This window comes from Thioalkalivibrio sp. ALE11 (genome assembly GCF_000381205.1).
Classification (GTDB): domain Bacteria; phylum Pseudomonadota; class Gammaproteobacteria; order Ectothiorhodospirales; family Ectothiorhodospiraceae; genus Thioalkalivibrio.
In genome coordinates this window covers 1-57671 of record NZ_KB906175.1, presented here as the reverse complement: position 1 = coordinate 57671, position 57671 = coordinate 1, and the positions used below count along the sequence as shown (strand labels likewise).

The 57671-nt window shown below is 69.1% G+C and carries 52 protein-coding genes, 1 tRNA gene and 1 pseudogene (1 of these 54 running past the window's edge); 19 read left to right on the top strand and 35 right to left on the bottom strand.

Annotation, left to right across the window (positions count from 1 at the left end; translation table 11 throughout):
- From F620_RS0111605 to F620_RS0111585, 5 genes are all read left to right on the top strand, one after another.
- Positions 1–244: the final stretch of a cobalamin-binding protein gene (locus F620_RS0111605; protein WP_019570676.1), read on the top strand. Its footprint begins 674 nt before the window's first position; 244 of the gene's 918 nt are visible here — the last part of the coding sequence; the start codon falls outside the window, past its left edge; its stop codon occupies positions 242–244.
- A gap of 6 nt (positions 245–250) precedes the next feature.
- The gene (locus F620_RS0111600) at positions 251–1222 is read left to right on the top strand and encodes an iron ABC transporter permease (protein WP_018947826.1); all 972 of its coding nucleotides are present in this window, start codon (positions 251–253) and stop codon (positions 1220–1222) included.
- Position 1223: 1 nt separating this feature from the next.
- Positions 1224–2078, top strand: coding sequence for an ABC transporter ATP-binding protein (locus F620_RS0111595; protein ID WP_019570675.1), 855 nt, complete (start codon positions 1224–1226; stop codon positions 2076–2078).
- Positions 2079–2081: 3 nt separating this feature from the next.
- Entirely contained in the window at positions 2082–2441 is a 360-nt protein-coding gene (locus tag F620_RS0111590) for a hypothetical protein (RefSeq protein ID WP_019570674.1), read from the top strand.
- A gap of 87 nt (positions 2442–2528) precedes the next feature.
- A complete protein-coding gene (locus F620_RS0111585) occupies positions 2529–3377 on the top strand; it encodes a pirin family protein (RefSeq protein WP_019570673.1) in 849 nt (282 codons plus the stop codon).
- A gap of 28 nt (positions 3378–3405) precedes the next feature.
- Here F620_RS0111585 and F620_RS0111580 read toward each other — a convergent pair whose 3' ends face one another.
- The 17 genes and pseudogenes from F620_RS0111580 to rnhB all read right to left on the bottom strand — a co-directional run bounded on the left by F620_RS0111580 (position 3406) and on the right by rnhB (position 20451).
- Positions 3406–3828, bottom strand: a complete 423-nt coding sequence (locus F620_RS0111580) for a putative toxin-antitoxin system toxin component, PIN family (protein WP_018870701.1) — start codon at positions 3826–3828, stop codon at positions 3406–3408.
- Positions 3825–4061, bottom strand: a complete 237-nt coding sequence (locus F620_RS0111575; protein WP_018870702.1) for a hypothetical protein — start codon at positions 4059–4061, stop codon at positions 3825–3827. Before F620_RS0111575 ends, F620_RS0111580 begins: the two co-directional genes overlap by 4 nt.
- 60 nt (positions 4062–4121) lie before the next feature.
- The gene (locus F620_RS15150) at positions 4122–4268 is read right to left on the bottom strand and encodes a hypothetical protein (protein WP_019570672.1); all 147 of its coding nucleotides are present in this window, start codon (positions 4266–4268) and stop codon (positions 4122–4124) included.
- Positions 4265–4488, bottom strand: a pseudogene (locus F620_RS15665) (addiction module protein). Before F620_RS15665 ends, F620_RS15150 begins: the two are co-directional and overlap by 4 nt.
- A gap of 32 nt (positions 4489–4520) precedes the next feature.
- On the bottom strand, positions 4521–6023 hold the full coding sequence (gene glpK, locus F620_RS0111565; RefSeq protein ID WP_019570671.1) for a glycerol kinase GlpK: 1503 nt from the start codon (positions 6021–6023) through the stop codon (positions 4521–4523).
- Between the two features lie 35 nt (positions 6024–6058).
- Positions 6059–7849 (bottom strand): ABC transporter transmembrane domain-containing protein, encoded by a 1791-nt coding sequence (locus tag F620_RS0111560; protein ID WP_018870706.1) that lies wholly within the window; start codon positions 7847–7849, stop codon positions 6059–6061.
- Between the two features lie 40 nt (positions 7850–7889).
- Positions 7890–8270, bottom strand: coding sequence for a VOC family protein (locus F620_RS0111555; protein ID WP_018870707.1), 381 nt, complete (start codon positions 8268–8270; stop codon positions 7890–7892).
- Positions 8267–8767, bottom strand: a complete 501-nt coding sequence (ispF, locus tag F620_RS0111550) for a 2-C-methyl-D-erythritol 2,4-cyclodiphosphate synthase (protein WP_026331440.1) — start codon at positions 8765–8767, stop codon at positions 8267–8269. Before ispF ends, F620_RS0111555 begins: the two co-directional genes overlap by 4 nt.
- Entirely contained in the window at positions 8764–9507 is a 744-nt protein-coding gene (ispD, locus tag F620_RS0111545; protein ID WP_019570669.1) for a 2-C-methyl-D-erythritol 4-phosphate cytidylyltransferase, read from the bottom strand. Before ispD ends, ispF begins: the two co-directional genes overlap by 4 nt.
- Complete coding sequence (gene ftsB / locus F620_RS0111540) at positions 9500–9889, bottom strand: cell division protein FtsB (RefSeq protein ID WP_019570668.1); 390 nt, start codon at positions 9887–9889, stop codon at positions 9500–9502. Before ftsB ends, ispD begins: the two co-directional genes overlap by 8 nt.
- A gap of 39 nt (positions 9890–9928) precedes the next feature.
- The gene (eno, locus tag F620_RS0111535) at positions 9929–11206 is read right to left on the bottom strand and encodes a phosphopyruvate hydratase (protein WP_018870711.1); all 1278 of its coding nucleotides are present in this window, start codon (positions 11204–11206) and stop codon (positions 9929–9931) included.
- Between the two features lie 63 nt (positions 11207–11269).
- Positions 11270–12112, bottom strand: a complete 843-nt coding sequence (kdsA, locus tag F620_RS0111530; RefSeq protein ID WP_019570667.1) for a 3-deoxy-8-phosphooctulonate synthase — start codon at positions 12110–12112, stop codon at positions 11270–11272.
- 14 nt (positions 12113–12126) lie between these two features.
- Positions 12127–13797, bottom strand: a complete 1671-nt coding sequence (locus tag F620_RS0111525; RefSeq protein ID WP_019022781.1) for a CTP synthase — start codon at positions 13795–13797, stop codon at positions 12127–12129.
- 152 nt (positions 13798–13949) lie between these two features.
- Positions 13950–15233: a tRNA lysidine(34) synthetase TilS gene (gene tilS / locus F620_RS0111520; protein ID WP_019570666.1), complete on the bottom strand. Its 1284-nt coding sequence runs from the start codon at positions 15231–15233 to the stop codon at positions 13950–13952.
- Positions 15208–16173, bottom strand: a complete 966-nt coding sequence (locus F620_RS0111515; RefSeq protein ID WP_019570665.1) for an acetyl-CoA carboxylase carboxyltransferase subunit alpha — start codon at positions 16171–16173, stop codon at positions 15208–15210. The genes tilS and F620_RS0111515 overlap by 26 nt, the downstream gene beginning before the upstream one ends.
- 88 nt (positions 16174–16261) lie before the next feature.
- On the bottom strand, positions 16262–19831 hold the full coding sequence (dnaE, locus tag F620_RS0111510; protein ID WP_019570664.1) for a DNA polymerase III subunit alpha: 3570 nt from the start codon (positions 19829–19831) through the stop codon (positions 16262–16264).
- The gene (gene rnhB / locus F620_RS0111505; RefSeq protein WP_019570663.1) at positions 19828–20451 is read right to left on the bottom strand and encodes a ribonuclease HII; all 624 of its coding nucleotides are present in this window, start codon (positions 20449–20451) and stop codon (positions 19828–19830) included. The genes dnaE and rnhB overlap by 4 nt, the downstream gene beginning before the upstream one ends.
- A gap of 121 nt (positions 20452–20572) precedes the next feature.
- On the opposite strand from rnhB, the gene F620_RS0111500 reads away from it, so the two are divergent.
- The 3 genes from F620_RS0111500 to lpxB are packed head-to-tail and all read left to right on the top strand — an operon-like array spanning position 20573 to position 23855.
- Entirely contained in the window at positions 20573–21583 is a 1011-nt protein-coding gene (locus tag F620_RS0111500) for a Gfo/Idh/MocA family protein (protein ID WP_019570662.1), read from the top strand.
- Positions 21580–22677 carry a DegT/DnrJ/EryC1/StrS aminotransferase family protein gene (locus F620_RS0111495; RefSeq protein WP_019570661.1) on the top strand — a complete coding sequence of 366 codons (1098 nt, stop codon included), beginning with the start codon at positions 21580–21582 and terminating at the stop codon, positions 22675–22677. The genes F620_RS0111500 and F620_RS0111495 overlap by 4 nt, the downstream gene beginning before the upstream one ends.
- The gene (lpxB, locus tag F620_RS0111490) at positions 22674–23855 is read left to right on the top strand and encodes a lipid-A-disaccharide synthase (protein WP_019022787.1); all 1182 of its coding nucleotides are present in this window, start codon (positions 22674–22676) and stop codon (positions 23853–23855) included. The genes F620_RS0111495 and lpxB overlap by 4 nt, the downstream gene beginning before the upstream one ends.
- Positions 23856–23973: 118 nt before the next feature.
- On the opposite strand, the gene lpxA is transcribed toward lpxB, so the two are convergent.
- The 13 genes from lpxA to rpsB all read right to left on the bottom strand — a co-directional run bounded on the left by lpxA (position 23974) and on the right by rpsB (position 36504).
- Positions 23974–24756, bottom strand: coding sequence for an acyl-ACP--UDP-N-acetylglucosamine O-acyltransferase (gene lpxA, locus F620_RS0111485; protein WP_018870721.1), 783 nt, complete (start codon positions 24754–24756; stop codon positions 23974–23976).
- On the bottom strand, positions 24753–25211 hold the full coding sequence (fabZ, locus tag F620_RS0111480) for a 3-hydroxyacyl-ACP dehydratase FabZ (protein ID WP_019022789.1): 459 nt from the start codon (positions 25209–25211) through the stop codon (positions 24753–24755). The genes lpxA and fabZ overlap by 4 nt, the downstream gene beginning before the upstream one ends.
- 61 nt (positions 25212–25272) lie before the next feature.
- Positions 25273–26289, bottom strand: a complete 1017-nt coding sequence (lpxD, locus tag F620_RS0111475) for a UDP-3-O-(3-hydroxymyristoyl)glucosamine N-acyltransferase (protein ID WP_018870723.1) — start codon at positions 26287–26289, stop codon at positions 25273–25275.
- Complete coding sequence (locus tag F620_RS0111470; RefSeq protein ID WP_019022791.1) at positions 26282–26797, bottom strand: OmpH family outer membrane protein; 516 nt, start codon at positions 26795–26797, stop codon at positions 26282–26284. Before F620_RS0111470 ends, lpxD begins: the two co-directional genes overlap by 8 nt.
- 53 nt (positions 26798–26850) lie before the next feature.
- A complete protein-coding gene (gene bamA, locus F620_RS0111465) occupies positions 26851–29184 on the bottom strand; it encodes an outer membrane protein assembly factor BamA (protein ID WP_018870725.1) in 2334 nt (777 codons plus the stop codon).
- A gap of 39 nt (positions 29185–29223) precedes the next feature.
- Positions 29224–30588 carry an RIP metalloprotease RseP gene (rseP, locus tag F620_RS0111460; protein ID WP_019570660.1) on the bottom strand — a complete coding sequence of 455 codons (1365 nt, stop codon included), beginning with the start codon at positions 30586–30588 and terminating at the stop codon, positions 29224–29226.
- The gene (gene ispC, locus F620_RS0111455) at positions 30585–31787 is read right to left on the bottom strand and encodes a 1-deoxy-D-xylulose-5-phosphate reductoisomerase (protein ID WP_019570659.1); all 1203 of its coding nucleotides are present in this window, start codon (positions 31785–31787) and stop codon (positions 30585–30587) included. The genes rseP and ispC overlap by 4 nt, the downstream gene beginning before the upstream one ends.
- Before the next feature lie 41 nt (positions 31788–31828).
- Positions 31829–32656 (bottom strand): phosphatidate cytidylyltransferase, encoded by an 828-nt coding sequence (locus F620_RS0111450; RefSeq protein WP_019570658.1) that lies wholly within the window; start codon positions 32654–32656, stop codon positions 31829–31831.
- Positions 32649–33401 carry a polyprenyl diphosphate synthase gene (uppS, locus tag F620_RS0111445; RefSeq protein ID WP_019570657.1) on the bottom strand — a complete coding sequence of 251 codons (753 nt, stop codon included), beginning with the start codon at positions 33399–33401 and terminating at the stop codon, positions 32649–32651. The genes F620_RS0111450 and uppS overlap by 8 nt, the downstream gene beginning before the upstream one ends.
- A 12-nt stretch (positions 33402–33413) precedes the next feature.
- Complete coding sequence (frr, locus tag F620_RS0111440; RefSeq protein ID WP_019570656.1) at positions 33414–33971, bottom strand: ribosome recycling factor; 558 nt, start codon at positions 33969–33971, stop codon at positions 33414–33416.
- Positions 33968–34702, bottom strand: a complete 735-nt coding sequence (pyrH, locus tag F620_RS0111435; protein WP_018870731.1) for a UMP kinase — start codon at positions 34700–34702, stop codon at positions 33968–33970. Before pyrH ends, frr begins: the two co-directional genes overlap by 4 nt.
- 104 nt (positions 34703–34806) lie before the next feature.
- Positions 34807–35676 carry a translation elongation factor Ts gene (tsf, locus tag F620_RS0111430; RefSeq protein ID WP_019570655.1) on the bottom strand — a complete coding sequence of 290 codons (870 nt, stop codon included), beginning with the start codon at positions 35674–35676 and terminating at the stop codon, positions 34807–34809.
- 63 nt (positions 35677–35739) lie between these two features.
- A complete protein-coding gene (rpsB, locus tag F620_RS0111425; protein WP_018870733.1) occupies positions 35740–36504 on the bottom strand; it encodes a 30S ribosomal protein S2 in 765 nt (254 codons plus the stop codon).
- 213 nt (positions 36505–36717) lie between these two features.
- On the opposite strand from rpsB, the gene map reads away from it, so the two are divergent.
- Positions 36718–37503: a type I methionyl aminopeptidase gene (map, locus tag F620_RS0111420; RefSeq protein WP_019570654.1), complete on the top strand. Its 786-nt coding sequence runs from the start codon at positions 36718–36720 to the stop codon at positions 37501–37503.
- Between the two features lie 31 nt (positions 37504–37534).
- Complete coding sequence (gene glnD, locus F620_RS0111415) at positions 37535–40240, top strand: [protein-PII] uridylyltransferase (RefSeq protein WP_019570653.1); 2706 nt, start codon at positions 37535–37537, stop codon at positions 40238–40240.
- Here the strand turns inward: glnD and F620_RS14380 are convergent.
- Both F620_RS14380 and F620_RS0111405 read right to left on the bottom strand, forming a co-directional pair.
- The gene (locus tag F620_RS14380; protein ID WP_019570652.1) at positions 40128–40982 is read right to left on the bottom strand and encodes an OmpA family protein; all 855 of its coding nucleotides are present in this window, start codon (positions 40980–40982) and stop codon (positions 40128–40130) included. The genes glnD and F620_RS14380 overlap by 113 nt on opposite strands.
- Positions 40979–42061: a hypothetical protein gene (locus F620_RS0111405; RefSeq protein WP_019570651.1), complete on the bottom strand. Its 1083-nt coding sequence runs from the start codon at positions 42059–42061 to the stop codon at positions 40979–40981. Before F620_RS0111405 ends, F620_RS14380 begins: the two co-directional genes overlap by 4 nt.
- 287 nt (positions 42062–42348) lie before the next feature.
- Here F620_RS0111405 and F620_RS0111400 point away from each other — a divergent pair, with 287 nt between their 5' ends.
- From F620_RS0111400 to wrbA, 4 genes are all read left to right on the top strand, one after another.
- Positions 42349–43281 carry a phosphate/phosphite/phosphonate ABC transporter substrate-binding protein gene (locus F620_RS0111400; protein ID WP_019570650.1) on the top strand — a complete coding sequence of 311 codons (933 nt, stop codon included), beginning with the start codon at positions 42349–42351 and terminating at the stop codon, positions 43279–43281.
- Between the two features lie 34 nt (positions 43282–43315).
- Complete coding sequence (locus F620_RS0111395; RefSeq protein ID WP_019570649.1) at positions 43316–43708, top strand: DoxX family protein; 393 nt, start codon at positions 43316–43318, stop codon at positions 43706–43708.
- 49 nt (positions 43709–43757) lie between these two features.
- Positions 43758–46556, top strand: a complete 2799-nt coding sequence (locus F620_RS0111390) for an EAL domain-containing protein (RefSeq protein WP_026331439.1) — start codon at positions 43758–43760, stop codon at positions 46554–46556.
- Between the two features lie 90 nt (positions 46557–46646).
- The gene (gene wrbA, locus F620_RS0111385; protein WP_019570647.1) at positions 46647–47267 is read left to right on the top strand and encodes an NAD(P)H:quinone oxidoreductase; all 621 of its coding nucleotides are present in this window, start codon (positions 46647–46649) and stop codon (positions 47265–47267) included.
- 464 nt (positions 47268–47731) lie between these two features.
- On the opposite strand, the gene hemN is transcribed toward wrbA, so the two are convergent.
- On the bottom strand, positions 47732–49126 hold the full coding sequence (hemN, locus tag F620_RS0111380; protein ID WP_019570646.1) for an oxygen-independent coproporphyrinogen III oxidase: 1395 nt from the start codon (positions 49124–49126) through the stop codon (positions 47732–47734).
- A gap of 124 nt (positions 49127–49250) precedes the next feature.
- Here hemN and hpnD point away from each other — a divergent pair, with 124 nt between their 5' ends.
- From hpnD to F620_RS0111365, 3 genes are read left to right on the top strand one after another with little or no spacing between them, the layout of a single operon-like run.
- Positions 49251–50105, top strand: a complete 855-nt coding sequence (gene hpnD, locus F620_RS0111375) for a presqualene diphosphate synthase HpnD (RefSeq protein ID WP_018870743.1) — start codon at positions 49251–49253, stop codon at positions 50103–50105.
- A gap of 6 nt (positions 50106–50111) precedes the next feature.
- Entirely contained in the window at positions 50112–51476 is a 1365-nt protein-coding gene (gene hpnE, locus F620_RS0111370; protein ID WP_019570645.1) for a hydroxysqualene dehydroxylase HpnE, read from the top strand.
- A complete protein-coding gene (locus tag F620_RS0111365) occupies positions 51473–52279 on the top strand; it encodes an SDR family NAD(P)-dependent oxidoreductase (RefSeq protein WP_019570644.1) in 807 nt (268 codons plus the stop codon). The genes hpnE and F620_RS0111365 overlap by 4 nt, the downstream gene beginning before the upstream one ends.
- Before the next feature lie 119 nt (positions 52280–52398).
- Here the strand turns inward: F620_RS0111365 and F620_RS0111360 are convergent, their stop codons facing one another.
- Positions 52399–54690 carry a YgiQ family radical SAM protein gene (locus tag F620_RS0111360; RefSeq protein WP_019570643.1) on the bottom strand — a complete coding sequence of 764 codons (2292 nt, stop codon included), beginning with the start codon at positions 54688–54690 and terminating at the stop codon, positions 52399–52401.
- 101 nt (positions 54691–54791) lie between these two features.
- On the bottom strand, positions 54792–56363 hold the full coding sequence (locus tag F620_RS0111355; RefSeq protein WP_019570642.1) for a glutamate synthase-related protein: 1572 nt from the start codon (positions 56361–56363) through the stop codon (positions 54792–54794).
- A 152-nt stretch (positions 56364–56515) separates the two neighbouring features.
- Between F620_RS0111355 and pdxH the strand changes: the two genes are divergently transcribed.
- Together pdxH and F620_RS0111345 are read left to right on the top strand one after the other, a co-directional pair.
- Positions 56516–57160: a pyridoxamine 5'-phosphate oxidase gene (gene pdxH / locus F620_RS0111350; protein WP_019570641.1), complete on the top strand. Its 645-nt coding sequence runs from the start codon at positions 56516–56518 to the stop codon at positions 57158–57160.
- A 157-nt stretch (positions 57161–57317) separates the two neighbouring features.
- Positions 57318–57407 (top strand) — tRNA-Ser (locus tag F620_RS0111345).
- The last annotated feature ends 264 nt before the right edge of the window (positions 57408–57671 follow it).

Genomic DNA, 57671 nt, shown 5'->3' with positions numbered 1-57671 from the left:
GGACCGCGAAGCGGTGATCCACGCCGACCCCGAGGTCATCATCGGTGGCGGCATGGGCGAGGACAACCCCGCCTGGGTCGAGGCCTGGCGCGAGTGGGACAACATGCTCGCGGTGCGCCGCGACAACCTGTTCTTCCTGCCGCCGTCGCTGCTGCAGCGCCACACCCCGCGCATCGCCGAGGGCACCGCCCTCATGTGCGAGGACCTGCAGACCGCCCGCGACCGGCGTCCCGAATCGCCGTAAGCTCCCGTGACCCGATCCTTCCTGCTGGCGGCGGGCGTGCTGCTGCCCGCCTCGCTGCTGTCGCTGGTGGTGGCCCTGGCCTGGGGCAGCGTGGCCATCCCGCTCGGCGAGCTCCCGCGGGTGCTCACCGGCGAGGCCTCGGCGCTGCACGCCACGCTGATCACCGAGCTGCGCCTGCCACGCGCGCTGGCCGCGTTCGCCGCGGGCGGGCTGCTGGGCGTGGCCGGCGCGCTGATGCAGGTGCTGCTGCGCAATCCGCTGGCCGACCCCTACGTGCTGGGTCTCTCCGGCGGCGCCTCGGTGGGCGCACTGCTGGCCATGCTCGCCGGGCTGTCGATGTTCTCGGTGTCGGCGGCCGCGTTTGCCGGGGCCATGCTGTCCACGCTCATCGTGTTCGGCCTGGCACATGGCACCGGATCCTGGACCGCCACCCGCCTGCTCCTGACCGGGGTGGTGGTGGCCGCCGGCTGGGGCGCGCTGATCAGCTTCCTGCTGGCCGTCAGCCCCACCGCGGAGCTGCCGGGCATGCTCTACTGGCTGATGGGCGACGTCTCGCATGCCCGCCATCCGGGCCCGGCCTGGGGCGTGCTGGTGTTCGTGGTGCTGGCGGCCATGCCGCTGGGCCGCACCCTGAACGTCCTCGCGCGCGGCCCGATGCAGGCCGCCGCCCTGGGCGTGTCGGTGCGGCCAGTGGAATGGTCGATCTACATCGCCGCGTCGCTGATCACCGCGACCGCGGTCACCCAGGTGGGCGCAGTGGGCTTCGTCGGCCTGATCGTGCCGCACATGCTGCGGTTGGTCTTCGGCAACGACCAGCGCGTCATCCTGCCCGCCTCGGCGCTGGCCGGCGGCATCCTGCTGACCCTGGCGGATACCCTGGCGCGCACCATCATCGCCCCGGAGCAGTTGCCAGTGGGCGTGATCACCGCAATGCTGGGCGTGCCGGTGTTCCTGTTCCTGCTGTACCGGAGCCGCTGAGATGAGCCGCGCCGACACCCGCAGCGACGCCCACGCCCATGTCTCCGCCGCGGCCCTCAGCGTGCACGAGGCCCCCACGGCGGACACCCTGCTGGCCACCCGCGATCTGGTGATCGACATCCCCGAACGGGCCGACTCCTCGCCGCTGCACCTGACCGTGAATCCCGGCCAGTGCTGGGGCATCCTCGGGCCCAATGGCGCCGGCAAGAGCACGCTGCTGCACACCCTTGCCCGCCTGCGCCCCCCGCGCGCCGGCGGGATCGAACTGACCGGGCAGCCCCTGGGCAGCCTGTCGCGGCCGGATCTGGCGCGACGCCTGGGCCTGGTGTTCCAGAACCACCACGACGGCTTCCCTGCCACCGTCCTCGAAACCGCGCTGATCGGCCGCCACCCGTACCTGCGCCCCTGGGACATCGAGACCCGCGAGGACGTCGACGCCGCCCGCGCCGCGCTGGCCACCGTGGATCTCGACGGCATGGAGGGCCGGCAGGTGGATACCCTCTCCGGCGGCGAACGCCAGCGTCTGGCCCTCGCCACCGTACTGACCCAGGACCCGCAGGTCCTGCTGCTGGACGAACCCACCAGCCAGCTCGACCTGCACCACCAGGTCAGCGTCCTGCAGCGCGTGCGCGAAATCGCCGGCGGTGAACGCCGCGCTGCGGTGATGGCCCTGCACGACGTCAATCTGGCCGCCCGCTTCTGCGACCACCTCCTGCTGATGTTCCCCGACGGCGGCGCCTGCTGGGGCCCCACCCGCACCATGCTGGTGCCCGCCGCCCTGGAACGGCTGTACAACCAGGCCCTCAGCGTCGGCGAGGTGGACGGCCACCCGGTATTCCTGCCCCGCGTGGAGTAGCCCATGGAGTTTCACCGCATCCTGACCGGTACCACCGACCCCGCCACCCTCCAGCAACGCCTGACGGTGCCCGCCCTGCCAACAGCCTGCGACCTGATCGACAACCTGGTCGAGGATCGGGGGGCCGATCAGGGTGTCATCTATTGCCTGTGGGGCGAGTTCCGCGTGAACCGCGAGCTCATCCACGGCGGCGTGCGCTTCAGCCTGCCGGACTGCCCCAACGGCGTGGCCTGGACCCTGACCACCGGCCACCCGCCCGACGAATCGGCCATCGTGCTGCACCTGACCATGCATCGGCGCGAACATGAGCCCGACTTCATCGAGAGCCTGGAGGCCTTCGCCGACGCGTGGCAGCTCCCCTGACCGGCAATATCGCGCCGGATCGGACCATGCAATTTTCTTTTCGTTTTGCGGTCGGTATGGTGCAGACTCGACGCGAAGGAGAACGCCATGAACCCCACGCCACCGGACAGCATCCGCCACTCGCACCCGACGCAGGACGGCGCGGGCGTGAAGATCCGCCGCATCCATGACTTCGGCGGCGGCCTCGACCCGTTCCTGATGCTGGACGAGCTGAAGACCGCCCCCGGCGACGAAGACGTGGGCGGCTTTCCCGACCATCCGCATCGCGGCTTCGAGACCCTCACCTATCTGGTGCGCGGCGGCGTCAGCCATCGCGATTCCATGGGCAACGAAGGACAGGTGCAGGCCGGCGGCGCGCAATGGATGAGCGCCGGCCGCGGCGTGATCCATTCCGAGACCCTGCATCCCGAGCCGGAAGGGCTGCACGGCTTCCAGCTGTGGGTGAACCTGCCGGCCGCGCGCAAGATGGAACCCCCGCGCTATCGCGACGTCGGCACCGACGCCATGCGCCACCTGCCGGAGGAAGACGCCCCGCTGGACTTCAAGGCCGTGGCCGGCTCCTGGCAGACCAGCGCCGGCGACACCGAGGGCCCGCTGGGCCAGATCGGCGAAGGCGCGGGCATGGCGGATCTCACCCTGCCGGCCGGTTACCGCCTGTCACTGGCCGTACAGCTGGACGAGCGCGTGCTGGGCTACGTCTTCGAGGGCGCGCTCACCGGCCTGAACGCCGGCGAACTGGGCGTCTGGCACGGCCACACCATGATCCATCTGATCGCCCGCCAGGACAGCCGCGTCCTGCTGTTCAAGGGCCGCCCGCTGGAAGAACCCATCGCCCACTACGGCCCGTTCGTGATGAACACCGACGCCGAGATCCAGCAGGCCATCTCCGACTACCAGTCCGGCCGCCTCGCCGCCCGCCCCGCCAGCATCGACTGACAGCGGGGCCGAAGGGTGGGGCTGGAATTCAGCCGATGGAGACATAGTCACCGGCGGTGATGACCTTGCCCTCTGCTGGCGGATCGTCCAGCAGCAACCGGTCACCAGTGATCAGAACAGTGTGCGGCTGGAGATGCAGAAGCGCCCAGAGGTGGGCATCTCCCGGATCCGGTGCCGCGCACGGAGAAGGTGGCGGTTCACGCCAGATGGCATTCGCGGTCAGGTGGACGAGCAGATCGTCAATCGTCCCGGCTTCCAGCCCGTGGAGCCTGGTCAGGCGGGGGCGCAGCAGGACGCGACGATACTCCCCCAGAAGGTCGGGAGAGAGCAGGAACGGCAGTCTCGCGTCGAGCATGTCGTCGAGGATGTGACATACCGGTGACTCGGCGTCGGCCGAAAGGAGCCCGGCCACCACCACATTGGTGTCGACGATATACGTACGGTTGTTCACCGTTGACGGGTTTTCCGTGTCTCATCAACGGCAATGGCCAGAGCGTCTTCTTCGCTGAGCCCCGCCTTCTTTCGAGCGGCATCAACAAGGCCGCGGGCATCCACATGGGTCTTGATTCCCCGGTAGACCAGGCTCTCTTCCACAATCGAGGCGATCGAGCGGCGCTGTCGGGCCGCTGCCTCCTTCAATGCCTGATGAACCTGATCATCGAGAGAAATGGTCAGTCGCGCCATGGTGTATTCCCGGCTTTTCCATTGCTACACAATAGCACCAGAACACCAGTGCCTGCATATCTACTGCCTCCAGACGATCGCCTGATCGAGCAGGGGCAGCGCCCGGACCCGATCGCCCCCCATCGGTGCCAGAGGATCGCGCGTTTCGGGGTCAGTCTCGAGCGTCACCAGACCGAAGAAGCAAGCGAAACGATCGCGGAAGCTCATTGAGGTTGCTCGCCCCGGATCTTCGCGAACACTTCTTCTCCGGGAACGGCCTCCACATCACCGGAACGAAACCCCTTCAATCGCTCCTGCGCCACCGAAGCCCATTTTTCATCGATCCGGGATTCGGGGGGTTGAGACTGCGAAGAAGCGAATCGACCACCAGCGCACGCTCTTCAACCGGGAGTGCCTCGGCTTCATCAATCAGATCCTTGATCTTCATAGGACACCTCTCGCGTAAATGGCGACGCGGGCCTACCGCGCGTCACGTTCCCAGTTCATGCAGCGGCGCACGGCTTCCTTCCAGCCGTGGTACTGGCGGTCGCGGGTGGCGGCGTCCAGCTGCGGCTCGAACACGCGTTCGATGCGGCTGAATGCGCGCAGGTCGTCACGGCTCCACAGGCCGGTGGCCAGACCGGCCAGGCCGGCGGCACCCAGTGCGGTGCTCTCGGTGATGGCCGGGCGTTCCACGCGTACCCCTAGCTGGTCGGCCTGGAACTGGACCATCAGATTGTTGGCCACCGCGCCGCCGTCCACCCGCAGGGTCTGCAGGGCCAGGCCGGAATCGGCCTGCATGGCCTCGATCACGTCGCGCGTCTGGTAGGCCAGGGCATCCAGCGTCGCGCGCGTCACGTGCTCCTTGCGCGTGCCCCGGGTCAGGCCGAAGATCGCCCCGCGCGCATGCGGATCCCAGTACGACGCCCCCAGCCCGGCGAAGGCCGGCACCACGTAAACGCCGCCGGCGTCCTCGACCCGGCTGGCGAAATACTCCGAGTCCGCGGCCGTATCGATCAGGTGCATCTCGTCGCGCAGCCACTGCACGGCGGCCCCGGCGATGAAGATGGAGCCCTCCAGGGCGTATTCCACCTGCCCGTCCAGGCCCCAGGCGATGGTGGTCAGCAGGCCGTGCTCCGAGGTCACCGGGCGGGTGCCGGTGTTCATCAGCAGGAAGCAGCCGGTGCCGTAGGTGTTCTTCGCCATGCCCGGCTCGAAACAGGCCTGGCCGAACAGGGCCGCGTGCTGGTCCCCGGCCATGCCGGCCACCGGCACCCGCGCGCCGCCGAACATCTCCGCCCCGGTGTGGCCCAGGACCTCGCTGGAGGATACCACCTCGGGCAGCATGGCGCGCGGGATGTCCAGCGCGTCCAGCAGGGTGTCGTCCCACTGCAGGCGGTGGATGTCGAACAGCATGGTGCGCGAGGCGTTGGTCACGTCGGTGACGTGGCGCTCGCCGCGCGTCAGGTTCCACACCAGCCAGCTGTCCATGGTGCCGAACAGCAGGTCGCCGTTGCGGGCCTTCTCGCGCGCGCCGTCCACGTGATCGAGGATCCAGCGGATCTTGGTACCGGAGAAATAGGCGTCCGGCAGCAGCCCGGTGGTCGCGCGGATATGGCCTTCCAGACCCTCGTCGCGCAGGCGGTCGCAGAGATCCGCGGTACGCCGGTCCTGCCACACGATGGCCGGATGGATCGGGCGGCCGCTGTGACGATCCCACACCATCGTGGTCTCGCGCTGGTTGGTGATGCCGATGGCCGCCAGCTGCGCGGGCTTGATGCCATTGCGCTCCAGCGCCTCGCGCGCCACGCCGATCTGGGTGCCCCAGATCTCCATCGCGTCGTGCTCCACCCAGCCGGAGTGCGGGTAGGACTGGGCGAACTCCTTCTGCGCGACCCCGGCGATGCCGCCCTCCAGATCGAACAGGATCGCCCGGCAGCTGGTGGTGCCCTGGTCCAGGGCGAGGATGTATCCGTTGGCCATGATCTCCTCCCGCTTGATCCCCCTCACCCCGAGTTTCAGGCGAGCGCGTCCGCATCCGCAAACTGCAGCGCCGCCAGCCGCGCATACAGCCCGCCCTGCGCCATCAGTTCGGCGTGCGTGCCCTCGCCCACCACGAGTCCGCCGTCGAGCACCACGATCCGGTCCGCCGACTGCACGGTGGCCAGCCGGTGGGCGATGGTCAGCACCGTGCAGCGACCACGCACCCCGGCCAGCGCCGCCTGCACCTCGCGTTCGCTTTCGGCGTCCAGCGCGCTGGTGGCCTCGTCCAGCAGCAGCACGGCCGGCTCGCGCAGCAGGGCGCGGGCCAGCGCCAGACGCGCCCGCTGACCGCCCGACAGGCGCACGCCGCGCTCGCCCAGCGCGGTGTCCCAGCCCTCCGGCAGCGCCTCGATGAACCCCCGCGCATGCGCCGCCTCCGCGGCCGCCTGCAGCGACGCGTCGGATGCATCCGGCACGCCGTAGGCCACGTTCTCGCGCACGGTGCCGGAGAACAGCACCGGTTCCTGCGGCACCACCGCGATGTGCCGGCGCAGTTCATCCGGCCGCAGGCGACGCAGGTCGTGCCCGTCGAACAGGACGCGTCCGGCGTCCGGGTCATGAAAGCGCAGCAGCAGCCGGAACAGGGTCGACTTGCCGGAACCCGACGGTCCCACCAGCGCCACCGACTCGCCCGGGCGCACCCGCAGGGAGACCCCATCCAGTGCCGGCGGCTGCGGGCGCGTCGGATAGGCGAAAACCACGTCCTCCAGCGCGATCTCGCCGCGTACCGGTTCCGCCAGGTCTTCGGGGTGCCGTGGCCAGGGCGGGCCGGAACGGACCTCCGCGAGCTCCAGCAGGCGCTCCGCGGCCCCGGCCGCCCGCAGCAGTTCGTTGGTCACCTCGCTGAGCGCGGCGATCGACCCCGCCACCAGGGCCGCATAGAACAGGAACGCGGCCAGCTCGCCCGGGGTCATCACCCCGTCCAGTACGCGGTGGCCACCGATCCAGAGGACCCCGGCGATCAGGCCAAACATCAAGAGCATCACCGCAGCGGCCAGCAGTGCGCCGGTGGCGGCCCGACGCGTGGCCATGCCGAAGGCGGCTTCCACCGCCGAAGCATGCCGGCCGCGTTCGGCGTCTTCCTGGCCGTGGGCCTGTACCGTCTCGATCGCGTACAGGGTCTCGTCGGTGCGCGCGCCCACGTCCGCGACCCGGTCCTGGGTCCGGCGCGACAGCCGCCGCACCCGCCGACCGAGCAGCCACACCGGCACGGCCACCGCCGGCAGGCCGGCCACCAGCAGGGCTGCCAGCGGCGGGCTGGACAGGAACATCAGGACCAGCCCGCCGACGATCAGCAGCAGGTTGCGCGCGGCAATGGTCAGGGTGGTGCCGACCACGGTCTGGATCAGCGTCGCGTCGGCCGTCAGGCGCGAGATCACCTCGCCGGTACGGGTCTGCTCGAAAAACGCCGGATCCAGCCGGATCACGTTGGCGAACACCGCGCGGCGCAGGTCCGCCACCACCCGCTCGCCGAGCCAGGTCACCAGATAGATTCGCGCCCCCACCCCGATGGCCATCACCGTCACCACCACCAGCAGCAGCACCAGCGCGCGATTGAGCCCGGCGGGGTCCTCGGGACCCAGGCCGGCGTCCACCAGCAGGCGCAGCACCCCGCCGAAGGCCAGGATCGCCCCCGAGCCCACCACCAGCGCCACCAGCCCGAACACGATGCGCCGCCGGTACGGCCGCAGGAATGCGAGCAGCGGCATCAGGACCCGCAGGTTACGGGCCGCGGGGCGCGGGGTGTCGGCGTCGTCCCAGTTCATGCCCGCTACCGGCGGTGAGGGAATGCGGGTGCGGACAGCGTCATTCGCCGGCTGCGACGAATTCGACGGTGTTCCCGTCCGGATCGCGCACGAAGGCCGCGGGGCGCCCGGAACGGCTGCGCTGCGCGGGGAAGCCCGCGGCCTCCAGGCGGCCCAGCAGGGTCTCCAGGCCGTCCACCACCAGGGCCAGATGGCGGTCGCGGCCACCGGCGACCCCGCGCTCCACCGGGTCCGGGTTGGGCACCCCCAGCAGATGCAGGGCGCGCCCGTCACCCAGATCGAACCAGCGCCCGGGGAACCCGAGATCGGGACGCGGCAACGGCGCCAGTCCGAGCAGATCGCCGTAGAACGTGGCCGCACGCTCCGGATCCGACACCACCACGCTCACGTGGTGCACCCCGCGCACCACGCCGTCGCTCATGCGACCTCCCCGTCTCCCGGGGTCTGCAGCAGCACCACGGTCTGCGCGGCGAGGCCCTCCTCGCGGCCGGTATAGCCCAGCCGCTCGGTGGTGGTGGCCTTCACGTTGACCGCGTCCGCCGGCAACCCGGTGTCCGCGGCGATATTGGCGCGCATGGTGTCCACGTGCGGGCCCATGCGCGGACGCTGGGCGATGATGGTGGCGTCGATGTTCACCGGCACCCAGCCCGCCTCGCGCACCCGGCGCAGGGTCTCTTCGAGCAGGTCGCGGCTGTCGGCACCGGAGAACGCCGGATCGCTGTCGGGAAAGTGGCGGCCGATGTCGCCCAGGCCGGCGGCTCCCAGCAGCGCGTCGCACAGCGCGTGCAGCAGCACGTCACCGTCGGAGTGGGCGCGCACGCCGTAATCGAACGGGATCCGCACCCCGCCGACCACCACGTGATCCCCCGCCTCATAGGCGTGTACATCGAAACCCTGGCCCACACGCATCGCCGTCATCCCCGATACCCTCCGTCGAGCCGGCCCTGTTCCAGCAAGTATAGACGGGCCAGTTCGAGGTCCTCGGCGCGCGTAATCTTGATGTTCATCAGCGAGCCCTCCACCAGCCGCGGCCGCAGTCCCGCCCATTCGATCGCGCTGGCCTCGTCGGTCACCGGGTGTCCGGCGGCACGCGCGCGGGCGTTGACGTCGCGCAGCGTGCCCAGGCGAAACATCTGCGGGGTCAGGGCCCGCCACACCCGCTCGCGATCGAGCGTGGATTCCACCCGACCGTCGGTGTCCGCCCACTTGATGGTATCGGTGGACGGAGCCGCCAGCACTCCCCCCACGGGATCGTCGCGCAGCTCGTCCAGCATGCGGTCGAGATCGTCCGGCGGCAGGCACGGGCGCGCGGCATCGTGCACCAGCACCCAGTCCTCGGGACCGGCGCGTTCCTCGAGGAAGTCCAGCCCGTTCTGCACGGAGTCGGCCCGCTCGTCGCCGCCGGCCACGCGGAACAGCCGCCCGCCGGCCAGCGGCAGGTCAAGCGCGTCCGGGTCCACGTCCGGGCCCAGCACCAGGATCACGCCGCGAATCCGCGGATGCTCCAGAAAGATCGACAGGGTGTGGGCCAGCACGCTGCGCGGCCCCAGGGAAAGGAACTGCTTGGGACGATCCGTCCCCATGCGGCGGCCAATGCCGGCCGCCGGAATCAGGGCCCAGAAGACGCCCGAACCCTCGGGGGCGCCGGCATCACTCATCGAACGGATCCTCCACGATCGTCGTGTCCTCCTCGGCAGGCTCCGGGGCAACGCCGGCGGAGGCGTCTTCGGGCATCAACCCCGGGACTTCGCCCGGCACTTCGTCTTCTTCGTCCACGATGAAGAAAAAGGTCTCGTCCTCGCGAATCATGCCCAGGTCACGCCGGGCGCGTTCTTCCACCGCCGCGGAGCCCTCGCGCAGATCGCGGACCTCGGCCTCCAGCGCCCGGTTGCGTTCACGCAGGCGCTGGTTTTCCGCTTCCTGCATGGCGGTCTCGCTGCGCAGTTCGCGGACATCCGGCCAGCCGCCCTCGCCGAACCACAACGGCCACTGCAGCGCCAGCACGAGCAGCAACAGACCGCCCGGCAGCAGCCAGCGCATCGCTCAGGCCTCCGGCCGGGACACCCCGGTTCCCCGGAGTCAGGGCCGGACCCGGAAGGCGTCCATGCCCGGGTAGCGGGCCTGCCCGCCGAGATGCTCCTCGATCCGCATGAGCTGGTTGTACTTGGCCACGCGATCGGAGCGCGACAGCGAGCCGGTCTTGATCTGCCCCGCGCCGGTGGCCACCGCCAGATCGGCGATGGTCACGTCCTCGGTCTCGCCCGAACGGTGCGAGATCACCGAGGTGTAACCCGCGTCGCGCGCCATCTCGATGGCCTGCAGGGTCTCGGTCACGGTGCCGATCTGATTCAGCTTGATCAGGATGGAGTTGGCCACGCCGCGGTCGATGCCCTCGCGCAGGATCTGCGTGTTGGTCACGAACAGATCGTCGCCCACCAGCTGCACGCGCTCACCCAGACGTTCGGTCAGGATCTTCCACCCCTCCCAGTCGTCTTCGGCCAGCCCGTCCTCGATGCTGAGGATGGGGTACTGATCGACCCAGTGCGCGAGGTAGTCACAGAATTCCTCGGCATTGAACGACTTGCCCTCGGAATCCAGGTGGTAGCGGCCATCGCGGTAGAACTCGGAGGCGGCGCAGTCGAGGCCCAGCCAGATGTCGCGCCCGGCCTTGAACCCGGCCTGATGGATCGCTTCGAGGATGGTCTCCACCGCCGCCGAGTTGGACTCCAGGTTGGGCGCGAACCCGCCCTCGTCGCCCACGCCGGTGCCCAGACCGCGCTGGTTGAGCACCTTCTTCAGCGCGTGAAAGACCTCGGCGCCGTAGCGCACCGCTTCGCGCACGCTGGGGGCGCCCACCGGCAGGATCATGAACTCCTGCATGTCGACGCTGTTGTCGGCATGCTCACCGCCGTTGACGATGTTCATCATCGGCACCGGCAGCAGATGCGCATCCGGCCCGCCGACCGTCTCGAACAGCGGGCGCTCGGCATCGGCTGCGCGGGCATGGGCCACGGCCATGGACACCGCCAGCAGAGCGTTGGCGCCCAGGCGCGACTTGTTCTCGGTGCCGTCCAGCTCCAGCATGCGCTGGTCGACCGCGGTCTGGTCAGCCTCCATGCCGCGCAGGGCGTCGCGGATCTCGCCGTTCACATGGCCCACCGCCTTCTCCACGCCCTTGCCGCCGTAGCGGGCCGCGGCGTCGCGCAGTTCCAGGGCCTCGCGCGCCCCGGTGGAAGCCCCCGACGGCACCGACGCCCGCCCGGTCGCACCGGAGGCCAGGACGACGTCGGCTTCCACCGTCGGGTTGCCGCGGGAATCAATGATCTCGCGCGCGTGGATCTCGGCAATCTGGGACATGCTCGTACTCTCTCCTTGACTCGTTCGATTCGGGGCCGGCCGCCCCCGGGGGTCATCCCGGGGTCAGCCCAGGCCGTATTCGGCTTCCGCCAGCGGACGCGACTTGGTCGCCTCGTCCAGCGCCTTCAGGGTTTCCAGCAGCTCGCGCATGCGCGGCAGCGGCCAGGCATTGGGGCCATCCGACAGCGCGTTCGCGGGATCGGGGTGGGTCTCCATGAACAGCCCGGAGATACCGCTGGCCACGGCCGCACGGGCCAGCACCGGCACGTATTCGCGCTGCCCGCCGGAGCTGGCACCCTGCCCGCCCGGCTGCTGCACCGAGTGGGTGGCGTCGAACACCACCGGGGCGCCGGTGCGGCGCATGTCGGCCAGGCCGCGCATGTCGGAGATCAGGGTGTTGTAGCCGAAGGACACCCCGCGCTCGCAGACCATCACCGACTCGTTGCCGGCCTCGCGCGCCTTGTCCACCACGTTGCCCATGTCCCAGGGGGCCATGAACTGGCCCTTCTTGATGTTCACCGGGAGCCCCTGACGGGCCACGTTCTGGATGAAATTGGTCTGGCGGCACAAAAACGCCGGGGTCTGCAGCACGTCCACCACCGCGGCAACCTCCGCCAGCGGGGTGTCCTCGTGCACGTCGGTCAGCACCGGCACGCCCATGCGCTCGCGCACCGATTCGAGGATACGCAGCCCCTCCTCCATGCCCGGGCCGCGATAGCTGCGGGTGGAGGACCGGTTGGCCTTGTCGAAGGACGACTTGTAGATGAACGGAATCCCCAGCTCGCGCGTGAGCTCGGCGAGCTGCCCCGCGGTTTCCTCGGCCATGGCCTCCGATTCGATCACGCAGGGACCGCCGATCAGGAAGAACGGCCGGTCCAGGCCCACGGAGAAACCGCACAGTTCCATCAACCTGCCTCCCGTCAATCGGTCAGCGCCGCGCCCACATCCGGCGCGCGCTCGTTCTGGTAGTCCCGCGCCGCACGGACGAAGCCGGCGAACAGCGGGTGTCCGTCGCGCGGCGTGGAGGTGAACTCGGGGTGGAACTGACAGCCGACGAACCACGGATGTTCCGGAAGCTCCACCGCCTCCACCAGTTCCCCGGACTCGGACAGCCCGGAGATCACCAGCCCGGCCTGCTCCAGACGCGCGCGGTAGGCGTTGTTGAATTCGTAACGGTGGCGGTGGCGCTCCTCGATGCGACTGGTGCCGTAGGCCGCGGCGATGCGCGAGCCCTCGGTCAGGCAGGCGGTCTGCGCACCCAGGCGCATGGTGCCGCCCAGATCGCTTTCGGCATCGCGATGTTCGATCCGCCCCTCGCGGTCCTGCCATTCGGTGATCAGCGCGATCACCGGATGCGGAGTATCGGGCGCGAACTCGGTGGAATGTGCCCCGTTGAGGCCGGCCACGTTGCGGGCGTATTCGATCACCGCCACCTGCATGCCGAGGCAGATGCCCAGATACGGGATGCCCTCCTCGCGCGCATGGCGTACCGCCTCGATCTTGCCCTCGACGCCGCGTTCGCCAAAGCCGCCCGGCACCAGGATCGCATCCAGCCCTTCAAGCTCCGCGCGTGCCTCGGGGGTGTCGCCCTCCAGCTTTTCCGAATCCAGGTAGCGGATGCGCACCCGGGTGCCGACCTCGATGCCCGCATGGGTCAGGGCCTCGTTGACCGACTTGTACGACTCGGTCAGTTCGACATACTTGCCGACCATGCCGACCGTGACCTCCGATTCGGGGAACTCCATGGCGTTGACCACGTGCTTCCAGTCGGACAGGTCGGCGACCGGCAGATCCTCGATGTGCAGCTTGCGCAGCACGATCTCGTCGAGCTTCTGCGAATGCAGCCACAGCGGGATCTTGTAGATGTTGTCGACATCCACCGCGGAGATGACCGCCTTTTCCTCCACGTTGGTGAACAGCGCCATCTTGCGCCGTTCCCCTTCGGGGATCGCCTGACTCGAGCGGCACAGCAGGATGTCCGGCTGGATGCCGATGGAACGCAGTTCCTTGACCGAATGCTGGGTCGGCTTGGTCTTGATCTCGCCGGCGGCGTCGATATAGGGGACCAGGGTCAGGTGCATGAACAGCGCGTTGTCGCGCCCCAGCTCCACGCCCATCTGGCGGATCGCCTCGAGGAACGGCAGGGACTCGATGTCGCCCACCGTGCCGCCGATCTCGATCAGTGCGATATCGGCGTCATCCGCCCCTTCGCGGATCGAGCGCTTGATCTCGTCGGTGATGTGCGGAATGACCTGCACCGTGCCGCCCAGATAGTCGCCGCGGCGCTCCTTGCGGATGACGTTCTCGTAGATCTGGCCGGTGGTGAAATTGTTGTGCCGCGAGGTGCGGATGCGCACGAAGCGCTCGTAGTGCCCGAGATCCAGGTCGGTCTCGGCCCCGTCATGGGTGACGAACACCTCGCCATGCTGGAACGGACTCATGGTCCCCGGATCGACGTTGATGTAGGGGTCCAGCTTCATCAGCGTGACCTTCAGGCCACGCGCCTCGAGGATCGCCCCCAGAGAGGCGGATGCAATACCTTTGCCCAGAGACGAAACCACGCCTCCGGTGATAAACACGAATCGCGTCATGCGGGAAACCTGGCCGGGACCGACGGGGGTCAAAATGCCCGCAAAGGGTACCAGACCCCCCGTTTTCGCTCAATCGCGAACGCGCCCCGCGGGGCGCCTGCGGGCCCGTCATGGCGGGGCTGCGGCGCCTCGGCCCGAACCTGCGACGCAGCTCACGGGGGGCCGCCGTCATCCGGTCCGCGCGGCCACAGCACGGCACGCACCTCGCCCCCCGGCGGGCGCAGCAGCGGGATGCGCGCACGCCGCCATGGCGGAATCCCGCGCTCCTGCATCAGCGACTTCAGCCGCCGGTGCCGGCCGCCCGCCGGCACCCGTTCACCACCCTGCCGGAACACCACCTCCACCGCCCCGGCCAGCAGCGGATCGGCGAACGCCGGATGCTCGCGCGTCAGCACCCGACCATCGGGCAGACGCAGCCGCTGCTGGCCGGCCGGCCACGGGATGGGCGACGCGGGCTCCGTCTCCGGCGGATCCAGATACAGCGCATCGCGGTAGCGCCGCAGGCACCCCTCGTTCCAGTCCAGCCGCGGCTGGCGATCTTCGCCAGCCGCCAGCGACTGACGCAGGAATTCCGCCAGCCGCCGGTGGCCCGGCGGGCGCAGGCCGTGTTCCCGGATCCAGTGCCGCAGAAGGGCGCTCCGGCGCCCCGGTTCCAGCGGCCGCAGGACGGACAGCGGCAGGCATTCACCGGCCCCGGCGCCCGCCAGATGGCGCGCGAGAACGGCGTCCTCCCCGTCGGCCACCCCGGCCTGCCAGCGCGCGGCCCGCGCCAGCCCGGCCGACGCAGCAAACCGTTCATTGAGCCGGGGCAGGATCTCGCGGCGCAGGAAGTTGCGGTCGAACCCCGGATCGGCGTTGGTGGGGTCCTCCATCCAGGTCAGCCCCTCGCGCCGCGCCCGCGTCGCCACGGCTGCATCCGCCACGTCCAGCAGCGGGCGCGCCAGCCAGCCCTCGCCTTCGCGGCGCCACGGGGGCATGCCACGCAGGCCCAGCGGACCGCTGCCGCGCAGGGCCGCGAGCAGGAAGGTCTCGGCCTGATCCCCGGCATGATGCGCGGTGACCACCACCCCGGTCGGCCCCAGGCCCTCGCGCAGCAGCGCATAGCGGGCGTGCCGGGCCGCGGCCTCCACCCCGTCCGCGCGGGTCTCGAGGGGACCGACCGCGCGGTGCTCGAAATGCAGACCCAGCGAATGCGCCACCGCACGGCAGTGTTCCGCCTGGGCCGCGGACTGCGCGTGCAACGCGTGGTCCACGTGCCAGGCTTCGGGATCGGGATGCCCGACAGCTCGACAGGTCGCGGTCAGGGCATGCAGCAGGACGCTGGAATCGCGACCGCCGCTGAAGGCGACGCGCAGCGGGCCGCCCGCGGGACACTCCTCGAGGAACCGCCGCAGCGCGACGTCAACGGGATCAGGCGCCGGCTTCCTGGAAGGCACCGTAGTCCATCAGCCGGCGGTAACGCCGCTCCAGGCGCTTGCCCGGGTCCAGCCGCTCCAGCCCGCCCAGGGTCTCGGCCAGCGCCGCACGCAGATGCTCCGCCATGGTCTCCGGATCACGGTGGGCGCCGCCCAGGGGTTCATCGATCACCCGATCGATCAGCCCCAGGTCCTTCAGCCGCCCGGAGGTGATCCCCAGCGCCTCGGCGGCCTCGGCGGCCTTCTCCGAACTCTTCCACAGGATGGAGGCACAGCCTTCCGGCGAGATCACCGAATAGGTCGAGTACTGCAGCATGAGCGTCGCGTCGCCCACGCCGATCGCCAGCGCGCCACCGGAGCCGCCCTCGCCGATCACCGTGGCGATGATCGGGGTGTCCAGCCGCGCCATCACCCGCAGGTTGCGCGCGATCGCCTCGCTCTGCCCCCGCTCCTCGGCCCCCACGCCGGGGTAGGCGCCCGGGGTGTCGATGAAGGTGAACACCGGCATGCGGAAGCGCTCGGCCATCTCCATCAGGCGCAGGGCCTTGCGATAGCCCTCCGGGCGCGGCATGCCGAAATTGCGCTGGACCTTGTCGCGGGTCTGGCGCCCCTTCTGGTGGCCGATGATCATCACCGGCCGCCCGTCGAAGCGGGCCATGCCGCCGACGATCGCGGGATCATCGGCATAGGCGCGGTCGCCGTGCAGTTCCTCGAATTCCTCGAACAGCGCCGGGATGTAGTCGAGCAGATACGGACGCCGGGGATGGCGTGACAGCTGGGCGATCTGCCAGGGCGTGAGCTTGGCAAAGATGCTTTCGGTCAGCGACTGGCACTTGTCCTGCAGCCGCTGGACCTCTTCCTGGATGTTGACCTCGGTGTCGTCGCCCACGTACTGGAGGTCGCGGATGCGGGCCTCCAGTTCGGCGATCGGCTGTTCGAAGTCGAGAAATTCCGGGTTCATGCAAGGATTCCAGTCAGTCACGTTCGGGGTGGCGAGTGTAACGAATCGGCGCGATCTACGCTGGCCGGCAGCGGGCCCGCAGGGCGGACTACCCCCGCTGGTAGAGCAGCCGCGCCTGGCAGGACGGCCCCAGGGTCTGCTGGATGCCGCGCAGCAGGGCCTCGTTCGGCAGGATGCGCCAGTCTTCCGGCACCTTCAGTTCCGCCTCCATGCCGTCGCGGCGATAGCGCAGGCGCAGCGGGCAACCCGAAGGGGCGCCCTCTTCGTCCGCCTCCGGCGTCCCGGCACTGCCATTGCCGTTGCCGCGCCCGGTCGGCCGGTGCTCCTGCAACAGGCCGTGCAGCCCCGCGATCTGCTCCGGGAGGACCTCGCGCAGATCCAGGCGCAGCGCCCGCGCCCATTGCGCGCGCGCCTCGTCCAGGGTCAGGACCCGGCGCGCGCGCATGCGCACCCCGCCGGCGTAGTCGTCCAGGGTCACGGTGCCCTCGGCCACCAGCAGGCTGTCCGGCTCGAGCCGGTCGCGGTACTGGTTGAAATCGTCGTTGAACAGCACCAGCTCGGCGCGCCCGCTGCGGTCGTCCAGGGTCGCCACGCCCATGCGCCCGCTGTTGGTGTTGCGTACCCGCACGCCCACCACCAGCCCGGCGATGCGCACGGTCTCCTGGCGGCCGCGCCCGCGGTTCTCGCCCTCGTCGGGGCGCTGTTCCAGCTTCGCCTCCAGCTCGGCCAGGCTGGTGCCGGTCAGCTCGCGCAGCTCCTCGCGATAACGCTCCACCGGATGCCCGGTCAGATACAGCCCGAGGGTCTCCTTCTCCCCGCGCAGCCGGTCATCGTCCTCCATCTCCGGCTGCGTCTCGCTCTCCGGCACCACCGCGGCCGCCGGATCGCCGAACAGGTCCACCACGCCGAGGCTGGCATTGCGTTCGGTCTGTTCCGCCGCGGCCACCGCGGTGGGGATGTCGGCCAGCAGGGTCGCGCGGTTGGCGCCGAGGGAATCCAGCGCACCGGCCCGCACCAGGGTCTCCAGCACCCGCTTGTTGAGCTTGCCCAGATCCACCCGCTGGCACAGGTCCACCAGCCCGTGGAACGGTCCGCCCTCGTTGCGCGCCTTCAGCAGGGTCTCGATCGCCGACTCGCCGACGCCCTTGATCGCCCCCAGCCCGTACACCACCGTGTGCGCGTCCTGCACGGTGAAGCGGTAGTCCGACTGGTTCACGTCCGGCGGCAGCACCGCCAGCTCCATGCTGCGGCATTCCTCGATCAGGCCGACCACCTTGTCGGTGTTGTCCATGTCCGCGGACAGCACCGCCGCCATGAACGGCGCCGGATAATGCGCCTTGAGCCAGGCGGTCTGATAGGCCACCAGGGCATAGGCCGCGGAGTGCGACTTGTTGAAGCCGTAGCCGGCGAACTTCTCCACCAGATCGAAGATGTAGGTCGCGGTGTGCTCCTCCACCCCGCGTTCCACCGCACCATTGACGAAGATCTCGCGCTGCTTGGCCATCTCCTCGGGCTTCTTCTTACCCATCGCGCGGCGCAGCAGGTCGGCACCGCCCAGGGTGTAGCCGGCCAGCACCTGGGCGATCTGCATCACCTGCTCCTGGTACAGGATCACGCCGTAGGTCGGCTTGAGCACCGGCTCCAGATCCGGGTGCGGGTATTCCACCTCGGAGCGCCCGTGCTTGCGGTCGATGAAGTCGTCCACCATCCCCGACTGCAGCGGCCCCGGGCGGTACAGCGCCACCAGCGCGATGATGTCCTCGAAGCTGTCCGGCTGCAGACGCCGGATCAGGTCCTTCATGCCACCGGATTCCAGCTGGAACACCGCGGTGGTCTGATAGCCTTTCAGAAGACGGAAGGTCTCCGGGTCGTCCAGCGGCACGCCCTCCAGATCGATCTCGATCTCCGGATCCATGCGCTTCAGGTTCTGCACCGCCCAGTCGATGATGGTCAGCGTGCGCAGCCCGAGAAAGTCGAACTTGACCAGGCCCACCGCCTCGACATCGTCCTTGTCGAAGTGGGTCACCAGCGAGCCGCCGTCGTCTTCGCAATACAGCGGGGAGAAGTCGGTCAGGGCCGACGGTGCGATCACCACCCCGCCGGCATGCTTGCCGGCGTTGCGGGTCAGTCCTTCCAGTTTCATCGCCAGATCGATGATCGCGCGGACTTCCTCGTCCTCGTCGTACTGCGCCTTGAGGTCCTCGCTCTCGGTCAGGGCCTTCTCCAGGGTCATGCCCAGCTCGAACGGGATCAGCTTGGCGATGCGGTCGACGAAGCCGTAGCCGTGCCCCAGCACGCGCCCGACGTCGCGTACCACCGCCTTGGCCGCCATGGTGCCGTGGGTGATGATCTGCGAGACCTTGTCACGGCCGTAGCGCTCGGCGACGTATTCGATCACGTCGTCGCGCTTCTCCATGCAGAAGTCGACGTCGAAGTCGGGCATGGAGACCCGTTCGGGATTGAGAAACCGCTCGAACAGGAGCTCGTAACGCAATGGATCCAGGTCGGTAATTCCCAGCACGTAGGCCACCAGCGAGCCGGCACCGGAACCGCGCCCCGGCCCCACCGGGATCCCGTTGTCCTTCGCCCACTGGATGAAGTCGGCCACGATCAGGAAGTAGCCGGGGAAGCCCATCTGGCAGATCACGTCCAGCTCGCGCGTCAGCCGCGCCTCGTAGTCCGCGGTGTCGGCGAACTGGAAGCGCTCCAGGCGTGCGCGCAGCCCCTGATCGGAGATCTCGCGCAGATGCTGCTCCACCGTGCGCCCTTCCGGCACCGGGAAATCCGGCAGCACCGATTCCCCGAGCGTCAGGCGCACGCTGCAGCGCCGGGCGATGGCCACGCTGTTGGCCAGGGCCTCGGGGATGTCCTCGAACAGCGCGGCCATCTCCTCCGGCGTGCGCAGGTACTGCTGCTCGGAGTAGCGCCGCGGCCGGCGCGCGTCGTCCAGGGTGTGGCCGTCGTGGATGCACACCCGCGCCTCGTGGGCCTCGAAGTCCTCGCCGCTGAGAAAACGCACGTCGTTGGTGGCGACCACCGGCAGTCCGTGGCTCTCGGCCGCGCCGATCGCGGCCTCGATCCAGGCCTCCTCGCCCGGCCGCCCGGTGCGCGTGAGCTCCAGATAGAAGCGCCCGGGGAAACGCTCCAGCCACGGCTGCAGCACGGGCTCGGCAAGGGCCTGCGCGACCCCGCTGCCACTGACGAACAGCCCGTCGATGGTCCCGGACAGGGCGATCAGCCCCTCCGCCGCGCCGCCGTCGAGCCAGGCGCAGTCGATCCGCGGCACGCCCTTCTCCTGACCCTCCTGCCAGGCGCGCGAGATCAGCCGGGTCAGGTTGCGATAGCCGGCATCGTTCTGCGCCAGCAGGGTCATGCGCGCCGGAGTGCCGTCGGCACGCGCGTCGCGCACCAGTACGTCCGCGCCCACGATCGGCTGCACGCCGGCGCCGATCGCCGCCTTGTAGAACTTGACCAGCCCGAACAGGTTGCAGTGATCGGTGACCGCCACTGCCGGCATCCCGGCCGCGGCCACGCTCTGCACCAGCGGCTTCAGACGCACCAGGCCATCGACCAGGGAATACTCCGAGTGCACCCGCAGGTGCACGAACCCCGGATCATGCAGCCCGGCATCGGCGGTCGTGGCAGGGGTGTCGGTCATGCGTGCCCCCGTTCTTCCGCAGCCGGTTGCGCAGCAGCCGCCAGCGCACGCGCCACCGGGCCGAAGCTGAGCCGATGCGCGGGACACGGCCCGTGGCGTTCCAGGGCCGCGCGATGGGCGGCGGTCGGGTAGCCGGCATGGCGGTCGAAGCCGTATTCCGGCCACTGCTCGTGCAGCGCGCGCAACTCGCGATCGCGCGCCACCTTGGCGATCACCGAAGCGGCGCTGATCGCGGCCACGCTGCCATCACCGCCCACCCGGGCCTCGGCGGTCCACGGGCCCTCCGGGGTGAAACGGCCGTCCACCAGCAGATGCACCGGCGCCGGATCCAGGGCCTGCACCGCCCGCTGCATCGCCAGCAGGGTCGCGCGATGGATGTTCAGATGATCGATCTCGGCCGCCTCGGCGCGCCCCAGGGCCCAGGCCAGGGCACCGTCGCGGATCCGCTCGTCCAGGGCCTCGCGCCGGCGCGCGGTGAGTTTCTTGGAATCGGTCAGACCGGGGGCATCGAAGCCTTCCGGCAGGATCACCGCCGCGGCCACCACCGGCCCGGCCAGCGGCCCGCGACCCACCTCGTCGACGCCCGCGACCCCGTCTGCCCCGCCTGTCTTGCCGCTCATGAAGCCGCTCCCGATGTCCGCACGCCGTTTTCCCGGGCGAGCCCCCGCACGCCATCCGGGGGATCCGTTACAATGGCGCCGAAATCCTAGCACAGCCCCCTCCGGACCGAGCATCCCGACCATGTCCCAGAATCCCCTGCGCTGCGCCGCCGTCGGTGTTGGCCATCTCGGCCGCTGGCATGCGGCCAAATACGCGGCACTGCCCGACACCGAACTGGTGGCGGTGGCCGATGCCGACCCCGAAACCGCCCGCCGTGTCGCCGCCGAACATGGCTGCGCGGCCGAGACCGACCACCGCGCCCTGATCGGCCGGGTGGATGCGGTCTCCATCGCCGCGCCCACCACCCTGCACTACGCGATCGCCCGCGATTTCATCGAGGCCGGCTGCCACGTGCTGGTCGAGAAGCCCGTGACCGCGACACTGGACGAGGCCGAGGCCCTCAACCGGCTGGCCGAAGAACGCGGCGTGGTACTGCAGGTCGGGCATCTGGAACGCTTCAACGCGGCCCTGCGCCAGCTGACCGAGAATCCGCTGCACCCGCGCTTCATCGAGTCGCACCGACTGGCGCCGTACAAGCCGCGCGCCACCGACGTCTCGGTGGTGCTGGACCTGATGATCCACGACATCGACATCATCCTGGCCCTGGTCGACTCGCCGCTGGCCGAGATCCGCGCTTCCGGCGCCCGGGTCCTGACCGGCGACATCGACATCGCCAATGCGCGCCTGGAGTTCGAGGACGGCTGCGTGGCCAACGTCACCTCCAGCCGTATCAGCACCAAATCCGAGCGGCGCATGCGCATCTTCCAGTCGCATGCCTACGCCTCGGTGGACTTCCAGAACCGCATCCTGTCGTTCAACCACCTGGGTGACGTCGATCCCGAGACCGGGGCGCCCGAGATCCACCGCGGCGAGCGCGTGTTCGACGAGGCCGATGCCCTGCTCGCCGAGATCCGCGCGTTCGTGGCCGCCGCGCGCGGCGACGCCCCGGTCCTGGTCAGCGGCCGCGACGGCCAGCGCGCGCTGGAGACCGCCAGCCGCATCACCGAACTGGTGCAGGCCAATCTCAACGTGATGGGCCGCGCCGACGGCCCGCACTCCGCAATCGAATCCGCAACAGGAGCCCGCCCGTGATCCCCATGGTCGACCTGCAGCGTCAGTACCAGACGCTGCGCACCGAGATCGATGCCGCCCTGCAGGAAGTCCTCACCGGCGCCCGTTTCATCCTCGGACCCAACGTCCAGGCGCTGGAAGAGGAGCTGGCCGACTACCTCGGCGTGGAACACGCCATCACCTGCGCCTCCGGCACCGACGCCCTGCAACTGGCGCTGCATGCCGCGGGCGTCGGGCCCGGTGACGAGATCATCACCACGCCGTTCACCTTCATCGCGACCGCCGAGGCCATCCGCTATCTGGGCGCCGAGCCGGTGTTCATCGACATCGACCCGCGGACCTTCAATCTGGACCCGGAGCAGATCGAGGCGGCCATCAGCCCGCGCACCCGGGCCGTGCTGCCGGTGCATCTGTTCGGCCAGCCGGCCGATCTGCCGCGCATCCGCGAGATCGCCGAGCGCCACAAGCTGCTGGTCATCGAGGACTGCGCGCAGTCCTTCGGCGCCAGCATCGACGGCGCGCAGACCGGCTCCACCACCGCGTTCGGGGCGTTCAGCTTCTTCCCCAGCAAGAACCTCGGCGCCTTCGGCGACGGCGGGCTGGTGACCACCTCCTGTCCGTCCTCGGCCGAGGCCCTGCGCCGCCTGCGCAACCACGGCTCCAGCGTCCGCTATTACCACGACGAGATCGGCTACAACTCGCGCCTGGACGAGATGCAGGCGGCGATCCTGCGCTGCAAGCTGCCGCACATCGACCACTACAACGCCGAGCGCCGGCGCGTGGCTGCGCGCTACAGCGAGGGGCTGAAGGACCTGCCGCTGGAGACCCCGCACGAGGACGGGATCGGCGTCCACGTATACCACCAGTACACCCTGCTGACCGATCACCGCGAGGCGCTGATGAGCGCACTCACCGAGGACGGCATCGCCAACGCGATCTACTACCCGGTGCCGCTGCACCAGCAGAAGGCGTTCGCAGAACCCGACGGCGAGCCTGAATCCCTGCCGGTAACCGAATCGGTGGCCGCGCGCTGCCTGTCCCTGCCGGTCTTCCCCGAGCTGGAAGACGCCCAGGTCGATCGCATCGTCGAGCGGATCCGCCGCACACTGGCATGACCCGCGAGGTCGTCGTCTGCGCCGGGGAGACCTCCGGCGACGCCCTGGGGGCGGGACTGGTGCGGGAACTTGCCGGCCACGCCGACGACCTGCGTTTCTCCGGGATGGGCGGTGAACGCATGCGCGCCGCCGGCGTCGATACCCGCATCGACGTGGAAGAACTGGCGGTGGTCGGGCTGGTCGACGTGCTGGTCAACTACCCCCGCCTGCGACGGCTGTTCCGCCGCATGTGCGACCACCTCGAGACCACCCGCCCCGCGCTGCTGGTGCTGGTCGACTACGTCGAGTTCAACCTGCGCCTGGCCGCGCATGCCAAACGCCTGGGCATCCCGGTGCTGTTCTACGTCAGCCCGCAGCTGTGGGCCTGGCGCAGCGGCCGCATCCGCCGCATCCGGCGCCATGTCGACGCCATGGCCGTGCTGTTCCCGTTCGAGACCGCGATCTATGAACGCGCCGGCGTCCCGGTACGCTATGTCGGCAACCCGCTGGTGGACCGCGTGCAGGCGCCGGAACCGCCCCTGCGCGAACGCCTGGGCGTCGGACCGGATACCCGGATCGTCGGCCTGCTGCCGGGCAGCCGCGGCGGCGAGCTCAAGCGCCACTGGCCCCTGCTGCTGGAAACCGCCCGCCGCCTGCACCATCGACATCCGGATCTGCGCTTCGCGGTGGGTCTCGCCCCCGGGGTCACCGCCGAGCGCCTGGCCGGGCTGGCCCCGCCGCCCGCCGGGCACGACGAGAGCGCCGGCACACCGCCGCTGGACTACGTCGGGGGCGAGGACGGGACCCACGCGGTGATGGCCGGCGCCGACCTGCTGCTGACCGCCTCCGGTACTGCCACCCTGGAGGCCGGCCTGCTGCGGGCGCCGATGCTGGTGTTCTACCGCATGGGCGCACTGTCGCATTTCGTGTTCCGCCGCCTGGTGCACCTGGAGCACATCGCGCTGGTCAACATCGTCGCCGAGGAAGGGGTCGTCCCCGAATACCTGCAGCACGACGCGAACCCGCAACGCCTCACCGACGACGCCGACGCCCTGCTGCGGAAACCGCAACGCCTGGAGGCGATGCGCGAGCGCCTGTCACGGGTACGGGAAAGACTGGGCGACGGCGGCGCGGATCGCCGCGTGGCCGCGGCGGCCGCCGAGATGCTGGAGCACGGACACCTGCTGCCCGCCGACTGACGCGCCGTGCGGGCTCAGCGCGTTTGCCCCTGGATGCCGGGATGCCGGGGCCCGACCCATACCCCGTGTGCCCCGTGCGGTACCCCCTCAGGAGCGCGCTTGCGCGCGAAAACCGCGGTCAGTGCTGGCGACCACCCCGCAGGATGCCGCGCCGCGACCCCTGGACGAAGTGGATCAGATCGCGCACCTCGGGGATATCGGTCTCCGCCAGCATCTCGTCGAGATGCGATTCGCGCCCGGCGCGCCCGCGCATGCCGCGGATGAACACCCGATGCAGCCCCTGGATCGCCTCGTCGCTGAACCCGTTGCGGCGCAGCCCGATCTTGTTGATCCCGATCAGCCGCGCGTAGTTGCCGCTGGCCAGACAGTACGGCGGCAGATCGCGGTTGAGCGCCGAGCCCATGCTGGTGAACGCGAAGGTCCCCACGCGGCAGAACTGGTGCACCAGGGTAAAGCCGCCCAGAGTGGCCTTGTCGTGGATCTCCACGTGGCCGGCCAGCGAGGTGGCGTTGGAGAAGATGATCTCGCTGCCGATGGTGCAGTCATGGGCGATGTGCACGTAGGCCATGATCAGGTTGTCATGGCCGATCACCGTCTCGCCCAGTCCCTTGGCGGTTCCGCGGCTGAGGGTCACCGACTCGCGGATCACGTTGCGGTCGCCGATCACCAGGCGGGTCGGCTCGCCACGATAGCTGGTGTCCTGCGGCTCCTCGCCGATCGACGAGAACTGGAAGATGCGGTTGTCGCGGCCGATCTCGGTCGGCCCGTTGATCACCACGTGCGGCCCCACGCGGGTCCCCGCGCCGATGCGCACGTTCGGGCCGATCACCGAGAACGGCCCCACTTCCACCGAACTGTCCAGCTCGGCACTCGGATGGATGTCCGCCCGCGAGTCGATCACGCCTCGATTTCCTTGCCCGCACACATCAGTTCGGCGGTGGCGCAGATCTCGTCTTCCACCTTCGCCTCGGCGTCAAAGCGCCAGATCCCGCGCACCGTTCGGGTCAGCTCCACCCGCAGGTCCAGCTGGTCACCGGGCACCACCTGGCGGCGGAAGCGCGCCTGATCGATGCCCACGAACAGATAGAGCTGCTGCTTGTCCTGATTCTCGCCGCGCGCCTCCTCGGTCTTGAACGCCAGCAGCCCGGTCGCCTGCGCCAGGGCCTCGAGAATCAGCACCCCCGGCATCACCGGCTTGACCGGAAAATGCCCCTGAAAGAACGGCTCGTTGATGCTGACGTTCTTCAGCCCGACCAGGTGCTCGCCGGGTTCGCATTCCACCACCCGGTCCACCAGCAGGAACGGGTAACGGTGAGGGAGGTACTGCATGATCTGCTGAACGTCGAGGGCATCCACGGGGCGTATCCTGTTTTCTTGTCCTGGTGATGTTGTTTCGGGCCGCCGGATGCCCTGCTGCTCATGTGTCGCGCGCGCGTCGGCCCAGGCGCCGCAGGCGGGCCAGGGTCCGGTTCCACAGTCGGGCCTCCTGATGCGGAACGCCCGAGGCGTAATGCCCGGCCTGCTCGATGCTGCGGGTGACCAGGGTCATCGCGTGAATCGTCACGTGGTCGGCGATGCTCAGATGGCCGAGGATCCCCGCCCCGCCGCCGATGGCACAATGCCGGCCGATGCGGGCACTGCCCGCGATACCGACACAGCCGGCAATCGCCGTATGGTCTCCAATCTCGACGTTATGGGCAACATGAACCAGGTTGTCGATCTTCACGCCGTGACCAATCCGCGTGTCTTCCACGGCCCCGCGATCGATCGTGCAGTTGGCCCCGATCTCCGCATCATCACCCACGCGGACCCCGCCCAGCTGCTCGATCTTGAGCCAGGTGCCGTCTTCCGGCGCGAAGCCGAAACCGTCGGCCCCGATGACCGTGCCGGCGTGCACCAGACAGCGCTCGCCCAGCACCACGCCGTCGAGTACGCGCACGCCGGGATGCAGGAAGCTGCCCGCGCCGATCACCGCGTCGCGGCCGACATGCGCCTGCGCCTCGACCACGGCACCGGATTCCAGGCGGGCACCCGCGCCGACGACCGCGCCGGCAGCGACCGTCGCGGCGGGATCGACCCGTGCCGACGGATCGACAACCGCCGAAGGCGCAATGCCCGGCTCACGCGCGCGGCGCGTTGCGGCCAGCATCTGGCTCACACGCGCATAGGCCGGATAAACCGCCGCCACGCGGATGCGCACCGCCCCGGCCGGCAGAACCGCGGCAGGCAGATCGGCGGGAATCAGCAGGGCCCCGGCGCGCGAGTCCGCCAGCCCGTCCGGCAATGCATCGGCGCGCACCACGAATGCCAGCTGATCCGGTGCCGCACGCGCCGGGGAGGCCAGTCCGCGGATACGCCGCGCACCGTCGCCCTCCAGCTCGCCCCCGACCCGACGCGCCAGGGCCGCGGTCTCGATGCCGTCCGGATCACTCACGCTGCATCGCGGCCAGCACGTCGTCGGTGATGTCCACGCGATCCGAGGCGTAGAGCACGTTGCGCTCGGTCAGGATCACGTCGATGTCGCGCTCGCGCGCCAGCTCGGCGATCGCGTCATTGATGCGCCGTTGCAGGCGCGACAGTTCCTCGTTGCGGCGCACGTTGAGGTCTTCGGAAAAGCTCTCCTGGGCGCGCCGGAACTCGCGCGAACGCGCCGAGAACTCGCGCTCCAGCGCGGCCCGTTCGGACGGATCCATCATGTCGCCCTCGCGCTCCAGGCGATCGCGCAGCCGCTGCAGTTCCTCGCGTTCGGCCACCAGTTCGGAATCGCGCGGGGAAAACTCCTCCTCCAGCTCGCGCATCGCCTGTTCGGCCTGCGGTGAATCCTCCAGGATCCGGTTCATGGTCACGTAACCCACGGTCTGCGCGCCAGCCATCGCGGGCACTGCCGTCCAGCCCGCCACCACCAGTGCGAAACCGATCCCGGCCGTTATCCAGGCCTTCATGCCGCCTCCCGGGGCATTGCCGCCCCCGTGCTTGTCACTGCGGTTGTGCTCGTTCAGAAGCCCGCGCCCAGCTGGAACTGGAAGCTCTGGGTATCGTCACCCGGCTCGTCGTTCAGCGGCTCGGCCACGCTGAAGCTCAGCGGCCCCACCGGCGAGAACCAGGTCAGCGCCAGTCCCGCCGCCGCGCGCAGCTCTCCCACGTCGAAATCGCCCGGCTCGTTGAACACGTTGCCGGCGTCCACGAAGGTACTCATGCGGATCGCATCATTATCCGCGGCGAACGGGGCCGGGAAGAACAGCTCGCCGGACACCGTGGTCCGCAGGCGCCCGCCATAGGGATCATCGTTGCTGTCGCGCGTGGCCGGCTGCCCGTTGCGCAGCGGCCGCAGGTCGCCCAGACGGTTGGCCTCGTAGCCGCGCACCGACTGGATCCCGCCGGCAAAGAACCGTTCGAAGAACGGCAGTTCGTCGCTGCCGAACCCGTCGCCGTAACCGATGCCTCCGGAAACGGAGAAGCTGAAACGCTCGCTCAGGCGGAACAGCTCCTCGCCGGAATAGGTCAGCTTGTAGAACTCGCGATCACTGCCGGGAATCGCCAGCTCCATCCCGATCCGGTGCCGCCGGCCCTCGCTGGCGAAGGTCGTCGAATCCCGCGTGTCGTGGATGAAGCTGGTTTCCAGCTTGACCAGGTTGGCCGTGTCACCGAACTCGTCCAGTTCGTCGCGGATCTCCACCGGCGTGCCCGTGCGTCCGCCGGTGTGGTCCACGGTATTGACCGCAATGTGCTCGAATCCCGGCCGGATGCGCACCCGGTCCACCTCCGACAGCGGGATCCCGTAGGTCACGTTGAACCCGTAGCGGTCGGTGGAATAACGCGAGATGTTCGCCGCTTCGGCGTCCACTTCGCGGTAGAACACCGAGAAACCGCGGCTGGCCCCGGCCGGCGTGTAATGCGGGTTCGTCAGGTTCATGCGGAAAACCCGGTTCACGTCGGAGGTGCTGATCTCCGTGGAAAACCGGTTGCCGGTGCCGAGGAAGTTGTCCTGCGAGATCGAGCCGGACAGCAGCAACCCCTGGTTCTGCGAATACCCGGCGCCGATGGACAGCGCGCCGGACTGGCGTTCGGTCACGCTGATGTCGAGATCGACCTCGTCGTCCGAGCCCGGCACCCGCCGCGTTTCCACGTTCGCGCTGGCAACGAACGGCAGCCGCTGCAGGCGGATCCGCGAGCGCTCGATCAGCGCCCCGTTGTACCAGGACGACTCCATCTGCCGCAGCTCGCGGCGGTAGACGCTCTCCTGGGTGTTCTCGTTGCCGGAGATGTTGATCCGCCGCACGTACACCCGGGGACCGGGGTCCACGAAGAACGTCACCGTGACTTCACGGCTGTCCTCGTCGACATCCGGCACCGGATTGACGTTGGCAAAGGCATAACCCTCGCGCTCCAGGCGTTCCGCCATGCGCTCCGCCGACTCGGTGACCTGGCTGCGCGAGAACGGCGCGCCCAGATCCACCTCGATCAGACCCTCGAGTTCCTCCTCCGGGATGACGAAATCACCGGCCAGCGAAGTCCCGGTCAGGGTATAGGGTTCGCCCTCGTCGACATTGATGGTGATGTACAGGTCTTCGCGATTGGGCGACAGCGTGACCTGGGTGGAATCCACGTCGAACTCGAGAAAGCCGGAATCCAGGTAGCGCGAGCGCAGGGTCTCCAGGTCGCCGGAGAGCTTCTCGCGGGAATAGTCGTCGCGGCTGGAGAAGAACTGCCACCAGCGCGGGATCCCCGATTCGAAATCACCCTTGAGATCGCCGTCGTCGAACGCCTGGTTGCCGACCAGGTTCACGCCCCGGATCTTCGCCTGCGGCCCTTCGGTAATGTCGATGTCGACATCCACCCGGTTGCGCGCGAGATCGACGATGTCGACGTCGATGCGCACGTTGTAGCGTCCGCGGGCGAAATACTGTTCGCGGATCTCGTTCTCGATGCGCTCCAGCAGCGTCCGGTTGAACACCCGCCCGCTGCGCAGGCCCACCGATTCCAGTGCCTCCTCCAGCGCCTCGTCGGGGATGTCGTTGTTCCCGGAGAAGCGGATCTCGTTGATCGCCGGCCGTTCGGAAACGATCACCACCAGGACGTCACCGCGCCGCGCCAGCTCCACGTCGTCGAAAAAGCCGGTGCGGAACAGCTCGCGGATCACCTCCGGCGTCTGGCTGTCGTCGAAGGTGTCGCCCACCTCCACCGGGAGATAGCTCAGAGCCGTCCCCGCGGTGATGCGTTCCAGCCCCTCGATCTCGATGTCCTCGATCTGATAGGCCTGCCCCCAGGCCGGCCCCGCGAGGGTCACCAGGCCGAGCAGGGCCCATCCTTTCAAGCTTTGTCGCGCCATGCTGTCCGCCAAGTGGAGGGCGTCCGGTCCCGTTTCCGGTCAGCCGAACAACCGTGTCAAGTCGTTGTAGAAGGCGAGGATCATCAATGCCGCGATCATCAGCAACCCGATCTGCTGGCCCACGATCTGGGTCTTTTCCGACACCGGGCTGCCCTTCACGGCCTCCACCGCGTAGTACAGCAGGTGCCCGCCATCGAGCATCGGGACAGGCAGCAGATTGATAATCCCCAGCGACACGCTGACGATCCCGAGAAAACCGAGGAAGGCGGAGATCCCGATGACCGCGGACGTGCCGGCAAACTCGGCTATGGTAACCGGTCCGCTGATATTTTTGACCGAGGCCTCGCCGGTCACCATGCGCCAGAGGATCCCGAGGGTCAGGGTCGTGACCTCCCAGGTCCGCACCGCGCCGGAACCGACAGCCTCCACCGGCCCCTGGCGCACGATCACGCTCAGCTCGCGCATCGCCGGCTGATCCGGATCCACGCCGGCCCCGATCCGCCCGATGGTACCCTGTTCGGCCTCTACCGGCTCGGGGGTCAGCGTCACCTGTTGCCGCACCCCGTCGCGTTCCAGCGTGACGGACAGCTCGCTCCCGGCGCTGGCCCGGATACGCTCGACCCAGGCATTCCAGTCCGCGACGCCGTCGCCGTTCATCGCGACCACCCGGTCCCCGGGCTGCAGCCCGGCGCGATCGGCCGGCGAACCGGATTCGACCTGGCCGATCACGGGCTCCAGCTGCGGCCGGTACGGCGCCACGCCCAGGCGGTCGAGGAACTGTCCCTCGCCCAGCAGTTCGGCGCGGGCCGACAGATCCAGGCTGCGTTCGATCTCGCGACCGTCGGCATCGCGGACGATCAGCGGCACCGTATCACCCCGCACCGCGTGGTCAAGCAGCCGCAGGTTGGCCTGTTCCCAGTCCCCGACCTCGCGCCCGGCGATGCGCACGATCTCCTCGCCCCGCTCCAGGCCCGCTTCCGCGGCCGGCGATCCCGGGGTGATCTCGCCCACCACCGGGCGCACGCCGCCCACGCCGATCATGAACATCACCGCGAACACCGCGATCGCCAGCAGGAAGTTCGCCGCGGGGCCGGCGGACACCACGAACGTCCGCGCCCCCAGTCCCTGGCGATCGAACGCGCGGTGTTCCTCGTCCGCCGGCACCTCGCCCTCGCGACCGTCGAGCATCTTCACATAGCCGCCCAGAGGGATGGAGGCGATCGCGAATTCGGTCCGATCACGCCCGAAACGCCGCGACCACAACGGCCGGCCGAAGCCCACGGAAAAACGCAGGACCTTCACCCCCATCAGGCGGGCCGCCAGAAAATGGCCGTACTCGTGCACCGTGACGAGCACCCCGATCGCCACGACAAAGGCCAGCAGACTGGTCAGAAATCCCGTCACACCGCTTCACGCCTCCGCATGTCCAGCCAGTCCCGCGCGTGCGCTCTCGCCCGCGCGTCGGCACCCAGTACGACTTCCAGCGTCTCCGCGGGTTCCGGCTCTACCCCCTCGAGGGTCGCCTCGATCAGGGCCGGGATGGCATCAAAGGCCAGCTCGCCCGCGAGGAAGGCCTCAACCGCGATCTCGTTGGCGGCGTTCAGCACCGCGGTGGCCGTACCGCCCTTCTCCAGCGCGCGCTGCGCCAGGCGCAGGGCCGGATAACGGGTCTCGCAGGGCTCGGAGAATTCCAGCGCCCCCATGCTGAGAAGGTCCAGTGCCTGTACACCGGAGGACATGCGTTCCGGCCACGCCAGCGCATGGGCGATCGGCGTGCGCATGTCGGGGTTGCCCATCTGCGCCAGCACCGAACCGTCTTCATACGCCACCATGGAGTGCACGATGCTCTGCGGATGCAGCACCACCTGGATGCTCGTCGGCGGCACCGCGAACAGCCAGCAGGCCTCGATCAGCTCGAGCCCCTTGTTCATCATCGTCGCCGAGTCGACCGAGATCTTGCGACCCATGTCCCAGTTGGGGTGGGCGCAGGCCTCGTCCGGGGTGATCTCGCCGAAGGTCTCCAGCGAGCGCTCGCGAAACGGCCCGCCGGAGGCCGTCAGCCAGATCCGGCTGGCCCCGTGCGGGCTCACCGGATCGGCGCAGGTGTAGCCATTGGGCAGGCACTGGAAGATCGCATTGTGTTCGGAATCGATCGGCAACAGCCGCGCGCCCGAGCGCCCGACGGCATCCATCAGCAACGCCCCCGACATCACCAGCGCTTCCTTGTTGGCCAGCAGCACCCGCTTGCCGTGCTCCGCCGCCGCCAGGGTCGGCAGCAGGCCCGCGGCGCCGACAATCGCCGCCATCACCGCATCCACCTCGGGCGCGCGACAGACCTCGACCAGCGCCTCCGCACCGCCGCGCACCTCGGTCTCGCAGCCGGCAGCGGTCAGGCGGTCGCGCAGGCTCTCCGCCGCCTCCGGCTCCACCATCACCGCCACCCGCGGGCGAAACTCCAGGCATTGCGCCTCCATCCGCTCGACATTGCGGTGCGCGGTCAGCGCGTACAGCGAGAAGCGTTCCGGCTGGCGCGCCACCACGTCCAGGGTGCTGAGTCCGATGGAGCCGGTGGAGCCGAGGATGGTGATCTGTTGCTTGTTCATGGAATGCTCCCGGAGGTCGGGGCGTGGTGCCCCGGAAACCATCAGGCTGCGGGTACCGGCCACAGCTGCAGCCAGTACAGCCCGCCCGCCAGCACTGGTGCCGCCGCAAGATGGCTGTCCAAACGATCCAGAATACCGCCGTGCCCCGGCAGCAAGGAACCGCTGTCCTTGGCCCCGGCACGGCGCTTGAGAATGCTTTCGAACAGATCGCCCACCACCGAGATCAGCCCGGTCACGATGGACAGCAGCACGAACGGGAGGGCATCCATCGGATCCAGATCGGCGGCCCCGGCCACGATCACCGCGAACACGAACACCAGGCCCATGCCCCCCATCAGGCCCTCGCGGGTCTTCCCGGGACTGATCTCGGGCGCCAGCGCGGTGCGGCCGAAGCGCCGACCCGCAAAATACGCCCCGGTATCCGCCAGCCCGATCAGTACGATCAGATAGACCACCAGCAACGGTTCGAGACGATGCAGCGCCAGGATGGATACACCCGCGGCGACGACCATCAGCAACCCGCTGGCCCGCAGCAAGGGACGCCAGACCGCCTCCGACGCCGTATCCGCGTGATAGAACGGCAGCGCAAAGGCCGCCGCCGCCCACAGCGCCACGCCCAGGATCACCCCCGTCAGCTCCAGGTGCTCACTGCCCGCCAGGGTCGGCAGCGCAATCCCGGCCACCGCCAGCACGGTCCAGGACACCAGCATTGCGGCACCCCGAAGCCGCGCCAGAACGCCCCACTCCCAGGCCGCCAGGCCCAGGGTCGCGGCGACCAGGATCAGCACCGCCCACGCCGGGCCCCAGGCAATCAGCGCCAGCGCCGGCAACCCCAGCGCACTGGCCGTGATCACGCGCTGCTTAAGCATCCACCGTCTCGCCCTGCGTCCCCGGAACGCCCCCGAAACGGCGCTGACGGCCGGCATACCATTCCAGCGCGGCGGCGAAATCCTCGCGGGTCATGTCCGGCCACAGGGTGTCGATGAACAGCAGTTCCGCGTAGGCCGCCTGCCACAGCAGAAAATTGCTGATCCGCTGCTCGCCGCCGGTACGGATCAGGAGGTCCACGTCGGGCAGGCCCGCGGTACTGAGATAGCGTTCCAGACCGACCTCGTCGTCGCTGCGTGCGGCATCACCCTGCTCGCGCACCCAGCGAAGCGCCGCCTGCTGCATGTCCCAGCGTCCGCCATAGCCGAGCGCAATCACCAGTTCCAGACCCCGGTTGTCACCGGTCCGGCGCTCGGCCTCCTGCATGCGCTGCTGCAGTTCCTCGGGGAAACGCGCGCGCTCGCCGATGAAACGCAGACGCACGCCGCGCTCCAGCAGTTCCGGGAGGTCACCCTCGATCGCCGTGATGAACAGCTCGAACAGCGCGTCCACCTCGTCCCGCGGACGGCGCCAGTTCTCGCTGCTGAAGGCAAACAGGGTCAGCGCGGTGACCCCGCGCTCGCCGAAATAGCGGACCGCCTCCCGGGTCGCGCCGAGGCCTTCACGGTGCCCGGCGGCCCGGGGCTGGCCACGCGCCTCGGCCCAGCGGCCGTTGCCGTCCATGATCACCGCCACATGGGCGGGCAGCACGGCTTCGGCACTCATGTTCGGGTGCGGATCCGGCATGATCGGAGGCCGTCAGACCTCCATCAGCTCGTTTTCCTTGTCGGCGAGCATCTTGTCGATGCGCGCGATGTGATCATCCGTCAGCTTCTGGATCTCGTCCTGAGCGCGCTTTTCGTCGTCCTCGGAGATCGCCTTGTCCTTCACCTGCTGCTTGAAGGTGTTGTTGGCGTCACGCCGGATGTTGCGCACGGCCACGCGCGCCCCTTCGGCCTCCGACTTGACCACCTTGACCAGTTCGCGCCGCCGTTCCTCGGTCAGCGCCGGCAGCGGCACGCGGATGACCATGCCCTGGGACGACGGGTTGAGCCCCAGATCGGAGGTCATGATCGCCTTTTCGATCTTGCCGATCATGTCCTTTTCGTAAGGCTGCACCGCCAGCGTGCGGGCATCCTCCGCGTTCACACTGGCCACCTGGTTGATCGGCACTTCGGTACCGTAGTACTCCACGTGCACGTGATCCAGAAGGCTGGGGTGAGCGCGCCCGGTGCGAATCTTGCCCAGTTCCGTGCGCAGCGATTCCAGCGTCTTGTCCATGCGCTCGCGCGCATCCTTGATCGTCGCATCTGTCATTGCCTGGACCCCTCGACCAGGGTTCCCACCGCCTCGCCCATCACCAGGCGCTGCAGGTCCCCCTTCGCAAACATGTTCATGACTCGTATCGGCAGCTCGTTGTCGCGGCACATCACCAGTGCGGTGGTGTCCATCACGCCCAGACGCCGCTCCAGCGCGTCGTCGTAGGTGAGCTTGTCGAAACGCCGTGCGTCCGTCTGTGTGAACGGATCCGCGTCGTACACCCCGTCCACCTTGGTGGCCTTGATCATCAGATCGGCGTTGATCTCGATCGCCCGCAGACTGGCGGCGGAATCGGTGGTGAAGAACGGGTTACCGGTGCCGGCGGCAAACACCACCACCCGGCCCTTTTCAAGGTGCCGCACCGCGCGCCGGCGGATGTAATCCTCGCAGACCTGGTTGATGCGGATGGCCGACATCACCCGGCAGAAGCGCCCGGCCCGCTCGATCGCGTCCTGCAGCGCCAGGGCATTGATCACCGTGGCCAGCATGCCCATGTGGTCGCCGGTCACGCGGTCCACGCCGCCTTCGGCCAGGCCGGCGCCACGAAAGATATTGCCGCCCCCGATGACGATACCCACCTCGACCCCGCGCCGCGAGAGTTCGCAGACCTCTTCGGCCACCTGCGACAGCACCGCCGGATCGACACCGTAATGATGTTCCCCCAGCAGGGCCTCCCCGCTCAGCTTCAGCAGGATGCGTCGGTAGGCGGGCTGCGTGTCCTGGCTCATCGGGTTCCTTTTCTCGGGCTGGCTGACGGGATCGGAGTGGTATTAATCCTGAAATGCTGCTTGTTACGGGCAGGCCGGACCCCGCAGGATCCGGCCCGGCCGGCTCAGGCCCCGCGGGCCTGCGCCATCACTTCCTCGGCGAAGTTCTCGCTCTTCTTCTCGATACCCTCGCCCACTTCGTAACGCACGAAGCCGGTGACCTTCGCGCCCTTCTCCTTGAGCAGGTCGCCCACGGTCTGGTCCGGGTTCATCACGAACGCCTGACCCACCAGGGTGATCTCGCCCAGATACTTGCGGATGCGGCCTTCGATCATCTTCTCGACGATGTTCTCCGGCTTGCCGGATTCCTCGGCCTGGGCCTTGAACATCGCGCGTTCCTTGTCGAGCATCTCGGTCGGGACTTCGTCCTCGTCCACGCACACCGGCTGCTGGGCCGCGATGTGCATGGCGATGTGCTTCGCCAGCTCGTCATCGGCCTGATCCAGGGCCACCAGCACGCCGATGCGCGCGCCATGCTGGTAAGCGCCCAGCGAACCCTCGGCGTTGAGGCGCTCGAAACGGCGAACCTGCACGTTCTCGCCGACCTTGGCCACCAGCTGGGTACGATGCTCTTCCAGCTTCTCGCCCTCGACCTCTTCGTTCATCAGGCCATCCACGTCGGTGGCCTCGGTGTTCAGCGCGGTCTGCGCGCAGCGCGTGGCGAACGCACGGAAGTTGTCGTCGTTGCCGACGAAGTCGGTCTCGCAGTTCACTTCCACGATCACCGCGCGGTTGCCCTCGCTGACGATCTCCACGCGACCCTCGGCGGCCACGCGGTCGGCCTTCTTGTCGGCCTTGGCCATGCCGGACTTGCGCATGGCCTCCACGGCGGCCTCGAGGTCACCGTCGGTTTCGGTGAGGGCCTTCTTGCATTCCATCATGCCTGCGCCGGTGCGTTCGCGCAGTTCCTTAACCTGGGCAGCACTGATTGCCATCGGAATCAACTCCTGAAGAATTCTTGCGGGGCCGGCCGCGCGGATCGCGGCCGGCCGGTTTCATCAAGCCTGGTCGGCGGCCGAAGCCTCGGCAGCTTCGGCCGTTTCGGCCTGGCCGAACGCCTCTTCGCCGGCGGCGGTAGTCATCGTGCCCTTGGCCTCGATGATGGTGTCCGCGACTGCGGCGACGTACAGCTGGATCGCGCGCATCGCGTCATCGTTGCCCGGGATCACGTAGTCCACGCCGTCCGGCGGATTGTTGGAGTCGACCACGGCGACCACCGGGATACCGCGCTTCTTCGCCTCGTTGACCGCGATGCGCTCGTAACCGACGTCGATCACGAACATGGCATCCGGCATGCGGTTCATGTCCTTAATGCCGCCCAGGCTCCGATCGAGCTTGTCCTTCTCGCGACGGCGGGACAGCGCCTCGCGCTTGTTCAGCACGTCGAAGGAGCCGTCGGTGTCCATCGTCTCGAGATCCTTGAGACGCTTGATCGACTGCTTCACGGTGCTGAAATTGGTCAGCATGCCGCCCAGCCAGCGGTGGGTGACGTGGGGCATGCCGCAGCGGCGGGCCTCTTCGGCGACGACGTCGCGCGCGGAGCGCTTGGTGCCGACGAACAGGATCTGGCCACCGTCGGCCGCGACCTTGCCGAGGAAGTTCAACGCGTCGTTGAACATCGGCAGGGTCTTTTCCAGGTTGATGATATGGATCTTGTTGCGCTCGCCGAAGATGTACGGCGCCATCTTGGGATGCCAGTAACGGGTCTGGTGGCCGAAATGGACGCCGGCCTCCAGCATCTGACGCATGGTCACGAGGGACATGAGTGTTCTCCTGTTGTACGGGTTGGGCCTCCACGCATCCCGGCCTGAAACCGGCCCGCTCGCGCGAACCAGCACCCGACAGACCGTGTCGATACGTGTGTGGATTAAGGTTGCAAGTCTCCGCTCAATTGCCAGCGAAGCGCGCGCTTTATAGCATAGAACGCTTATTCGAACCAAGCACGCGCGGCCCGTCATGCCGCGTCCGGAGACCCCATGTCCGTCACCATCAAGACCCCGGAAGAAATCGAGTACATGCGCGTGGCGGGCCGTCTGGCCGCCGAAGTGCTGGAGATGATCGAGCCCCATGTCGTCCCCGGCGTCACCACCGGCGAGCTCGACCGGATCTGCCATGACTACATCGTCAACGAGCAGCAGGCCACGCCCGCACCGCTGAACTATCGCGGGTTCCCCAAATCGGTGTGCACCTCGGTCAACCACGTGGTGTGCCACGGGATCCCCGGGGATCGCACACTCAAGAACGGCGACATCGTCAACATCGACGTCACGGTGATCAAGGACGGGTTCCACGGCGACACCAGCCGCATGTTCACGGTCGGCAAGCCGAGCATCCAGGCGCAGCGGGTAATCGACGTCGCCCGCACCGGCATGTACCTGGGCATCCAGCAGGTGCGCCCCGGCGCGACCCTGGGCGACATCGGCCACGCGATCCAGAGTTACGCCGAGAAGCAGCGCTGCTCGGTGGTGCGCGAGTTCTGCGGCCACGGCATCGGGCGCGGCTTCCACGAGGATCCGCAGGTGCTGCACTACGGCAAGCCCGGGACCGGGATGGTGCTGGAGCCCGGCATGTGCTTCACCATCGAACCCATGGTCAACGCCGGCAAGCGCCACACGAAAGTCCTGGCCGACGGCTGGACCGCGGTCACCAAGGACCGCAGTCCCTCGGCCCAGTGGGAACACACCCTGCTGGTGACCGACGACGGCTACGAGATCCTGACCCTGCGCAAGGATGAGACCCCGCCGCAGGAAGTGGCCGCCTGACATCCATCCCGACACCGCCCCGGAGGCGCGCATGGCCAACACGGAACCCGCCCTGACCGACAGCAGCGCGGACTACCGGGAGCTCAGCCGCCACCCCGGTGACATCGCGCGGTTCCGCGAATATCGCCGCGGGATCGTGGAACAGCAGTACCGGGGCTTCCATGAAGGGGTGGCGATCGAGGATCTGATCTTCGGCCACGCCCGCCGGATCGACGACCTCCTGCGCCTGATCTGGGCCCAGTTCGGCCTCGCCGCCGACCCGAACCTGTGTCTGGTGGCGGTCGGCGGCTACGGCCGGGGCGAACTGCACCCGGCCTCCGACATCGACATCCAGATCCTGGTGACGGGCGAACATGACGCCACGCGCTCCGAACGCATCGGCGAGTTCGTCACCTTCCTCTGGGACATCGGCATCGAGGTCGGCCACAGCGTACGCAGCATCGAGGACTGCACCCGCGAGGCCCGCGACGACATCACGGTGGTCACCAACCTGATCGAATCGCGCTATTTGAGCGGAAGCCTGACCCTTTTCAACGATTTTCGCGCCGCGATCGAAGCCGATCGCGTATGGGATTCGCGCAGCTTCTACGCCGCCAAGCTGGCCGAACAGCAGGCCCGCCATCGCCGCTTCGGCGAAACCGCCTATCGTCTGGAACCCAACGTCAAGGAAGGCCCCGGCGGACTGCGCGACATCCAGATGATCGGCTGGGTAACCAAGCGCCACTTCGGCGCGGAACGGATCGAGGAGCTGGTCTCGCTCGGCTTTCTGCGCGAGGGCGAGTTCCGGGAAATGGTGGAGGGACAGAACTTCCTCTGGCGGGTGCGGTTTGCCCTGCACATGCTCACCGGCCGGCGCGAGGACCGCCTGCTGTTCGACCTGCAGCGTCAGCTCGCCAGCACCTTCGGCTTCGTCGACCAGAACCACAACCGGGCGGTCGAGCAGTTCATGCAGCGCTACTTCCGCACGATCAACGACCTGGAGCGCCTGAACGAACTGCTGCTGCAGCATTTCAACGAGGCGATCCTGGATGACCCGAAGCAGCTCCAGCAGCCCGAACGCATCCATCCCCGCTTTCAGGTCCGTGGCGGCTACCTGGAAGTCGCCCACGACCAGGTCTTCATGATCTACCCGCCGGCCCTGCTGGAAGTCTTCCGTATCCTCCAGCAGCACCCGGAGATCCAGGGCATCCGCGCCTCCACGGTGCGCCTGATCCGCGCCCACCGGCACCTGATCGACGGCCACTTCCGCCGCAACCGCCTCAACCGCGAGCTGTTCATGGCGATCCTGCGCGCCCCGCGCGGCATCACCAGCCAGCTGCGGCGGATGAACCGCTACGGCGTGCTGGGCAACTACCTGCCCGCCTTCGGCCGCATTATCGGGCGCATGCAGTACGACCTGTTCCACGTCTACACGGTCGACGAACACACCCTGCACGTGGTGCGCAACGCCCGCCGCCTGGCGCTGCCCGAGTTCGCCCACGAACACCCGCTGGCCAGCGAGATCCACGCCGGCCTGGAACGCCCCGAACGCCTGGTCCTGGCCGCGCTGTTCCACGACATCGCCAAGGGCCGCGGCGGCGATCACTCGGAGCTGGGCGCACAGGACGCGCTGCACTTCTGCCAGCAGCACGGGCTGTCGGAGGAGGACGCCGCGCTGGTCGCCTGGCTGGTGCGTTCGCACCTTCTGATGTCGCTGACCGCCCAGCGCCGCGACATCTCCGACCCCGACGTGGTGATGGAATTCGCGCGCGAGGTGCGCTCGCCGGAGCGCCTCGATTTCCTCTATCTGCTGACCATCGCCGACATCCGCGGCACCAATCCCGAGATGTGGAACAGCTGGAAGGACTCCCTGCTGCAGACGCTGTACCACGCCACGCGCAACGTCCTTGACCGCGGGCTCGACCGACCGCCCGACATGGAGGAACAGATCCGCCAGACCCGCCGCGAAGCCCTGGAACTGCTGGCGCCGCAGGGCATCGGCGGGGAAGATGCCGCCGTGCTGTGGGGCCGCCTGGATGACGAATACTTCCTGCGCCATTCGCCCGACGAGATCGCCTGGCACACCCAGGCCCTGCTGAACAACGACCTCGAGGATCTGCCCCTGGTGCTGGTCCGCCCGCGCACCTCGCGCGGCAGCACCGAGGTCTTCGTCTATGCCGAGGACCACCCGCGCCTGTTCGCGCGGACCACCGCCGCCCTCGCCCAGCTCGGTCTGGACATCGTCGACGCCCGCATCATCAGTACCGCCGACGGTCACAGCCTGGACACCTTTCTGGTGCTGGAGAACGCCGGCCAGACCGTCGAATCCGGCTACCGCACCCAGGAAATCTGCGCGACCCTTAACCGGGCGCTGCGCGATGGCGCCGTCGGTGCGGCCCCGGTGCAGCGCCAGCTCCCGCGGCGGCTGAAGCATTTCGACGTCGACACCCGGGTGGAATTCGAGGAAGGTTCGCCGGGCGGTGCCACGCGCATGCGCATCCGCGCGCTGGACCGCCCGGGCCTGCTGTCCACTGTCGGCCATGTGCTCGCCGAGCACGACACCGACATCCGCACCGCGCGCATCGCCACCGCCGGGGAACAGGTCGAGGACAGCTTCACCCTCACCGGCAGCGACCGCCGGCCGCTCACCGCGGCCGAACGCGAGCGCCTGCGCACGGCCCTGCTGGAGGGTATCCGGGAGTCGGAGCCCCCGAGTTCGAATGCGGGCCCGAATGCAGCGGACGCGGGACCGGCATGACCTCCGCCTCCGCGGCGCCCGGCTCGCCCGCCTCGCCCAGCAGGCGCGACTCGAAATCCGTCAGCACGCTGAACTCCACCCGCCGCGAGGCCTCGCGGTCCTCGCGTCCGCGCTCATCCAGCACCCGGCGCGAGGACGACATGCCGACCGCCGCGACGCGCTCGCGGAACCAGTCCTCGCCGCGCACGCGCTCCAGACCCCAGGCGTATTCCAGCACCGAACGCGTACGCCGCTGACTCAGGTCCATGTTGGCGAAATAGGCCTCGCGCGCGTCTTCCGCCCCGGCCCATTCGCTGGACGTATGGCCCTCGATGCGCACCTCGCGGATGACCCCGGCGAACGGCCGCAGGCGCTCGGCGTAGCGCGGCATGAAATCCTCCAGGATGGCCTCGAAGCGCGGCCGGATCGCCGCCGAACTCTGCTCGAACAGCACTTCCGGCTCGCGAAAGCTGAGCGTCAGATCCTCGCGGTCCAGCTCCGCGTTCCAGCGCTCCAGGTCCCCCTCGAATTCGTCGAGCAACGCGGCGTGGATCGCATCGCGCAGTGCCAGCGCCTCGCTGCGGGTCTCTTCGTGGGCCGCATGCGAGCGTTCCACCTGCACCATGTGCAGCACCGCGATGAACAGGAAGATCATCATCAGCGCGGCCATCAGGTCGGCCACCGCCAGCCATTGCGAACCCTGCTCGGAAGGCGTTTCCCCCGCAGCCCGCACCCGCCGGGCAAACAGCCGCCGCAGGATCACGAGCGCCCCCCGGCAGCCGCCATGCTGCGCCCTTCGGTCGCGGACCAGCGCGCCTGCGCGGCCTGTCCCGCCTCGATCGCGTTCTCCAGGCTCTCCAGCATGCCCTCCAGACGCGCGTCCATCGCCGGGAAGGCCTCCGTCGCACGATCCCGCAGCGCCGCGATGGATCCCAGCAGGGCCTCCAGCTCCACCGTCTCGCGGCGCAGGCTGGACAGCGTCGCATCCTGGTCCTCCACGTGCCGGGTGATGCGGAAGGCCTGATCGGTCAGCTTCTCCAGACTGGCACCGGAGTGCTCCATGCCCTCGCGCGCCTGGTCGAACGCCCGCCGCAGTTCCTCCATCTGGTCGCGGTACTGCCCCTGCCATTCCAGCAGGCGACCCACCGAGGCATCCAGGCGGCGGAAATTCTCGCCGAACTGTTCGCCCAGGCGCGTGTTGAAGTCGCGGATTACCTGCTCCAGCGCCGCCACCAGATGGCCGCTGCTCATCTCGCTCATGCGCTCCGCCAGCCCGTCCAGTGCCTCCAGGGTCTCGCGATGCTGGCGCTGCTGACGCTCCTCCAGGCCGCGGTCCATGGCCTCCAGCCGCTGCGCCACCGCCTGCATCGCATCGCGCTGTTCGCGCAGCAGATCCGGCACCAGGGCCGGGTCCTGCGGCAACCCGTTGCCGCCCGCGGCCCCCGTGCCCCCGGCCGCGTCCGGATCATCCGCGGCGGCGGGCTCGGGCCGCAGCACCTGTAGCAGGCGCAACAGGGCCGCCAGCGCAATGCCGACGATACTGGTGACGAAGGCCAGCTTCAGCCCTTCCAGCAGCGCCGGCACCGAGGCCTCGACCCGCGCCGCATCGAAGTCCAGCAACCCGATCGCCACCCCGAGGAAGGTCCCGAGGATCCCCAGCGTGGTCAGCAGTGCCGGGGCCGCCGCCTGCAGCCGCGTCATCCAGCCCAGCGCCATGCCCGCCAGCGCCAGGCCGGCGAGGACCAGCAGGCCGAGGGAAAACGCTCCGATCACGGTCATCGGCGTCAGCGCCTCCAGCGTCCCCAGCAGGGCGCTCGCCAGTCCGTTCAACCACTGTGTCATGCTTGCTCCTGTCCGGGTGTCGGCGCCCGGGAAACGCCCGCGGCGCCATGGCCATGCCGACTCCCCGGATCAGGAAGCAATATCAGGGCCACCCGTCGCAGGCCCCGCGCGCACGGACGTCGTCCCGACAAACGTCGACCTTCCGACACCGTCGGAGGCGCCCGCGGCTCCATCCCGAGCCCGCACCGTCAACAATCCGTCATGCCGTGGGGCGCCGATCGCCGGTGGACGGCAAAGCGCCGCCAGAAACGCTACCCTGAGGGACTGATTTGCCCCGGGAGGGCCCGATGCCAGGCCGCACCAACCTGCCCCTGATCCTGACCCTGGTCCTGCTGCTCGGGAGCATGGCCGCCGCACTCCCCGCAACCGCGCAGACGGCGGAGGGCCCCGCGGCGGATGCCGAACCCGTGACCCTGGGCATCCTTCCGTTCGCCAGTCCCAAGAGCCTGTTTCAGCGCTATGCACCGTTGCGGGACTGGCTGTCGCAGACCCTCGACCGCGAAGTGCGCATCGAGACCGCACGCAATTTCGAAACCTTCCTCGGGCGAACCGATGCGGGCCGTTACGATCTGGTGCTCACCGGGTCCCACCTGGCCCGGCGCGCCCGCACGCACGGCGACTACCGCCCGCTGGTCGCGGCCACCCACCGCCTCTCCGCGCGGATCGTGACGCCGGTCGATTCCCCGATCGGCTCGGTGCAGGACCTGGCCGGGCACACCATCGCCGCCCCGCCGCGCCTGAGCATGGGCACCGTGGCCGTGCGTTATCTGCTGGATCTGCCACTGGCGGACAATCCGCCGGAGTACCTCTATTATTCCCATCACGAGACCGCCCTGGATGCGCTGCAGCGCGGGCTTGCGGATGCTGCGATCATGGTGGTGGATGACGAGGCGGGTTCCACACGTCCTGAAACGCGTGACCCGGACCGGGAACGCCTGATCTCCCTGCGGGACGGTCAGCTGGTGCGCATGCTGATGCGCACGCCGCGTTTCCCGGGTGCGGTCATCCTGGCGCGCGAGGACCGCCTGCCGGCCACCGTTGACCTGGCCGGACAGCTGACCGCGCTGAGCGACACGCCGGAGGGGCGCGAGCGCCTGGGGCGCATCGGCCATCGGGGCTTTGAAGCCTTCGACACGGACGCCATCCCGGAAATGATGCCGCTGCCGGATCCGGGCTTTGTCCTTCCCGACAGCGACGACCCGGCGGTTACGGACCACTGAATCCGCCACCACTCGAACCACAACGGGGGACACCATGGACAGCATGCTCGACGACACCGGAAAACTGGTCCTGCGCCTCGCGCTGGGGATCCTCATCCTGCTGCACGGGATCGACAAGATCCTCGGCGGGATCGGCGGCATCGAATCCATGGTCGTGGACGCCGGCCTGCCCGCGTTCGTGGCCTGGGGCGTCTACATCGGCGAAGTCCTGGCCCCGGTGCTGGTGATCCTCGGGCTGTATTCGCGCATCGGCGCGGTGCTGATCGCGATCAACATGGTGGTCGCCATCGCCCTGGCCCATGCCCACGAACTGACCGACCTGACCGCCCACGGCGGCTGGGCCCTGGAACTGCAGGGCATGTTCCTGTTCGCGGCGGTCGCCCTGGCGCTGACCGGCCCCGGGCGCTACTCGGTCAACCGGAGCTGAGACCTCTTGGCGGGCGGCCTGCTCTGCACGCGTGATCGGGCATGATGCCATGCGCCTGAATTTCGCCGCGCAGATCGCCATCGGCACGGTCGCCATCCAGGCCGTGATGGTCATCGTGCTGATGGCCAGCGGAACCTCGCTTATCCGCGACAACCAGGCCGAGGTGCTGGAACGCTTCGCCGACCAGCAGGGCCGTCTGCTGAGTTCGGCCGTCGGGCCCGGTCTGGCCTACGCCGACCCCGGCATGCTGCAGGAGCTGCTGGACGACCTGGAGCAGGACACGACCCTGCGTTACGCGGTGGTCGAAGACGCGGACGGCCGACGCATGGCCGATGTGGGTTCGGTGCCCGCCAGCCTTCCCGAACACGACGGCCTGCGCCAGCAACCCGGCACCCTGGAAATGGGCATCCCGGTGGATCTGGCCGGGCAACACCTCGGGACGATCCACGTCGAGTACTCCACCGACGATATCGACGCCCTCGCCACCGACCTGCTGCACCGCAACATCGCCCTGGCCCTGGGCGTGCTGGCCCTGTCCATGGCCGCGGGGACCCTCTTCGCGCTGATCGTGACCCGCCGGCTGCGGCTGCTCAACCTGGGCGGCCAGGCCCTGCAGCGCGGCAATCTCGAATATCGCCTGAAGGTCACCTCCAACGACGAATTCGGCGATCTCGCCCGCACGTTCAACAACGTCGCCGCCCACCTGGAAAACACCCAGAGCGAGATCCAGCAGCAGAACCTCCGGCTCAACCGTTCGGTGGCGCGCCTGGAGTCCATGCTGGGCGGCGCCGACGCCATCCTGTGGGAATCGCACCCGGATACCGGATACTGGGAGTTCGTCGCCGGCGACACCCGCGAACTGCTGGGCTACCCGGTCGAGCGCCTGGCCCGGCCGGGGCTGCGGGTCCGCCGCATCCATCCGGAGGACCTGCCCCGCGTCCGGGAGGCCACGCGCGACCCCGCGGAACGGCCGCGGCCGGTGGACTACCGCTTCCGCCACCGCAACGGCCACTGGATGTGGCTGCGCGACATCCTGTCCTGGGCGGCCGACGACCGCGGCGAGCCGGTACTGCGCGGCCTGACCCTCAACATCACCGCCCATCGCCAGGCCGCCGACGCCCTGCACGAGACCGAGTCGCGCTACGAGGAGGTCGTCAACAACATCTCGGAGGTGATCTTCCGCACCGACGCCGAGGGCCGCTGGACCCTGCTCAACCCCGCCTGGGAGAAGCTGACCGGCTTCAGCGTGGACGAGAGCCTCGGCCGCAGCCTGTGCGAATTCGTGGCCACCGAGCACCAAGCGGAGGCCGACCAGGTCTGCCGCACCCTGATGCAGGGCGAGCAGGACCGCGACTTTGCCGAAGAGATCCGCCTGCGCACCCGCGCAGGCAATGCCCGCTGGGTCAGCGTGTTCGCCAGCACCCGGCGCGACGAACGTGGCCGCGTGATCGCGCTGTTCGGCACCATCATGGACATCAGCGACCGCAAGCGGGCGGAAGAAGAAGTGCGGCGCCTCGCCTTCTTCGACAACCTCACGCACCTGCCGAACCGCACGCTGCTGCACGACCGTCTGTGTCAGTCACTGGCGCATGCGCACCGGACCGGCCTGCACGGTGCGGCGCTGTTCCTCGACCTCGACAACTTCAAGGACATCAACGACACCCTCGGCCACGCGGTGGGCGACGAACTGCTGCAGCAGGTCGCCGCCCGCCTGAGCACCACCACCCGCGAGGCCGACACGCTGGCACGCCTGGGCGGCGACGAATTCGTCCTCGTGCTCAACGACCTCAACGCCGACCAGGATCGCGCCGCCACCCAGGCCGAGGCGGTGGGGCGCAAGCTGATCGAGCTGATGCGCGAGCCGTTCCCGATCGGCGGCCAGGACCGCCACGTGAGCCCCAGCATCGGCGCGACCCTGTTCAGCGGCGACCACCTCGGCGTGCAGGAAGTGCTCAAGCAGGCGGACCTGGCGATGTACCGGGCCAAGAACGCCGGGCGCAACACCGTGCGCTTCTACGACCCCGAGCTGCACCGCGCGGTGGAAGCCCGTTTCCAGCTCGAGACCGAGCTGCGGGAAGCCCTGCGCAGAGACGAGTTCGAGGTCCACTGCCAGCTGCAGGTCAACAGCGACGACCGCCCGGTCGGGGCCGAACTCCTGCTGCGCTGGGCGCACCCGGAACGCGGCTGGGTCTCGCCGGGCGAATTCATCCCGGTCGCGGAGCAGACCGGGCTGATCGTACCCATCGGCCAGCGCGTCCTGGAGGAGGCCTGCCGGCGGCTGGCGCAGTGGAAACACGACCCCGCCCTGCGCGACCTGACCCTGTCGGTGAACGTGAGCGCGCGCCAGTTCCGCCACGGTACGTTCGTCGCCGAACTCGCCGGCCTGCTGGAGGCCACCGGCGCGCCGGGCCACCGGCTGAAGCTCGAGATCACCGAGAGCATGCTGCTGGAAGACATCGATCACGCGATCGACAACATGCAGCGGCTGCGCGAACTGGGCATCGGCTTCGCCCTGGACGACTTCGGCACCGGCTACTCGTCGCTGGCCTATCTCAAGCAACTGCCGCTGTCCCAGCTCAAGATCGACCAGTCCTTCGTGCGCGACGTCCTCGACGACCCCAATGACGCCGCCATCGCCGAGATGGTGGTCAACCTCGCCCACACCCTCCGCCTGGACGTGATCGCCGAAGGCGTGGAGACCGAAGACCAGCGCGCGTTCCTGATGCACCTGGGCTGCTGGCACTTCCAGGGCTTTCTGTACGGCCGTCCCGCAACCATCGAAACCGTCGAGGCCCTCGCCGGCACCGGCGAGCCGCTGGCCCCGGCCTCCGGCGAAAACGATTCGTAAAAATCGAACAATCAATCGCCAAACTGGCGATTTTCATTCGGCTGGTCAGGATCTAACCTTGGGGAAATATCCCGCAAGAAAGGACCCGCCATGACCACCCGAGTACTCGTGCTGTACTACTCCACCTGGGGCCACATCGAGCAGATGGCCGAAGCCGAGGCGCGTGGCGCCCGCGAGGTGGCCGACACCGAGGTCACGATCAAGCGCGTGCCCGAACTGATGCCCGAGGATGTCGCCCGCAATGCCGGCGCCCGGCTCGACCAGCCGGCCGGGATCGCCCGCCCCGAGGAGCTGGCCGACTACGACGCCATCATCATCGGCACACCCACCCGCTACGGGCGCATGGCCGCACAGATGGCGAACTTCCTGGATCAGACCGGCTCGCTGTGGTTCAACGACCGCCTGGTGGGCAAGATCGGCAGCGTGTTCGGCTCCACCGCCAGCCAGCACGGCGGCCAGGAGACCACCCTGATCTCCACCATCGTGAACCTGATGCACTTCGGCATGACCATCGTCGGCCTGCCGTACACCGAAAAGCGCCTGCTGGAAATGGGCCAGATCAGCGGCGGCACCCCCTACGGCGCCACCACCCTGGCCGACGGCGACGGCAGCCGCCAGCCCACCGAGGCCGAACTCGGCATGGCCGAATCCCAGGGCCGCCACGTCGCCGAAGTCGCCCGCGCCCAGAAGCTGGGCCAGTCCGCCGGCTGACCCCCTGGCCGACCCGGCACCAGAACCCGGCCCCCATCGGCCGGAGGGCCGGCCTCCTACCGGGGCCGGGGTCGACCTGCAGGAGGCCAGCCCCTTGGCCGACCCGGCACCAGACCCGGCACCAGACCCGGCCCGACCCGCAGGAGGCCAGCCCCCTGGCCGACCCGGCACCAGACCGGGCCCGGCCTGTAGGAGGCCAGCCCCCTGGCCGATCAAGCCCCGACCACCCACCGCGCCAAATCGGCCGGAGGCCCGGCCTCCTACCGGGCAGGGCCCGACCCGCAGGAGGCCAGCCCCCTGGCCGACCCGGCACCAGACCCGGCACCAGACCGGGCCCGCCCCGTAGGAGGCCAGCCCCCTGGCCGACCCGGCACCAGACCCGGCCCGCCCCGTAGGAGGCCAGCCCCCTGGCCGATCAAGCCCCGACAACCCACCAGGCCCGAATCGGCCGGAGGGCCGGCCTCCTACACCACGCGACTGTATTTCACCGGGGCGGCCTCCGGCCGGTCCAGCCAGGCATCGAAGGCCATGGCCACGTTGCGCAGCAGCATGCGCCCGCGTGGCAGCACGTCGAGCTCGCGCTCGCCCACGCGCACCAGTTCGTCCCGTTCCATCTCGTCCAGCCGTTCCAGCTCCGCACCAAAATACTCACGGAAATCGATGCCGTGGCGGGCCTCCACCCGGCCGAAATCCAGATGCGAATGACACATGATGTCAGTGATCACCTCGCGTCGCAGACGGTCGTCATCCGACAGCACGATGCCGCGGAACACCGGCAGGCGCCCGGCATCCAGGCGCGCGTAGTACTGCTCCAGCTCGCGCACGTTCTGACTGTAGGTATCGCCGATACGCCCGATCGCGGTCGGCCCCATCGCCACCAGGTCGCAGTCGGCACGCGTGGAGTAGCCCTGGAAATTACGCTGCAGCGTGCCGGCGCGCTGGGCGCGGGCCAGCTCGTCGTCCGGCAGGGCAAAATGATCCATGCCGATGTACACATAACCGGCATCGGTCAGCATGCCGATGGTCGTCTCCAGGATCGCCAGCTTCTCCGCCGCCGAGGGCAGCTCGTCTTCGTTGATCTGGCGCTGCACCTTGAACCGCTCCGGCAGATGCGCGTAGTTGTAGATCGCCAGCCGCTCCGGCCGCAGCTCGAGGGTTTGCTCCAGGGTCCGCCGCGTGGTCTCCACCGTCTGCTTCGGCAGCCCGTAGATCAGGTCCACATTGGTGGAGCCGAAGCCGCAGGCCCGCGCCTGTTCGATCGCCCCGGCGGTCACCTCGAATGGCTGGACGCGGTTGACCGCCTGCTGCACGTCCGGATCGAAGTCCTGCACCCCCAGGCTGATGCGGTTGAAACCGCGCTCGGCCAGCAGCGGCAGCGTGCCTTCGCGCAGCGCCCGCGGGTCGATCTCGATGGAGAACTCGCGCTCCGGCCCGTCCGAGAGGTTGAAGTTGCGACCCAGCGAATCCATCACCCGGTCCAGATCGGCATCGCTCAGATAGGTGGGCGTGCCACCACCGAAATGCAGCTGTTCCACCGGGCGCGCCGAATGGAACAGCCGCCCCTGCAGCGCGATTTCCTGATCCAGATAGTCCAGATAGCTGCGCGCCCGCTCGTAATTGCCGGTCACCACCTTGTTGCAGGCGCAGTAGAAACAGACCGTGTCGCAGAACGGCACGTGCACATACAGCGACAGCGGGCGCGTGACACCATCGGCCTGCGAACGCTCGGCCTGCACCGCATAGGTGGTATCGTCGAAACCCTCGTGGAACTGCGGCGCGGTGGGATAGGACGTGTAGCGCGGGCCACTGACGTCGTAGCGTTGCAGCATCTCGCGGTCGAAGATCAGGCTCTGTTCCATCGGGGACTCCTGTGGGCGGACCAGCCCATGATACCCCCGGGCCGCACCCCGGGGCTTGAGGCAGGTCACCCAACCCGCCTTATGCTAGCCTCTGCGCGCACATCCGGCCCGGCCCCGAGAAACCATGTCACCCGACGAATACTGCGAAGAAAAGGCCGCAAAGAGCGGCTCCTCGTTCTACTACGCCTTCCGCTTCCTCGAAGACGACCGCCGTCGCGCGATCACCGCGCTGTACGCCTTCTGCCGCGAGGTGGACGACGTGGTCGACGAGACCAGCGAGGAGGCCGTGGCCCGCGCCAAGCTGGACTGGTGGCGCGGCGAGATCGAACGGCTGTACGACGGCGACCCGCAGCACCCCATCACCCGCGCGCTGCAGCCGCATCTGGCCCCGTTCGATCTGGGTCGCGAGTACTTCGACGAGATCATCGACGGCATGCAGATGGATCTCGACTACGACAGCTACCCCGATTTCACCACGCTGTCGCTGTACTGCTACCGCGTGGCCAGCGTGGTCGGCATCCTCTCCGCGCACATCTTCGGCTTCACCGAGCGCGGCACGCTCAAGTACGCCCACGATCTCGGCATGGCCCTGCAGCTGACCAACATCCTGCGTGACGTGCACGAGGACGCGATGCGCGGGCGGGTGTACATCCCGATGGACGAACTGCAGAAACACGGCGTACGCCCGGAGGAGTTCCAGCGCAACCTCACCGACGACCGCCACCGCGCGCTGTTCGCGGAGCAGGCCGAACGCGCCCGGCGCTACTACGACAAGGCCGAGGCCGAACTGCCGGCAGCGGACCGCTACGCCCAGCGCCCGGGCCTGATCATGGCCGCGATCTACCGCCGCCTGCTGGACGAAATCGCCGATGACGGCTACCGCGTGCTGGAGCACCGGGTGCACCTGACCCCGCTGCGCAAGCTGTGGATCGCCTGGCGCACCTACCGCCGCCTGCGCCGCGAACGCCGGCGCGGCTGAGCCCGCGTGTCCGTCGCGTCCGACGCCCGTCCGGTGGCGGTGGTCGGGGCCGGCTGGGCCGGCCTCACCGCCGCGCTCGCGCTGGCGCGCGCCGGCCACCCGGTGCACCTGCTGGACAGCGCAGCGGTGGTCGGCGGCCGCGCCCGCAGCCTGACCCTGGACGGGACCACACTGGACAACGGCCAGCACATCCTGGTGGGCGCCTGCGAAGCGGCGCTGGCACAGATCCGCTCGGTGGGCGTCGACCCGGAGCAGGCCTTCCACGCCCTGCCCTTCGGTCTGGAACTGCGTGCCGCCGACGGCACCGAGGCCCTGCGCCTGAATCCCGCCTCACCGCGCCTGCCGGCGCTGGGCCGCGCGCTGTACGCCGCCCTGAAAACCGAACCGCTGGGCGTACGGCTGCGCGCCACCCTGGGTGCGGTCGGCCTGCTGCACGGCCCGCTGCATCAGGACCGACCGGTGCGCGCCTGGCTGCAGTACCACCACCAGCCGCCCGCGCTGATCGAACGCCTGTGGGAGCCGCTGTGCCTGGCGGTCATGAACACCCCGCTGCGCAGCGCCTCGGCGCGGGTGTTCCGCGAGGTGCTGCGTGAGGCCCTGACCCACGGCCCGGAGGCGGCTCGCCTGCTGCTGCCGGCGCAGCCGCTGGGGGCGATCTACCCGGAACCGGCGGTCGCCGAACTGCGCCAGCACGGCGCCACGATCGACCTCGGGCGACGCGTCCGGCGGATCACGGCACGCGGGGCACCCGGGGCACCCGACCCGACCGGTTCGGGGGCATCGCCGGTCACGCTGGAGGATCGCGGGGGCCAACGCATCGAGGCACGTGCCGTGATCCTGGCCACCACCCCGGCGGCGGCCGCCGGGCTGCTCCCGCCCGACGAGGATCTGGACGACACCCGCGACCGCATCAACGAACTGGGTGCGCGCAGCATCTGCACCGTATACCTGCGTTATCCGCACCCGCTCCCGGCGGAACTGCCGCCGCTGCTCGGCCTGCTGGGGCAGTATGGCCAGTGGGCGGTGCCGCGCCGGGTCGCCGGGCATCCGGAATGGGTGGCCGTGGTTACCTCGGCCGCCGACGATGCCGCACCGATGGACGCCGACACCCGCTGCGCGACGGTGGCCGACGAACTCGCACGCTGCGTGCCCGGACTGGACACCCCGGTCGCGCAGCACGCGGTCTGCGAACGCCGCGCGACCTTTGATGCCCGCACCGGCATCGACACCCGCCGTCCCGAACCGCGTACCGCGCGCCGGGATCTGCTGCTCGCCGGGGACTATCTGATCCCCGGCCTGCCATCCACCCTCGAAGCCGCGGTGCGCTCCGGTTTAGAATCGGCGCATCTGCTCATGGAGGACCTCTCTTGACCGACACCCCGCTCGACATCCCGAAGCTGATCGACTATCGGCCCGAACCCGGCGCCTTTGCCGACCGCGTGATCCTGGTGACCGGCGCGGCCGACGGCATCGGGCGCCAGATCGCCGAGGCCTGCGCCGCCGCCGGTGCCGTGGTGGTCCTGCTGGACAAGGACATCAAGGGCCTGGAGCGCGTGTACGATGCCATCGAGGCCGCCGGGCACCCGCAGCCGGCGATCTACCCGCTCAACCACGAGGGGGCCACGGTCAAGGATTACGGCGAGATGGCCGAGAGCATCCGCGACTCGCTCGGCCGGCTCGACGGCGTGGTCCTCAATGCCGGGTGGGCCGGCACCCTCACCCCGCTGAAGCAGTACGACCCGGAACTGTGGTTCAAGGTCGTCAACACCAACCTGAACGGGCCGTTCTTCCTGGTGCAGGCGGTCATTCCGCTGCTGGAAGCCAGCCCGACCGGCAGTCTGGTGATCTCCACCCAGGACGCCAGCCGCGCCTACTGGGGCGCCTTCGGCATGGCCAAGGCGGCGCAGGACAGCCTGCTGGAGATCCTGCACCGCGAACACCGTCACGAAGGCGGCTTCATCCACGTCAACGGCGTGGACACCGGCCCGGTGCGCACCCGCTTCCGCCGCGCGCACTACCCCGGCGAAGACCCGGCCAGCCTGCCCGCGCCCGAGGACACCGTGGGCCCGTATCTCTACTTCCTCGACCCCGGCGACCCGGCCATCACCGGCCACAACCTGCGCCTGGAAGGCCACCTCCCGATCCGCCCCCTGCCCCCGGATTACGACGGCTGATTCCGGCCCCGATCGGCCGGGGGGCCGGCCTCCTACCGCTCCCCGAACCGTCCGTAGGAGGCCAGCCCCTGGCCGATCCGGCACCGGACCTGCCCCCGATCGGCCGGAGGGCCGGCCCCCTACCGTTTGCCCGGCCCCTTCTTCGGGCCGCCCTTGCGGCCCGGCTTGCGGCCGGTCGGGGCCGGCCGTGCGGCCTTCTCCACGCCCAGGTGCTGGGTACGCACCTCGCCGCCGCGCTGCCGAAGCGCCTTGCCGCCGCGGGTCACGCGCCCGCCGGCGGCCGGTCGCGCCCCGCCGCCCTTGCTGCCCCCCTTGCCCCCGGTACCCGCCGGCTGCCAGGTGGGGATCAGGTGGTGCTTGCCGTTGCCGATCAGGTCGCGCCGACCCATGCGCTTTAGCGCATCACGCAGCAGCGGCCAGTTATCCGGGTCGTGATAGCGCAAAAACGCCTTGTGCAGCCGCCGCGCCCGCGCCCCGCGGGCCACGGAAAGCCGTGAATCCGCCCGGCGCCGCACACCCCGCAGCGGGTTGCGCCCGGTGTGCCACATCGCGGTGGCCAGGGCCATGGGGCTGGGCAGGAAGGCCTGCACCTGGTCGGCACGGAAGCCATTGCGCTTGAGCCACAGCGCGAGGTTGAGCATGTCCTCGTCAGTGGTGCCCGGATGCGCGGCGATGAAGTACGGGATCAGGTACTGCTCCTTGCCCGCCGCCTTCGAATACTTGTCGAACATCGCCTTGAAGCGGTCATAGGTACCCATCCCCGGCTTCATCATGTGACCGAGCGGGCCCTCCTCGGTGTGCTCCGGGGCGATCTTCAGATACCCGCCGACATGGTGCGTCACCAGCTCCTTCACGTACTCCGGCGACTCGATCGCCAGGTCGTAGCGCAGACCCGAGGCGATCAGCACCTTCTTCACCCCCGGCAGCTCGCGCGCCTTGCGATACAGGCGGATCAGCGGGGCATGGTCGGTATTCAGATTGGAGCAGATCCCGGGATACACGCAGGACAGGCGCCGGCAGTTCTTCTCGATCTCGGGATCCTTGCAGGCCAGGCGGTACATGTTCGCGGTGGGCCCGCCCAGATCCGAGACCACGCCGGTAAAGCCCTCCACGCGATCGCGCATCTCCTCGATCTCGCGCAGGATGCTGTCCTCCGAGCGGCTCTGGATGATGCGCCCCTCGTGCTCGGTGATGGAACAGAAGGTGCAGCCGCCAAAGCAGCCGCGCATGATGTTCACCGAGAAGCGGATCATCTCCCAGGCCGGGATGCGCGCATCGCCGTAGGACGGATGCGGGGCGCGCGCATAGGGCAGATCGAACACCGCGTCCATCTCCGGGGTCGACAGCGGCACCGGCGGCGGGTTGAGCCACAGCTCCTTGTCGCCGTGGCGCTGCACCAGCGCCCGCGCGTTGCCCGGGTTGGTCTCCAGGTGCATCACCCGCGAGGCATGGGCGTACAGCACCGCGTCGCCCTTCACCTGCTCGAAGGCCGGCAGGCGGATCACCGTGCGGCTGCGCGGCGTGCCCTTCGGGATCTCGCGGTGGAAGCGCACGACCTGCGCTTCGGCATCGCCCCCGGATCCGGGTTGCGTGCCGGATTCCTGCCCGCTCGCGCAGGCCTGCGCCGAGGTCTCCGCATAGGGATCCGGGTTCGCATCCACCGGCCCCGGGGTATCCACTTCGGAGGAATCCAGCACCACGTGATCGCCCGGCACCCGGTCACGCAGGAACGCGGTGCCGCGCAGATCGTTGATCTCGCGCGGATGCTCGCCCCCGGCCACGCGATGCGCCAGCTCCACCAGCGCGCGCTCGGCGTTGCCGAACAGCAGGATGTCCGCGCGCGAATCCAGCAGCACCGAGCGGCGCACCTTGTCCTGCCAGTAGTCGTAATGGGCGATGCGCCGCAGGCTCGCCTCGATCCCGCCGATCACCACCGGCACGTCGCGGAAGGCCTCGCGCACCCGCTGGCTGTACACGATCACCGCGCGGTCGGGGCGCTTGCCATGCACGTCGCCGGGGGTATAGGCGTCGTTGGAGCGCTTCTTCCGTTCCGCGGTGTAGTGGTTGACCATCGAGTCCATGTTCCCGGCGGTCACGCCGAAGAACAGATTCGGCCGCCCCAGCGCGCGGAACGGCTCGGCCGAGGTCCAGTCGGGCTGGGCGATGATGCCGACGCGAAAGCCCTGCGCCTCCAGCAGCCGGCCGATGATGGCCATGCCGAAGCTGGGATGGTCGACATAGGCATCCCCGGTGACCAGCACGATGTCGCAGGAATCCCAGCCGAGCTGGTCCATCTCCTCGCGCGTGGTCGGCAGGAACGGCGCCGTGCCGAAGCGTTTGGCCCAGTACGGACGGCGGTCGAACAGACCGGGCACGGTCTCGTCGGCGATAACGGGTACGGAAGCGGACATGCGGCCTCGTTCCGGGGATTCCGGAGCACTGCGATCGGGTAATTACCCATTACACGCGCGCGCGGCCCGGGCTTCAACCCGACCCGCGCGCGGCAGGGGCTTCAGACGTGCTGCGCGTCGCGCACGCCGGCGTACTGCACCCCGGCCAGACGGGCCAGATCGCGATCGAAGGTCGACAGATCGTTGGGGCCGAAATCCTCCAGCCGCGCATGACCGCAGGCCCGCGCCAGCACCCGCGCCAGTTCGGTGCCATCGGTCAGGAACCGGCCCAGACGCGCCGCCCCGGTCTCCACATCCAGGCGCGCACGCAGCCGCGGATCCTGGGTGGCCACGCCGGTCGGGCACTGGTTGGTGTGGCAGATGCGCGCCCCCACACAGCCGATCGCCTGCAGCGCGGCGTTGCCCAGGGCCACGCCGTCGGCGCCCAGCGCCAGGGCCTTGACCCAGTCCGCCGGGGTGCGCAGCCCGCCGGTCACCAGCAGCGTCACGCGGCCCGAGGCCCCGGTGGCATCCATGTGCCGGCGTGCACGCGCCACCGCCGGGATGGTTGGCACCCCCATGTGGTCGCGCAGCAGCGCCGGCGCGGCGCCGGTGCCCCCGCCGCGACCATCGAGGATGATGTAGTCGGCACCGGCCTCCAGGGCAAAATCGATGTCCGCCTCGATGTGGTGCGCGGCCAGCTTGAACCCGACCGGGATGCCGCCGGAGCGCTGGCGCACGTCGTCCGCGAAGCGGCGGAAATCTTCCGGCGTGCGCAGCCCCGGATCGGCGGGTGGCGACACCGCGTCCCGTCCGGCCTCGATCCCGCGCGCGGCCGCGATCTCGTCGGTCACCTTGGAACCGGGGAGCACGCCGCCCACGCCGGTCTTGGCCGCCTGCCCGGCCTTGAAATGGAAGGCCTGCACGCGTTCGGGCACGGAATCGTCGTAACCGAAATGCGCCGGCCCCAGCTCGAACAGGTAGCGCGAGGCGGCCTCCGCCTCCTCCGGCAGCATGCCGCCCTCGCCGGAACACACCCCGGTGCCGGCGAGCTCCGCGCCGCGTGCCAGCGCCAGACGCGCCTCGCGCGACAGCGAGCCGTAGCTCATGTCGGTCACCAGCCAGGGCATGGACAGCCGCAGCGGCCGCTGCGCCTGCGGCCCGATCACCAGCTCGGTGGCCACCTCCGCCCCGGCCTCCAGCGGCCGGCTCGCCAGCTGGGCCGCCAGCAGCTGCAGCGCATCCCAGCCCGGCAGGTCGTCGCGCGGCACGCCCATCGCCACCGTCGGTCCGTGGGCACCCAGCCCGTCCAGGCCGTCGCGCGCCAGCGCATGGATGAACTCGACATGCGGCTCGGTCGCGGTCGCGCGCGGATCGGGCGGCGCGTCGGATCCGCCGTTCCCGGCGTTCCCGCCCGGCTCCGACGCCGGTTCCGGCGCCTCCCCGACCTGCGCGTCCAGCCCGGCGTGCGTACCGTCACAATAGGGCAGATTGCCCGACTGCTTGCACTGGCACAGAAACGCCTCGCCATCCTCCTGCGCGGTAAACGCCAGCGGGCCCAGGCCCGTCCCCGCGTGGGAACCGTCGCAGAACGGCTGGTTCGCCGAACGTCCGCAGCGGCAGAAGTAGTACTCCTTCCCCTTCTCCAGCTCCACGCCACGCGGTTCCAGTGCCGCAATCACGGGTCGGCTCATCGTGTCCTCCTGTCGGGTTGTCCGGCTCACCCGACATGAACCCACAAACCCGCACCCCGGCGCAAACCGCCCGACCCGGCCGCCCCGTCTGGGCGCGATGACGCCCGGGGGCGTATCATGAGGAATCGTGCCACTGCCCCCGGGAGCCCCGCATGAACCAGGTCGACCACCGCAACACCCGCCGCGACTACACCCGCGCCGAGCTGCGCCGCAGCGACCTGACCCCGGAGCCCGCACAGCTGCTGGCCCGCTGGCTGGAAGAAGCGCGCGAGGCCGGCAACCCCGATCCCACCGCCATGACCCTGGCCACCGCCGACGCCGACGGCCAGCCCTCGGCGCGCATCGTCCTCTTCAAGCATTTCGAGGGCGAAGGCCTTTGCTGGTACACCGACTCGCGCAGCCACAAGGGCCGCGACCTCGCCGAGAACCCCCGCGCCGCGCTGCTGTTCTACTGGCCCGAGACCGAACGCCAGATCCGCGTCGAGGGCAGCGTCAGCGCCCTGCCCGCCGAACTCGCGGACGACTACTTCAGCCAGCGGCCGGGCGGCAGCCGGCTGGCCGCCGCCGCCTCCCTGCAGAGCCAGCCGGTGGAGGACCGCGCCACCCTGGAGCAGCGCGTGAAGGACCTGGAACAGCAGTACCCCGACGGCAACGTCCCCCGCGACCCGGCCTGGATCGGCTACCGCCTCGCGCCCGAGCTCTTCGAATTCTGGCAGGGCCGCGCCAGTCGCCTGCACGACCGCTTCACCTACCATCACAACGGCGAACACTGGGAAATCACCCGCCTGATGCCCTGAACCGCCGATCCTGAAGCGCGCCATGCGGGCGGCCCGCATGCGGGAGCCGGGTTCCCTCGCCGATTATCCACGGCAACCCTACCGCCCCCGCCTCCGAATCTGCTAGGATGCGCAGCGCTACTGGCGACGGTCGCAACAACCGACCGGGCCGGAGCACGGAGAGGTGCCGGAGTGGTCGAACGGGGCGGTCTCGAAAACCGTTGTACGCGCGAGCGTACCGAGGGTTCGAATCCCTCCCTCTCCGCCAGAATTCCGCAGGAGCGTGCTTGCACGCGAAAAAAGGGGCCCACGCGGCCCCTTTTCTATGCATGCCCCCCATAGCCGGAGGGATTCGAACATCGCCGCAGGCGCCCGTGAACATGCCCGTAGACATGATGGATTGACCTGCCCGACCTCGAGAGCGTGGGTTATGTTCTCGGGGTTGGGACAACCACCTTCAACACAGAGCCAATATCGAGGGGGCAGGTCATGAACCAGTTTAGCGCGGAAGGGATGAAGGATGCAGGGCCGG

Excerpts from the sequence above, each read along its gene's own strand:
- F620_RS0111595 (WP_019570675.1), top strand. The coding sequence starts at position 1,224 with ATGAGCCGCGCCGACACCCGCAGCGACGCCCACGCCCATGTCTCCGCC.
- F620_RS0111590 (WP_019570674.1), top strand. The coding sequence starts at position 2,082 with ATGGAGTTTCACCGCATCCTGACCGGTACCACCGACCCCGCCACCCTC.
- F620_RS0111585 (WP_019570673.1), top strand. The coding sequence starts at position 2,529 with ATGAACCCCACGCCACCGGACAGCATCCGCCACTCGCACCCGACGCAG.
- F620_RS0111575 (WP_018870702.1), bottom strand. The coding sequence starts at position 4,061 with ATGGCGCGACTGACCATTTCTCTCGATGATCAGGTTCATCAGGCATTG.
- F620_RS15150 (WP_019570672.1), bottom strand. The coding sequence starts at position 4,268 with ATGAGCTTCCGCGATCGTTTCGCTTGCTTCTTCGGTCTGGTGACGCTC.
- glpK (WP_019570671.1), bottom strand. The coding sequence starts at position 6,023 with ATGGCCAACGGATACATCCTCGCCCTGGACCAGGGCACCACCAGCTGC.
- F620_RS0111560 (WP_018870706.1), bottom strand. The coding sequence starts at position 7,849 with ATGAACTGGGACGACGCCGACACCCCGCGCCCCGCGGCCCGTAACCTG.
- F620_RS0111555 (WP_018870707.1), bottom strand. The coding sequence starts at position 8,270 with ATGAGCGACGGCGTGGTGCGCGGGGTGCACCACGTGAGCGTGGTGGTG.
- ispF (WP_026331440.1), bottom strand. The coding sequence starts at position 8,767 with ATGACGGCGATGCGTGTGGGCCAGGGTTTCGATGTACACGCCTATGAG.
- ispD (WP_019570669.1), bottom strand. The coding sequence starts at position 9,507 with ATGAGTGATGCCGGCGCCCCCGAGGGTTCGGGCGTCTTCTGGGCCCTG.
- ftsB (WP_019570668.1), bottom strand. The coding sequence starts at position 9,889 with ATGCGCTGGCTGCTGCCGGGCGGTCTGTTGCTGCTCGTGCTGGCGCTG.
- eno (WP_018870711.1), bottom strand. The coding sequence starts at position 11,206 with ATGTCCCAGATTGCCGAGATCCACGCGCGCGAGATCATTGATTCCCGC.
- kdsA (WP_019570667.1), bottom strand. The coding sequence starts at position 12,112 with ATGGAACTGTGCGGTTTCTCCGTGGGCCTGGACCGGCCGTTCTTCCTG.
- F620_RS0111525 (WP_019022781.1), bottom strand. The coding sequence starts at position 13,797 with ATGACGCGATTCGTGTTTATCACCGGAGGCGTGGTTTCGTCTCTGGGC.
- F620_RS0111515 (WP_019570665.1), bottom strand. The coding sequence starts at position 16,173 with ATGAACCCGGAATTTCTCGACTTCGAACAGCCGATCGCCGAACTGGAG.
- dnaE (WP_019570664.1), bottom strand. The coding sequence starts at position 19,831 with ATGACCGACACCCCTGCCACGACCGCCGATGCCGGGCTGCATGATCCG.
- rnhB (WP_019570663.1), bottom strand. The coding sequence starts at position 20,451 with ATGAGCGGCAAGACAGGCGGGGCAGACGGGGTCGCGGGCGTCGACGAG.
- F620_RS0111500 (WP_019570662.1), top strand. The coding sequence starts at position 20,573 with ATGTCCCAGAATCCCCTGCGCTGCGCCGCCGTCGGTGTTGGCCATCTC.
- lpxB (WP_019022787.1), top strand. The coding sequence starts at position 22,674 with ATGACCCGCGAGGTCGTCGTCTGCGCCGGGGAGACCTCCGGCGACGCC.
- F620_RS0111470 (WP_019022791.1), bottom strand. The coding sequence starts at position 26,797 with ATGAAGGCCTGGATAACGGCCGGGATCGGTTTCGCACTGGTGGTGGCG.
- bamA (WP_018870725.1), bottom strand. The coding sequence starts at position 29,184 with ATGGCGCGACAAAGCTTGAAAGGATGGGCCCTGCTCGGCCTGGTGACC.
- ispC (WP_019570659.1), bottom strand. The coding sequence starts at position 31,787 with ATGAACAAGCAACAGATCACCATCCTCGGCTCCACCGGCTCCATCGGA.
- F620_RS0111450 (WP_019570658.1), bottom strand. The coding sequence starts at position 32,656 with ATGCTTAAGCAGCGCGTGATCACGGCCAGTGCGCTGGGGTTGCCGGCG.
- uppS (WP_019570657.1), bottom strand. The coding sequence starts at position 33,401 with ATGCCGGATCCGCACCCGAACATGAGTGCCGAAGCCGTGCTGCCCGCC.
- frr (WP_019570656.1), bottom strand. The coding sequence starts at position 33,971 with ATGACAGATGCGACGATCAAGGATGCGCGCGAGCGCATGGACAAGACG.
- pyrH (WP_018870731.1), bottom strand. The coding sequence starts at position 34,702 with ATGAGCCAGGACACGCAGCCCGCCTACCGACGCATCCTGCTGAAGCTG.
- tsf (WP_019570655.1), bottom strand. The coding sequence starts at position 35,676 with ATGGCAATCAGTGCTGCCCAGGTTAAGGAACTGCGCGAACGCACCGGC.
- rpsB (WP_018870733.1), bottom strand. The coding sequence starts at position 36,504 with ATGTCCCTCGTGACCATGCGTCAGATGCTGGAGGCCGGCGTCCATTTC.
- map (WP_019570654.1), top strand. The coding sequence starts at position 36,718 with ATGTCCGTCACCATCAAGACCCCGGAAGAAATCGAGTACATGCGCGTG.
- glnD (WP_019570653.1), top strand. The coding sequence starts at position 37,535 with ATGGCCAACACGGAACCCGCCCTGACCGACAGCAGCGCGGACTACCGG.
- F620_RS0111405 (WP_019570651.1), bottom strand. The coding sequence starts at position 42,061 with ATGACACAGTGGTTGAACGGACTGGCGAGCGCCCTGCTGGGGACGCTG.
- F620_RS0111400 (WP_019570650.1), top strand. The coding sequence starts at position 42,349 with ATGCCAGGCCGCACCAACCTGCCCCTGATCCTGACCCTGGTCCTGCTG.
- F620_RS0111395 (WP_019570649.1), top strand. The coding sequence starts at position 43,316 with ATGGACAGCATGCTCGACGACACCGGAAAACTGGTCCTGCGCCTCGCG.
- F620_RS0111390 (WP_026331439.1), top strand. The coding sequence starts at position 43,758 with ATGCGCCTGAATTTCGCCGCGCAGATCGCCATCGGCACGGTCGCCATC.
- wrbA (WP_019570647.1), top strand. The coding sequence starts at position 46,647 with ATGACCACCCGAGTACTCGTGCTGTACTACTCCACCTGGGGCCACATC.
- hemN (WP_019570646.1), bottom strand. The coding sequence starts at position 49,126 with ATGGAACAGAGCCTGATCTTCGACCGCGAGATGCTGCAACGCTACGAC.
- hpnD (WP_018870743.1), top strand. The coding sequence starts at position 49,251 with ATGTCACCCGACGAATACTGCGAAGAAAAGGCCGCAAAGAGCGGCTCC.
- F620_RS0111360 (WP_019570643.1), bottom strand. The coding sequence starts at position 54,690 with ATGTCCGCTTCCGTACCCGTTATCGCCGACGAGACCGTGCCCGGTCTG.
- F620_RS0111355 (WP_019570642.1), bottom strand. The coding sequence starts at position 56,363 with ATGAGCCGACCCGTGATTGCGGCACTGGAACCGCGTGGCGTGGAGCTG.
- pdxH (WP_019570641.1), top strand. The coding sequence starts at position 56,516 with ATGAACCAGGTCGACCACCGCAACACCCGCCGCGACTACACCCGCGCC.